The organism is Sporolactobacillus inulinus (genome assembly GCF_006539285.1).
GTDB lineage: Bacteria > Bacillota > Bacilli > Bacillales > Sporolactobacillaceae > Sporolactobacillus > Sporolactobacillus inulinus.
Genome location: NZ_BJMS01000012.1, coordinates 1 through 42,814, shown reverse-complemented (window position 1 = coordinate 42,814; position 42,814 = coordinate 1). Strand labels below are relative to the sequence as shown.

General features: G+C 45.5%; 49 protein-coding genes. 15 read left to right on the top strand and 34 right to left on the bottom strand.

Annotation, left to right across the window (positions count from 1 at the left end; all coding sequences use genetic code 11):
* A partial coding sequence (locus tag SIN01_RS15180) for a hypothetical protein (RefSeq protein WP_218027772.1) occupies positions 1–287 on the top strand: 287 nt, incomplete at its 5' end.
* Here SIN01_RS15180 and SIN01_RS02825 read toward each other — a convergent pair.
* The 3 genes from SIN01_RS02825 to SIN01_RS02815 all read right to left on the bottom strand — a co-directional run bounded on the left by SIN01_RS02825 (position 246) and on the right by SIN01_RS02815 (position 3,818).
* Complete coding sequence (locus SIN01_RS02825; protein WP_047034840.1) at positions 246–2,558, bottom strand: DNA internalization-related competence protein ComEC/Rec2; 2,313 nt, start codon at positions 2,556–2,558, stop codon at positions 246–248. The two genes, SIN01_RS15180 and SIN01_RS02825, sit on opposite strands and share 42 nt — an antisense overlap.
* A gap of 65 nt (positions 2,559–2,623) precedes the next feature.
* Entirely contained in the window at positions 2,624–3,091 is a 468-nt protein-coding gene (locus SIN01_RS02820) for a ComE operon protein 2 (RefSeq protein WP_010023900.1), read from the bottom strand.
* Between the two features lie 82 nt (positions 3,092–3,173).
* Complete coding sequence (locus tag SIN01_RS02815; protein WP_010023894.1) at positions 3,174–3,818, bottom strand: helix-hairpin-helix domain-containing protein; 645 nt, start codon at positions 3,816–3,818, stop codon at positions 3,174–3,176.
* A 95-nt stretch (positions 3,819–3,913) separates the two neighbouring features.
* Here SIN01_RS02815 and comER point away from each other — a divergent pair, with 95 nt between their 5' ends.
* Entirely contained in the window at positions 3,914–4,747 is an 834-nt protein-coding gene (gene comER / locus SIN01_RS02810; protein ID WP_237760129.1) for a late competence protein ComER, read from the top strand.
* A 199-nt stretch (positions 4,748–4,946) separates the two neighbouring features.
* Here the strand turns inward: comER and rsfS are convergent, their stop codons facing one another.
* From rsfS to SIN01_RS02780, 6 genes are all read right to left on the bottom strand, one after another.
* Positions 4,947–5,300: a ribosome silencing factor gene (rsfS, locus tag SIN01_RS02805; protein WP_010023891.1), complete on the bottom strand. Its 354-nt coding sequence runs from the start codon at positions 5,298–5,300 to the stop codon at positions 4,947–4,949.
* Complete coding sequence (gene yqeK / locus SIN01_RS02800) at positions 5,297–5,887, bottom strand: bis(5'-nucleosyl)-tetraphosphatase (symmetrical) YqeK (RefSeq protein WP_010023890.1); 591 nt, start codon at positions 5,885–5,887, stop codon at positions 5,297–5,299. The genes rsfS and yqeK overlap by 4 nt, the downstream gene beginning before the upstream one ends.
* Positions 5,877–6,458 (bottom strand): nicotinate-nucleotide adenylyltransferase, encoded by a 582-nt coding sequence (locus tag SIN01_RS02795; RefSeq protein WP_010023888.1) that lies wholly within the window; start codon positions 6,456–6,458, stop codon positions 5,877–5,879. The genes yqeK and SIN01_RS02795 overlap by 11 nt, the downstream gene beginning before the upstream one ends.
* An 8-nt stretch (positions 6,459–6,466) precedes the next feature.
* Positions 6,467–6,763: a ribosome assembly RNA-binding protein YhbY gene (yhbY, locus tag SIN01_RS02790; protein ID WP_010023886.1), complete on the bottom strand. Its 297-nt coding sequence runs from the start codon at positions 6,761–6,763 to the stop codon at positions 6,467–6,469.
* Between the two features lie 126 nt (positions 6,764–6,889).
* Positions 6,890–7,990, bottom strand: a complete 1,101-nt coding sequence (gene yqeH / locus SIN01_RS02785; protein ID WP_010023885.1) for a ribosome biogenesis GTPase YqeH — start codon at positions 7,988–7,990, stop codon at positions 6,890–6,892.
* Positions 7,991–7,996: 6 nt separating this feature from the next.
* Positions 7,997–8,512 (bottom strand): YqeG family HAD IIIA-type phosphatase, encoded by a 516-nt coding sequence (locus SIN01_RS02780; RefSeq protein WP_010023884.1) that lies wholly within the window; start codon positions 8,510–8,512, stop codon positions 7,997–7,999.
* Positions 8,513–9,051: 539 nt separating this feature from the next.
* Here SIN01_RS02780 and SIN01_RS02775 point away from each other — a divergent pair.
* The 3 genes from SIN01_RS02775 (at position 9,052) to SIN01_RS02765 (ending at position 10,437) form a co-directional block, all read left to right on the top strand.
* Positions 9,052–9,192 carry a sporulation histidine kinase inhibitor Sda gene (locus SIN01_RS02775; RefSeq protein ID WP_010023883.1) on the top strand — a complete coding sequence of 47 codons (141 nt, stop codon included), beginning with the start codon at positions 9,052–9,054 and terminating at the stop codon, positions 9,190–9,192.
* A gap of 106 nt (positions 9,193–9,298) precedes the next feature.
* Positions 9,299–10,000 (top strand): RNA polymerase sporulation sigma factor SigK, encoded by a 702-nt coding sequence (sigK, locus tag SIN01_RS02770; RefSeq protein WP_010023882.1) that lies wholly within the window; start codon positions 9,299–9,301, stop codon positions 9,998–10,000.
* 80 nt (positions 10,001–10,080) lie between these two features.
* Positions 10,081–10,437 carry an acylphosphatase gene (locus tag SIN01_RS02765; protein WP_010023881.1) on the top strand — a complete coding sequence of 119 codons (357 nt, stop codon included), beginning with the start codon at positions 10,081–10,083 and terminating at the stop codon, positions 10,435–10,437.
* Between the two features lie 105 nt (positions 10,438–10,542).
* Here SIN01_RS02765 and SIN01_RS02760 read toward each other — a convergent pair whose 3' ends face one another.
* From SIN01_RS02760 to cymR, 22 genes are all read right to left on the bottom strand, one after another.
* Positions 10,543–10,773 (bottom strand): YrhC family protein, encoded by a 231-nt coding sequence (locus tag SIN01_RS02760; RefSeq protein WP_052766819.1) that lies wholly within the window; start codon positions 10,771–10,773, stop codon positions 10,543–10,545.
* Positions 10,774–10,885: 112 nt separating this feature from the next.
* Positions 10,886–12,019, bottom strand: a complete 1,134-nt coding sequence (locus SIN01_RS02755; protein WP_047034839.1) for a bifunctional cystathionine gamma-lyase/homocysteine desulfhydrase — start codon at positions 12,017–12,019, stop codon at positions 10,886–10,888.
* Positions 12,020–12,049: 30 nt separating this feature from the next.
* Entirely contained in the window at positions 12,050–12,967 is a 918-nt protein-coding gene (locus SIN01_RS02750; RefSeq protein WP_010024664.1) for a PLP-dependent cysteine synthase family protein, read from the bottom strand.
* Positions 12,968–13,066: 99 nt separating this feature from the next.
* On the bottom strand, positions 13,067–13,243 hold the full coding sequence (locus SIN01_RS14935) for a hypothetical protein (protein WP_156994734.1): 177 nt from the start codon (positions 13,241–13,243) through the stop codon (positions 13,067–13,069).
* Positions 13,240–13,938, bottom strand: a complete 699-nt coding sequence (gene mtnN / locus SIN01_RS02745; protein WP_010024665.1) for a 5'-methylthioadenosine/S-adenosylhomocysteine nucleosidase — start codon at positions 13,936–13,938, stop codon at positions 13,240–13,242. Before mtnN ends, SIN01_RS14935 begins: the two co-directional genes overlap by 4 nt.
* 19 nt (positions 13,939–13,957) lie before the next feature.
* Complete coding sequence (locus SIN01_RS02740) at positions 13,958–14,599, bottom strand: class I SAM-dependent methyltransferase (protein WP_010024666.1); 642 nt, start codon at positions 14,597–14,599, stop codon at positions 13,958–13,960.
* Between the two features lie 274 nt (positions 14,600–14,873).
* Positions 14,874–15,437, bottom strand: a complete 564-nt coding sequence (locus SIN01_RS02735; RefSeq protein WP_010024670.1) for a YrrS family protein — start codon at positions 15,435–15,437, stop codon at positions 14,874–14,876.
* Positions 15,438–15,780: 343 nt separating this feature from the next.
* On the bottom strand, positions 15,781–16,251 hold the full coding sequence (gene greA / locus SIN01_RS02730) for a transcription elongation factor GreA (RefSeq protein WP_010024672.1): 471 nt from the start codon (positions 16,249–16,251) through the stop codon (positions 15,781–15,783).
* Between the two features lie 84 nt (positions 16,252–16,335).
* Positions 16,336–16,980 carry a uridine kinase gene (gene udk, locus SIN01_RS02725; protein WP_028982557.1) on the bottom strand — a complete coding sequence of 215 codons (645 nt, stop codon included), beginning with the start codon at positions 16,978–16,980 and terminating at the stop codon, positions 16,336–16,338.
* Positions 16,981–16,984: 4 nt separating this feature from the next.
* On the bottom strand, positions 16,985–17,659 hold the full coding sequence (locus tag SIN01_RS02720; protein ID WP_047034838.1) for an O-methyltransferase: 675 nt from the start codon (positions 17,657–17,659) through the stop codon (positions 16,985–16,987).
* Positions 17,660–17,758: 99 nt separating this feature from the next.
* The gene (mltG, locus tag SIN01_RS02715; RefSeq protein WP_010024676.1) at positions 17,759–18,844 is read right to left on the bottom strand and encodes an endolytic transglycosylase MltG; all 1,086 of its coding nucleotides are present in this window, start codon (positions 18,842–18,844) and stop codon (positions 17,759–17,761) included.
* A 263-nt stretch (positions 18,845–19,107) separates the two neighbouring features.
* On the bottom strand, positions 19,108–19,428 hold the full coding sequence (locus SIN01_RS02710) for a DUF1292 domain-containing protein (protein ID WP_010024677.1): 321 nt from the start codon (positions 19,426–19,428) through the stop codon (positions 19,108–19,110).
* Positions 19,421–19,858, bottom strand: a complete 438-nt coding sequence (ruvX, locus tag SIN01_RS02705) for a Holliday junction resolvase RuvX (RefSeq protein WP_029548148.1) — start codon at positions 19,856–19,858, stop codon at positions 19,421–19,423. The genes SIN01_RS02710 and ruvX overlap by 8 nt, the downstream gene beginning before the upstream one ends.
* Positions 19,855–20,121 carry an IreB family regulatory phosphoprotein gene (locus SIN01_RS02700; RefSeq protein WP_010024681.1) on the bottom strand — a complete coding sequence of 89 codons (267 nt, stop codon included), beginning with the start codon at positions 20,119–20,121 and terminating at the stop codon, positions 19,855–19,857. The genes ruvX and SIN01_RS02700 overlap by 4 nt, the downstream gene beginning before the upstream one ends.
* A 38-nt stretch (positions 20,122–20,159) precedes the next feature.
* Positions 20,160–22,802, bottom strand: coding sequence for an alanine--tRNA ligase (alaS, locus tag SIN01_RS02695; protein ID WP_047034837.1), 2,643 nt, complete (start codon positions 22,800–22,802; stop codon positions 20,160–20,162).
* Between the two features lie 314 nt (positions 22,803–23,116).
* Positions 23,117–24,181, bottom strand: coding sequence for an AI-2E family transporter (locus SIN01_RS02690; RefSeq protein WP_237760128.1), 1,065 nt, complete (start codon positions 24,179–24,181; stop codon positions 23,117–23,119).
* A gap of 72 nt (positions 24,182–24,253) precedes the next feature.
* On the bottom strand, positions 24,254–24,451 hold the full coding sequence (locus tag SIN01_RS02685; RefSeq protein ID WP_010025441.1) for a YrzR-like zinc ribbon domain: 198 nt from the start codon (positions 24,449–24,451) through the stop codon (positions 24,254–24,256).
* A gap of 216 nt (positions 24,452–24,667) precedes the next feature.
* A complete protein-coding gene (gene recD2, locus SIN01_RS02680; protein ID WP_010025440.1) occupies positions 24,668–27,022 on the bottom strand; it encodes an SF1B family DNA helicase RecD2 in 2,355 nt (784 codons plus the stop codon).
* A 19-nt stretch (positions 27,023–27,041) separates the two neighbouring features.
* On the bottom strand, positions 27,042–27,710 hold the full coding sequence (locus SIN01_RS02675) for a tetratricopeptide repeat protein (protein WP_010025439.1): 669 nt from the start codon (positions 27,708–27,710) through the stop codon (positions 27,042–27,044).
* A gap of 199 nt (positions 27,711–27,909) precedes the next feature.
* Positions 27,910–29,004, bottom strand: a complete 1,095-nt coding sequence (gene mnmA, locus SIN01_RS02670; protein ID WP_047034841.1) for a tRNA 2-thiouridine(34) synthase MnmA — start codon at positions 29,002–29,004, stop codon at positions 27,910–27,912.
* Positions 29,005–29,042: 38 nt separating this feature from the next.
* Positions 29,043–30,209: a cysteine desulfurase family protein gene (locus SIN01_RS02665; protein WP_010025437.1), complete on the bottom strand. Its 1,167-nt coding sequence runs from the start codon at positions 30,207–30,209 to the stop codon at positions 29,043–29,045.
* Between the two features lie 58 nt (positions 30,210–30,267).
* The gene (gene cymR, locus SIN01_RS02660) at positions 30,268–30,690 is read right to left on the bottom strand and encodes a cysteine metabolism transcriptional regulator CymR (RefSeq protein WP_010025435.1); all 423 of its coding nucleotides are present in this window, start codon (positions 30,688–30,690) and stop codon (positions 30,268–30,270) included.
* Between the two features lie 251 nt (positions 30,691–30,941).
* Between cymR and SIN01_RS02655 the strand changes: the two genes are divergently transcribed.
* Positions 30,942–32,279 (top strand): replication-associated recombination protein A, encoded by a 1,338-nt coding sequence (locus tag SIN01_RS02655; protein WP_010025434.1) that lies wholly within the window; start codon positions 30,942–30,944, stop codon positions 32,277–32,279.
* Positions 32,280–32,397: 118 nt separating this feature from the next.
* Positions 32,398–33,081: an RsfA family transcriptional regulator gene (locus tag SIN01_RS02650; RefSeq protein WP_010025432.1), complete on the top strand. Its 684-nt coding sequence runs from the start codon at positions 32,398–32,400 to the stop codon at positions 33,079–33,081.
* Between the two features lie 68 nt (positions 33,082–33,149).
* On the opposite strand, the gene SIN01_RS02645 is transcribed toward SIN01_RS02650, so the two are convergent.
* From SIN01_RS02645 to SIN01_RS02635, 3 genes are read right to left on the bottom strand one after another with little or no spacing between them, the layout of a single operon-like run.
* Positions 33,150–34,685 carry a type II secretion system protein gene (locus SIN01_RS02645; RefSeq protein ID WP_141305932.1) on the bottom strand — a complete coding sequence of 512 codons (1,536 nt, stop codon included), beginning with the start codon at positions 34,683–34,685 and terminating at the stop codon, positions 33,150–33,152.
* Positions 34,663–35,163, bottom strand: a complete 501-nt coding sequence (locus SIN01_RS02640; RefSeq protein ID WP_010026792.1) for a PilW family protein — start codon at positions 35,161–35,163, stop codon at positions 34,663–34,665. The genes SIN01_RS02645 and SIN01_RS02640 overlap by 23 nt, the downstream gene beginning before the upstream one ends.
* Positions 35,164–35,176: 13 nt before the next feature.
* The gene (locus SIN01_RS02635) at positions 35,177–35,593 is read right to left on the bottom strand and encodes a type IV pilus modification PilV family protein (protein WP_237760127.1); all 417 of its coding nucleotides are present in this window, start codon (positions 35,591–35,593) and stop codon (positions 35,177–35,179) included.
* Positions 35,594–35,695: 102 nt separating this feature from the next.
* Here SIN01_RS02635 and SIN01_RS02630 point away from each other — a divergent pair, with 102 nt between their 5' ends.
* Genes SIN01_RS02630 through SIN01_RS02595 form a run of 8 tightly spaced genes read left to right on the top strand, consistent with a single transcriptional unit; the run spans position 35,696 to position 42,806 of the window.
* On the top strand, positions 35,696–37,354 hold the full coding sequence (locus SIN01_RS02630) for a GspE/PulE family protein (RefSeq protein ID WP_010026795.1): 1,659 nt from the start codon (positions 35,696–35,698) through the stop codon (positions 37,352–37,354).
* 23 nt (positions 37,355–37,377) lie between these two features.
* Positions 37,378–38,412, top strand: coding sequence for a type IV pilus twitching motility protein PilT (locus tag SIN01_RS02625; protein WP_010026796.1), 1,035 nt, complete (start codon positions 37,378–37,380; stop codon positions 38,410–38,412).
* Between the two features lie 4 nt (positions 38,413–38,416).
* Complete coding sequence (locus SIN01_RS02620; protein ID WP_010026797.1) at positions 38,417–39,625, top strand: type II secretion system F family protein; 1,209 nt, start codon at positions 38,417–38,419, stop codon at positions 39,623–39,625.
* A gap of 18 nt (positions 39,626–39,643) precedes the next feature.
* Positions 39,644–40,105 (top strand): prepilin-type N-terminal cleavage/methylation domain-containing protein, encoded by a 462-nt coding sequence (locus SIN01_RS15510; protein WP_010026798.1) that lies wholly within the window; start codon positions 39,644–39,646, stop codon positions 40,103–40,105.
* Complete coding sequence (locus tag SIN01_RS02610) at positions 40,102–40,857, top strand: prepilin peptidase (RefSeq protein ID WP_010026800.1); 756 nt, start codon at positions 40,102–40,104, stop codon at positions 40,855–40,857. The genes SIN01_RS15510 and SIN01_RS02610 overlap by 4 nt, the downstream gene beginning before the upstream one ends.
* A gap of 11 nt (positions 40,858–40,868) precedes the next feature.
* Positions 40,869–41,801, top strand: a complete 933-nt coding sequence (gene pilM, locus SIN01_RS02605; protein ID WP_029548301.1) for a type IV pilus biogenesis protein PilM — start codon at positions 40,869–40,871, stop codon at positions 41,799–41,801.
* On the top strand, positions 41,798–42,319 hold the full coding sequence (locus tag SIN01_RS02600; RefSeq protein WP_010026802.1) for a PilN family protein: 522 nt from the start codon (positions 41,798–41,800) through the stop codon (positions 42,317–42,319). Before pilM ends, SIN01_RS02600 begins: the two co-directional genes overlap by 4 nt.
* Before the next feature lies 1 nt (position 42,320).
* Positions 42,321–42,806: a type 4a pilus biogenesis protein PilO gene (locus tag SIN01_RS02595; RefSeq protein WP_010026803.1), complete on the top strand. Its 486-nt coding sequence runs from the start codon at positions 42,321–42,323 to the stop codon at positions 42,804–42,806.
* The last annotated feature ends 8 nt before the right edge of the window (positions 42,807–42,814 follow it).

The window sequence follows — 42,814 nt, the reverse complement described above, 5'->3', positions numbered from 1 at the left end:
GATTCTTGGCCAAAACACTGGACTATTGGTTTGAAAACGGGGCAAAATCATATAACTTCTTATCCTGTAAAAAAGAAAGCGGCGATATCAATTACTTTCCGCCGCTTCCTGATATATATAAACGCCAACCTGCGAAGCCTAGGACATCGCCGGTCAAGCGATATATGTTACTCTCTCTATGGTATCCTATGAGCAAAAAAACTATGGGTGACAGTGCTGCGCTAAATGATGGAAATTCAAGACGTTTACGGATCGTATGCATGTTCGAAGCTACTCATTTTCGTTAAATCAAACCAAAAGCGAATGGCTCCTGATCGGTCCGTTCTTAAACTGAATACATCACGCTTGCGCAGCGCCTGAACAACCTCTGGATGCGGATGCCCGTAACGATTCGCTCTACCGCAGGAAATGACACCGACTGCCGGATTCAACTGTTCCAGCCACGCCTCAGATGTTGATGTGCGGCTTCCATGATGGCCCAGCTTAAGTACATCTGCACGCAAATTGGGATACCGCTGCATCAGCTCGCGTTCCCCGGAAATGCTTAAATCACCGGTAAAAAGCCAGCGTTTTCCGCCGAGCACCGCATACAAGACAACAGAATTGTCATTACTGTCTTTCGCATCCTCTAATGGGCTGAGTACATGAAAAGCCTGCGTCTTCAATTGTAACGTCATTCCCGAGCGCAGCAATTGAATAGCCGTTCCTGAGGCGGAAAGCTTTTTAAAAAGCTGTCGCTCCTGCAAATCCGGATCATGATAAGGACTGACCAACAGTTTTCGGACGGCTGTTTTTCCGACGATTCCTTGCAGTCCCCCGACATGATCGTAGTCTCTGTGGGTAAGCACCAGCGCATCAAGATGCGTCACGCGTTGGGCAACAAGCTCATTCAGCACGACATCCCGCCCAACTTCAAACGGCTTTCTGCGCCTCGCCCATTTTTCCTTTTCAAATTGGATTGTTCCACCCGTGTCGATAAGCAGCGCGCCTTGACGGTGCGGAAGCTGAATCAGAATGCTGTCGCCCTGTCCGACATCAAGAAATGTGACCGACCCGCGCGGATCCGCATAATCAGTCAGCATCACAACCAGATACATCATCAAAAATGGGATACACAAAATGAGGATCGCCTTTTTGTTGCGATACTGTTCCCAGAGCAGAAAAGAGAGAAAAATCAGAACTACCGACGTGCAGATCTGCCAACCGGATAAGGCACCGTAAACCATTTGCAGCGATGGAATCTGTGCCAATTTGAGCAGTATTTGATGCGGAAGCAACAACAATGCATCCACTGCCCACGAGAAAAAAGGAGAAGAGTCTGCCCAAAACAGTGAGGCAAAATAAGCAGTGGCGCAAAGTGGAAAGATAAGAAAGGTAATAAAAGGAACGAAGAAAACGCCGAGGACAACACCAATCAAAGAAATTTGGTAAAAATTCGGAACAATGATTGGAAACGTTGCAAGCTCACAAATCAAAGACAAAACGATCATTCTTAAAATGAATGATGGGTAAGCCTGTGCAACAATTGGCGCTGCGATAAGAACAACAAAGGCAATGGCAAACGATAGCTGAAACCCTAAATCAAAAACGATGTTCGGATCAAGAAAAACCATGACAAGACAAGCAATGCTGATTGGATCCGAAACCGGCATTTTATGCCGCCGAATCAGCGAAAAGAGCAGGACAATACTTGCAGTAATACCGGATCGGACCACTGAGGGCTCTGCTCCGGTTAGCAACACGTATGCAGGCATCAGCAAAAGGAGAAACACCGCGACGTATTCCCGCACCACGCCCACACGACGAAACAAATAGTACAAACTACCGAAGACAACGGCAATGTGCATACCGGAAACAACAAGTACATGGACGAGTCCGAACTGGCGATAAGCCTCAGAAAGTGCAGGATCCATTTGTTGATCGCTGCCAAACAAGAGCGCATTCATCATCTGCGCACTTGGTGAAGTAAACCGTGCGTTAATCCAGTCGGTCTGATCTTGGCGAAACCCACCAAAAAAGCCAATCATGTTATAGCTGGATTGCGCCTGCATGTGTAGCTTTTTCGCCTTCATTTTCCAGTAAATATGATGCTGCTTGAGATACTGCTGCTGATCAAAGCCGTGAAAATTAGTTGGTGCCATGGGCTGATCCATCGCTCCGATGACCCGCCACAGCTGACCTACTCTGATAAGCTGCCTCAGCCGTTCCTTTTCAACCCTAGTCTTCAACAAATAATCAACGATCACCGTTTCGCCTTGACTCGTTTTCAGCTTAAAGCGCAGCCGATCACCATCAAAGTCCGGCAACGAAGCCATTCGTCCGCTCAACTGCTTTTCTCGACCAGAAAAGATTGATTTATCGGTTTGTACAAATGTAAAATCAACGACAAGGATCAGCATTAGAGCCAGAAAGACAGCAAACATGCGGTAATGCCGCCGAAAAACAAGATAGAAGCTGTAGCTGATCAATAATAGCACCGGTACAGTTCCGTTGCGTCCGCTAAGCGCCCAAGCCGTCATGCAGACACATAAAGCAGCGAGATGCCACTTACCTGTCAATGAAAGATCTCACATGCACAGTCGCACTCAAACAGCTGCTGTTTCACAGGCAGCACCTCCTTAAGTCAAGCCTCTGTTTTGTCAGAAAAAAGTTTATCGATATTCTTTTTGAACGGAACCTTTTTAACCGTTACGTTCGCTGCTTCAAAAAGCTCATTCGCATAAGGATGGTTCTTATAATCTTTAGCGAAATAAACAGTCTTGATGCCTGCTTGAATGATCGCCTTGCAGCACTGGACACATGGATAATGGGTAACATAAATTTCTGCACCGTCTGTCGGTTCGCCAAATTTGGCGCATTGGAGAATCGCGTTCATTTCCGCATGAATGGTACGCACGCAATGCCCATCAATCATATAACAGCCTTCATCAATGCAATGGGGCCCTCCGGCAATTGATCCGTTGTATCCACCGGCAATGATCCGTTTGTCGCGAACGATGGTTGCGCCGACAAAAAGACGTTCGCATGTACTCCGGGTTGCCAGTAGATGGCTTTGTGCCATAAAATAATGATCCCACGATAGTCTCTCCATGTCTTAGAAAACCTCCCGATTTTTCACCTGTCCTACTATTGTATCAGAATCATCGGCTTTTTCAGAGTGGATTCGCGATCAGTCAATAAAGCGCCATAAATGGCTTCATTTGCTCCAGAGATTTCTCACCAATCCCAGAAACAGCAGCCAAATCATCCATCGACTTAAACGAACCGTGCTCCGTTCTGTATTGGATGATCGCTTTAGCTTTTGCCGGACCGACTCCTGGAAGCTTCTGCATTTCCTGCTCATCAGCTGAATTTATATTTACTTTCGATTGAGCAGGCTGCGATTCCAACCCACCGGCATCTAATTCTTGTGCTGAAGGAGCAAGCGCCTGTGCACCCTTTTCCGGCACATAGATGACCATCTCATCGGAAACCTTTTGAGCCAAATTAATTTTGTCGCGATCTGCTTTATTCGTAAACCCGCCTGCACGTTCAATTCCGTCAATGACGCGTTCTGAAGCTGCAATTTGATAAATCCCCGGCTTTTTTACCGCCCCTTTAATGTCAACCACCAAAGTTTCGGATGCAGCATCTTCGGCTGGTGCGTCATTCTTTTTCTTTTCTTGATCCGCGTTTGCAAACAATGCTTCAGCCTGCCTCATTTCCGCCTTATTCTGTACATTGTGTTGGTGGGCAAAATACCAGACGGTGCCCGCAAGCAACAGTACAGTAATACAAATCGCTGCCAGCTTGCTTCGCGTTTTTCCCTTGTACTTCATACGTCACCCCCTTTCGTATCAGGTACGTCAAAGACATAATTCATTCAAGAGCAACATAAGTTCTAAGAGGAGTTTAACGAGGGCAGAGGTGAGTCATGATGAGAATCGGCGTAATTGGGACCGGAACAATTGGGACGCTACTGGTTGACGCATTAATAAAAAGCAAAGCTGCAAAACCTCACGCGATTTCCGTAATGAATCACACCAAAGAGAAGGCAGAAGCGCTTGCGAAGAAACATTCGCGACTATCGGTTTGCGATTCACCAATTGACATTCTCCGCCGAACAGATTTAATTTTTCTTTGCGTTAAACCGAATCAATTTCCCCCGCTGCTGCGCACGTTGCAGCGAGCGTGGCAGCCCAGCCAGCTGGCGATATCGGTAACAAGTCCGATCACGATTAAACAGCTTGAAACGTATATTCCGTGTCCGGTCGCTCGTGTTATTCCGAGCATCGTCAATCAGAGCCTTTCCGGAAGCACGCTGGTAACCTTTGGAACGAGCATGACGGACTTGCAAAAAAGCAGGCTGTGGGCCGTGCTCGCCCAGTTTTCCAATCCGATCGAAATTGATGAAGCAAGTGTCCGCGCGGCTTCGGATATTGCAAGCTGCGGACCTGCCTTTATCACCTATCTGCTGCGCAAAATGATTGATGGTGCGGTCACTACAACACCGTTATCCCAAAAGCAAGCGGCGCAGCTGACGACTGAAATGATCGAAGGATTAGGAAACGTGTTCCAACAAAAGCTTTACACACTTGAGGAGCTGCAAAACAAAGTCACGGTTAAAGGCGGGATCACGGGGGCCGGCCTCGATGCACTTGAAAACGAATTTCACGAAGCTTTTGAGAATTTGTTCCGTGCCACACAGGAAAAGTTTGTTGAAGATCAAAAGAAAGTTCGGGAAGGTTTTGAACAAGAAGAGTCTTAATTCGTGGTTTCAAGATAATACATTCGTCATGATCACGAAGATTCCTTCATGAAGCAAGAAAAAAATGATCCGAACATCCTGTCTCCATCATAGGATCGCGGATCTTTTTTAATTTAGGGGGCTATTCCTCGTGTACGTGAATGTAAAAAAACGAAAGACACGGAGATCGAATCCTCTCCGTGCCTGCGTCGTTCAAAACTTATAATAATTTCTTTTCAAGTGTATAGGACGGGGCATCTCCCCATAGCTTTTCCAGTTGATAATAATCACGATCTTCTCGATGGAAGATGTGCGCCACCACATCACCGAGGTCGAGCAGCACCCATCGTGCTTGGTCATACCCCTCCATCCGATGAACCGTGACTCCTTTTTCATCGGCAGCCTTTCGCAGGGCCGTTGATATGGCCTGTACTTGTTTTTCGGAATCACCGTGACAAATGATAAAATAATCGGCAATGACGGAGATCCCCTCCATTTTTAGGATAACAAGATCCTGAGCCTTCTTATCATCAGCGGCTTCGGCAAGGTACTTCACCCATTCTTCGCTATTCATTCAGTCACCTCATTCGTCTTTTTATCATTTTTCATTACAAGATCATTATATGCTTCAAAAGTCTTCGGATAGACGCTTTGTTGTTTGGCGACAAGATAAGCGATCGTTTTCTGCAGTTCTAAGCGCACCGCTTCATTCAAATCCCGTTCTGCTGCTTCTCTGACCGTATCGACACCTGGAAAAGAACGATTGGGTTCAATGTAATCAGCAAGAAAAATAATTTTTTCAAGAAGCGTCATTTCTTTATGACCCGTAGTGTGATATATCATCGCGTTTAAAATATCCGGATCGTCAATCGCGAACTTTTCTTGAACATACACTGCTCCAGCTGGGGCATGCCATAATTTATCCGAATACTTCAAGCAATCGCTCCACGTTCCTGGTTTGCGCAGGATCAATGCCTTTAATTCGTCATCGGAGAAATATTTCACGATATCATGCAACATCCCGGCCAATCGTGCCTTATACACGTCCCCGCCATATCTATTGGCGAGCTTGCCGGCAGTTTCAGACACACCGACAGAATGAACGAAACGTTTTTCCGGTAGAATCTCTTTAATTACCTGTTCTGCTTCATCAATTTGCATAGAGTCCACGCTCCTTAATGTAGTTTATGACTGCGTCACACAAAAAGTAGCGGCAAGATCGCCCCATCTTTAAACGCTCACGCAGAAAACTTGAGGACAAATCCACCAAGGGCATCTCAATGTACTGCACGTCTGCAAAATCAGGATGTGACTCCGGATAACCTGGGCGATTAAAAGCAATGAACGAGGTCAGTTCACTTAATTTGCCAACTTTGTGCCATGTTGGGAGATCATCGACCATGTCTGCACCTAGGATGAAATAAAAAGAATCATCCGGATAGCGTTCATTAAGCAAGCAAATTGTATCAACGGTATAGGATTTGCCCTTGCGTTCGAGTTCTAAGCGGCAAAGTTTAAACCGGTCATTTTCTTCAATGGCCAGGCCAACCATATCCGCCCGTTCTTCAGCAGATGCCCGCGCATGCTTTTCTTGAACATGAGGAGGCTGATACGTTGGCAAAAACCAAACCTCATCCAACCCGCAGGCTTCAAGCGCCTCCTCGGCAATCAGAAGGTGCATGAGATGCGGCGGATCAAAGGTGCCGCCATAGACACCAATCCGTTTTCCCATGGCCATCCCTACTTCTTCGGGAGGTCAATGCGCTTGTGATCTTTTGATGGCCGATATAAAACTGCCGTATGGCCAATGACTTGAACAAGCTCCGCGTTCGTCTGCCGACTCATGTCGCTGCTTGCCTCAGTTGGATCTTCAAAAGTGTTTTGTAAAAATTGTACCTTAATCAGCTCACGCTTTTCCAGCACACGGTCAATCTCTTCAAGGAATTGGGGATGCACCCCAGTCTTGCCAACCTGAAAAACCGGTTTAAGCGCATGTGCCTTTTTTTTAAGAAATTTTCGTTGATTATTGCTCAGCATATGTTTCTTTTAACTCCTCCATGAACCAATGACAAACATGTCATGGCCTAAATCTTAGTGTTCGCACTTAATGATACATCTTTAGCATTTGAGAAGACCAATCGTCCAACTCGTTTCCCTGGTTGTTCACCCTTTGATGAGCGATGATCGAAGCGAAACGCCAATTCCTTTCGGCGCATAAGCCGTAATCCGCGCACCTTGGCCTTTGATCGTAATCCAGCCTAAACCGGAAAAGACGAGATCACACTCTTCTTGATCGGTACGAAAATCGAAACGTTCCATTGGCGGAAGATCAACTTTTTCGCTCGGCGGTGTCAGCAAATGCCCCAGCTGGCGCGCATATAAATCATCTGCCTGCTCCATCTTTGTGCGGTGAATGACAAGCGATGAAGACGCGTAAACAATAAGCGATCTTCGTGCAGGACCAATGTAATCAAGTCGCCCAAGCCCGCCAAGAAACAGCGTCTGACGCTCATTGAGTTGAAACACTTTCGGCTTTATTTCTTTTACCGGCATAATTTTCTTTAAATCGCGCGGATCAATAAAATGTGCCGCCTGGTGATCATTAATAATACCCGGGGTATCGTACAAGTTACCACCGTCACCAAGCGGGATCTCGATGAAATCCAAGGTTGTCCCCGGAAAACGAGAAGTCGTAATCGCTGAATCGCCGGTGCCTAAATGTTGGATGAGATGGTTGATAAACGTCGACTTACCGACATTTGTCGCACCAACAACATACACATCGCGGCCATTGCGATAATGGTCGATCGCTGCAGCGACTTCATCCAATCCATGATTCTTAGATGCACTCATCAGCCGCACATCGACCGGTTTCAGTCCTTGCTCGCGTGCTGACCGGCGTATCCAGCTGGACAGTTTGTTTGGATTGGTGGATTTCGGGAAGAGATCGCTTTTGTTCCCAACCAGAAGAACCGGGTTCCCCCCAACAAAGCGTTGGAGACCTGGTACCCAGCTTCCCGCACTATCAAATAGATCAACCAAATAGACAACCAATGCATCATGCTCTGAAATCTTGGAGAGCATGGTCAAAAAATCGTCCGCAGTCAGCGAGACATCCTGTACTTCATTATAATGCGCTAATCGAAAACAACGCTGACAGACAATCGGATCATGCTGCAGCGCACTTTTTGGGGTATAACCCAGCGCTTGCGGATCCTCAGTCTGAATCTTTACACCGCAACCGGCACAATAAAGTTCATCCATTCCTGATTAATCCTCCCATTTCAACAATCCTCGGTGCCTCAATCGTGACAAAATAAACCGCTCCAGGTGACGATTTAATTTCGTTGCCCATCCGTCCGAATCGACAATCGGCGTTACAAGGATCGTGTGCACACCCACTCGGTTTGCCCCCCAGATATCGGTCAATAACTGATCACCAACAACGACCATTTCATCTTTTTGCACCTTCATCAGTCGCATGGCTCGTTTGAATGCGAACGGGAGCGGTTTGTGTGCCCGAAAGATATAGGAAACACCGGATGAATTTGAAAACAGCTTGACCCGTTTTTCACTATTATTCGATAGAATCATGACTGAAATTCCTGCTGTCTCCAAACTTGAAAACCATTGAACAAGCTCGGGAGTTACCTTTTCTTTATTCCACGCGATTAACGTGTTGTCCAGGTCGGTGACTAATGCTTTGATGCCCCGTTTTTTTAACTTGCTTGGGTTTATATCTAAAACATTTTCCACATGTTCTTCAGGCAAAAATTGTCTTAACACGAATTTCTCCACCTCATATTCTGATCCCATTTTCCCACATGTTGACGATTTTACCAAGCCCTAATTCATAATTATCCCATGAATAGGGAAAACTCGGAATCAAATAATGAAAATAGCGACCATCAATTGATGATTTCATGAAAGAGTATGGCTAAATATGTCCTAAATATTTCGACACAATGTGACACAGGTTTATCTGTGGATAAATTTGTCCACATCATTCAACACTAGTTTTAAACATAAGTCTCAATTTACCCACACAGAATGCACAGTTTATCCACTTTCGTTGTGGATAAACTGATGATTGTTCCCTAACTTGGATCATGATAGAGTGAACGTATGCATTATCGTTCTCTCTTTATTCAAGCAATCATTGCTGGTAGCGGTTGACAATAAGCTGCCTTGAAATCTTTTTCAAACCTGACGAATGCCCGCTGCGCTTCTTTTGATCAATTAAGGTCAAGCCATATACACGAAGCACAATTTACGATGGAACTATTTTCAGGAAAAAAGGATGTGAGAACCGGAAACGGTTGACAATGGATATACTTTCAGACGATTTGCTCATTGAATCCTACGTTAAAGCCAAGGAATACAATTTAAGTGCAGACTTCATCCGATTGATTGAAGAAGAAATCAAACGCCGCAGTTTGGACAAGGAAATGAAACAAACGGGCTGATCCGGATCGTCATTCTTTTCTTAAGGTACAGGCACGGGACAGGGCGAATACCCATACATTAGAAGACAGCTACGAAATATCAAACCTCCCAAAGGAGTGAATGGTCATGCTGTCCATAGTTGGCGGTCTCGCCTATTTATTTAAAAACGTCTGGCTACTTGTCTCCTACGTCAAGAACAATACCTTTCCGCAGCCGTTGTCCGCTGAGGAAGAAGCCGAATGTTTGCGACGTATGGCTGAGGGCGATGAAGATGCGCGCAATAAACTGATTGAACACAACTTGCGCCTGGTTGCTCATATTGTGAAAAAATTTGACAACACAAAAGAGGATACAGATGATTTAATCTCCATTGGATCCATCGGATTGATTAAAGCGATCAACAGCTATTCAAGCGGCAAAGGCACAAAATTAGCCACATACGCAGCACGTTGTATCGAAAATGAGATTCTCATGCACCTGCGCGGGCTTAAAAAAACAAGAAAAGATGTTTCTTTAAATGATCCAATCGGTCAGGACAAAGAAGGCAACACCATCAGTTTGATTGACATTCTGAAGTCGGCAAACAAAGATGTCGTCGATGAAATTTCGCTTAATTTCGAGACAAAAAAAATCTATGGAGCGCTGCATATTCTTGATCCACGTGAACGCGAAGTGATTATTGACCGATTTGGTCTAGATAACAAGGACGAATTAACGCAACGTGAAATTGCTAAGAAGCTGTCTATTTCAAGAAGTTATGTCTCTCGTATCGAAAAACGTGCCTTAATGAAATTATTTCATGAGATCTATCGAAAAACGAATCAGTAATCGAGCGCACAAGAGAGCGAAGCAGGAACATTAACCAAAACTCGATTCAATGGTACACTTTACTTAGCGGAGTTCAGAATATGAATCAGAATCGAGGCATGATGATGAACGAATCCCATAAAAGTAAAGGTTTGCATTTGATGGGCGAACCAGAAGAACTGAAAAGCGTGCACATTGTTGTGAAAGGAAAAGTACAAGCTGTCGGTTTTCGCTATTTTACTTGGCAAACCGCAAATGTCTATCGAATTTCAGGTTGGGTACGCAACCGCATCGACGGAAGTGTTGAAATTGCGGCCGAAGGGGAAAAGTCAGACATACATCAGTTTGTTAAAACGATTAAAAAAGGAAGTCCGTTCTCACGTATTTCCAACGTATCCATTTACGAATATAGCGAACCACGAAACTATACTCAATTTGAAATTCGAAACGCTGATTGATAATCGATCAAAACCGCAGCAAAGATCCCTTTGCTGCGGTTTTTAAGTATATTTTCTTAAATGAAAACCTGCGGAGATGTACCGTCCAGTAGGTTTATTACATACTTATTGAAGCTTTTTTTTCAGTTTCGCCGATCTCCAGCAGCAAATAAAAGAACTGAGTAAAAACAGTAGACTTACTCCGGATAAAACCTCAAGCTTCCATTCAATCGCTTGGTATGGCGGAATGAACGTCCCGACATAGAGAAACGTACTGAGAAACAGACACAACATCCCCACTCTTTGGTAATCGACGATTTTGTTCAAAATTGTTTTCTGCTCATCTTCCACGTTCATTCCTCTCCCTTCAAGATTACTATAACATGAGAGAAGCAGGGAGAAATGAGGTAGTTTCTGACAAAAAGTGCAAGCTGCTGATTTTGAAAAAATTTAAATTTAAGCTGCGTGCTCAGTCTAAAGCTTGTGCAAGGTCATCCAGCAAATCCTGCACATCCTCGATTCCGACAGACAAACGAATGAGACCATCGGTAATGCCCAGTGCGTCTCTTCTTGGTTTTGGTATCGATGCATGGGTCATCTTCGCCGGAACCGAAATCAAGCTCTCGACTGCACCAAGGCTTTCAGCTAGTGTAAAATAGCGAGATTTTGAGAGTATTTGATTCACTGTTTGTTCATCACCGACATCAAATGAAATCATGCCGCCAAAACCAGAGGCTTGTTTTGCTGCAAGTACGTGACCGGGATGGCTTACCAAACCCGGATAATATACCTTTTTCACCTTTGGATGGTCCTCAAGGAATTGAGCAATTTGGTTGGCGTTCTTTTCGATTTGCTCCATACGCAAACCCAATGTCTTGATCCCGCGAAGCAACAGCCATACGTCCTGAGGTCCTGGTACTGCACCAACTGAATTCTGAATAAAGTACAGCCGTTCTGCTAACTCTTCAGACGCAACGACGGCTAGTCCTGAAACAACGTCGCTGTGACCACCGATATATTTGGTGGCACTGTGAAGCACAATATCCGCACCTAAGTCGATCGGGTGTTGCCAGTATGGTGTAGCAAACGTGTTATCAACAATCAAGAGCAGTCCATGGCGGTGTGCGATTGCCGATGCCTTCTGAATATCTGTGACCTTAAGAAGCGGATTGGTCGGTGTTTCAAGGTACAGGGCTTTGGTATGATTGGTAATCGCAGATTCGATTGCTTCCGGTTTGCTTGTATCTGTAAATGTCGCGGTGATCCCAAGCCTTTTGAAAACCTTGTCAATCACACGGAATGTACCGCCATACACATCATCGGTAATCACAATGTGATCGCCGCTGTTCAGCAGCATAAGGACTGAGGAAATGGCTGCCATTCCAGATCCAAAGGCAAAACCAGCCTTCCCATGTTCCAACTCGCCAATCAGCACCTCGAGCGCGCGGCGTGTTGGATTGGCCGAGCGCGAATAGTCGTAGCCCTTTGTTTTCCCCACTGCTTCTTGCTTGTAGGTACTTGTCTGATAGATCGGCACAGATACACTGCCTGTGAATTCATCGCCAAAAATGCCTGCATGGATGACTTGAGTTTTCGGTCTCATCACTGTTTTCCTCCAATTATGCTTCAGTATTTAAGATTCATAGATGCGTTGACTAAGATAGCGTTCACTGGAATCAGGGAAAATAACGACAATCGTTGTCCCTGGTTTCGCTTTTTCCGCCTCGAGCAGAGCCGCGTGAAGCGCCGATCCCGATGAACTGCCAATGAGTAAGCCTTCAAGAGCAGCCGCTTCTTTGAGTCGTTTGAATGCATCTTCATCAGATATTGTATAAATTTCATCAAAATACTCGGTTTTGACGAAAGAAGGAATGAATTCCATGCCAATTCCCTCAGTTCGATGTTCCACCGGTGCACCGCCATTTAAAATTGAACCCACAGGTTCCACAACAACCGTCTTGATCTTCGGATTTCGCTTCTTCAAGTAATCCGCAGTTCCTGTAAACGTTCCGCCTGATCCGGCTCCGGCAACGAGGACATCTAAGGAGCCATGTAAATCTTCCCAAAGTTCAGGTCCAAGTGTCTCAAAATAGGTCTTTGGGTTATTTGGATTGGCAAACTGATTTGGGCAATAGCTGTTCTTAATTGACTGCTCGAGCTCCTTTGCCTTTTTAATCGCGCCTGCCATCTCCTGATCTGAAGGAGTCTTGATCACACGGGCACCAAGTGCCTTCATTAAGGTTTGTTTCTCAACGCTAAATTTTTCAGGTACACAGAACAGCACATCGATGCCCTTTCCCACAGCTGCCAGGGCAAGGCCAATCCCCGTATTGCCTGCTGTTGGTTCAATCAATGTTCCTCCAGGCTTAAGCTTTCCGGAATGCATCGCTTCACGAATGATCGTTTCACCAAGGCGATCTTTAACGCTTCCTCCCGGATTGAAGTATTCACATTTTGCATAGAGGCGAACGCCTTTCGGAAGCGGGAACGCATGCAGAGCCACGAGTGGTGTTCTGCCTACCAGCTCATGTACATTATCATAAACTGCCATATCTTTCTCTCCTTGTCTCCGGCACAAAGTCGTTCTGCTCAGCTTGTGTGCCGGCATTTTTTCGCAATTTTTTGCGCCGACAAGTACGTGACCTGCCGCTCAGCTGCTCGGGCAACAGACAACAGCTGAAACCGCAACACGATTCAGGTGTTGAACCAGTGTATGACTGGACGGAAATTTGGCTAATTGAGCACGCGCATCTCCATCAAACAGCGTATTCTCATGTGATCGCTTGCTGCAAAGTCTTGCCACGTTTACGGATATGTGCCGATTCATGAGTTAAGCTCCTTTACGATTGAAAGAATAAATTCAGCTGAATGCTTCGCCGCTGTTTCCAAAAATTGATCAAACGATCGATTTGAATCCTTTCCGGCAATGTCGGATAGAGATCGAATGATCAAAAACGGTACCTTGAACTGATGACAGACCTGTGCAATTGCTGCCGCTTCCATCTCAACTGCCTTTAATTCCGGAAAGGTCTCTTTCAGTTTTAAAATACGCACAGGATCGGACATAAATGAATCTCCGGAGCCAATTAAACCTTTAACAATTTGGTGCGTTGAATCCGCACTGCCGGCCACGATCGCTGCTTCAATTAATTTGTGATCCGGTAAAAAAGCTGGAGGCATGCCCGGAATCTGTCCGGGCACATAGTCAAATGCGGTTGCATCCGCATCATGGTGAATCACCGATGACGAGATGACAACGTCACCAATTGAAAGCGATGGATCCGTCCCTCCCGCAGATCCTGTATTAATAACCGCCTCGGGATGATAATGATCCAGAAGCAACGTTGTGCCAACCGCTGCACTGACCTTTCCAATTCCGGATTGCAGCAGAACAACCTCTGTTTTTTCAATGATTCCTCTATAAAAACGGCAGCCGGCAATTTCTATGGTTTCGACTCCGCTCATGCGTTTTTTTAGTAATGAAACTTCTTCTTCCATTGCTCCGATGATGCCTAATCTCACAACTGGATCCTCCTGAATATCATTCATTTTTATTGGCAACAATCAGCCATGCAAACCGGTTCAACTGTTTGAAATAGGGCTGAAAGTGATGCCTTTGAAAAAGATCCGCCAGTTCTTGCCGAAGTGGGTAATACTCCGTTTGAAGATCGTTCAACAAACGCGTATACCCATGGCTACTCGCCCAGTGGTGTATCTTTTTCTTTTCACGTACACTGTCAAACAGTGTATCGATAAAAACTATTCTACCATTAATCGGAAGAAGACGGCTATAGTGGTCAATTGCCTGGTCTTTCTCCTGATCGGTTAAATGATGGAATGCGAAAGAACTGATAATCGTATCAATCGGATCAATCAGTTTTGGGAAGTTAAGAAAATCACCATCAAGCATGTGAAGATTGGGGAGCTTCTCCATCGCTTTCTCCCGCATTTTTTTTGATGGTTCAATGCCTGTAACCTCAAATCCATGCGTGATCAACTTTTTTGTCAGGTTGCCTGTGCCTACCCCAAATTCGAGTACCGCCCCACGTGCATAAGCCGCTGCTGTTTCTAATATCCGGTCATAATCTTTGAATACCTCTTTATATTCACGATCGCCGCCAAATACCGAACGATCGTAATCATCTGCCCATTGCTCAAATGTGTGGATAAATTCGCGTCCCACGCGATATTCCCCCTTGGTGCTTAAATCATTTAATTCTTATATTATTAGTATGGTTTAAATGATCTAATGTCACTAAATTAGCACATTTCGCTTTCGTATTCAATGAAAACATGCGTTTATCTCTTATAAACTGGAATCAAATTTCTTTCCGCAGCGTGATGAACCAGGGACGGTTATTTTGCATCATTTAGGCGGTACGGTAATGAATGGTATCGAGCAGGAGCAAAAAGTCACAATATAAAAACCAGCCGTGCGAAACGGCTGGTTGCATGATTTATGGGGCCTTGACATTATCGGCTTGCCATTTTCCATCTTTATAGATGAGATGAACAACATAGATGGCATTGGCATCGCCTTTTGGACTGACCCGTGCAAGCGAACTGCTCGGGGTTCCTCCATTACCAAGCCAGCGAATGGTCATATTGGCTTCATCAATGCCTGTCGCTTCTGAAATGGCACGTACTTGCGCGTTCCAGTCCGCGGAACCCATTTCATAAGAGGCTTGATGACTTTCATCAGATCCAGACTCAGCACTCGAACTTGAGGAGTCGGTACTACTCTCGCCTTCATCATTAGCTGCCTGACTGGATTCATCCGAGGACTGATCTGAGCTTGAATCGCTGCTCTTTGATTCGCTAGACTGAGTACTTGATTGTGGTTCCGATGATGCCGCAGGTTTCGAATCTGGTGATGTGTGAAAAACAGAAATGAGAATAATACATCCAATTGCAAGTATGAGCAATGAAACAATCCCAATTGTCCAGCTGAGCAGCCGATCCATTTTGCTTTTCCGCTGTTCATAACGGGATGAGTAGCCATTGCCTCGCTGACTTCTCATAAAGACATCCTCCTTTTAACGACCAACGACAGTGATTATACAGTGAATGAATTTCTCGATTGTTTGAATGGTCATCATTGATTAATCTTAATAATAAAATAGAATAAGACAAGCAGGTTCGTGTATTCTAGCTTTTACACGCACTCTATAAATAAATTCGAAGGCAAGTGCCGCATCATGTCTGTCCAAGCAAAAGTGCGTCAATTGTCCACATAAATAAAGGGTATGTCGCATGAATCGCATTATGTTAGCAAAATGAGCCGGATCGATGACGAAGAGAAAAAGCGCAAAGATGCCGGAACTGCTTCCGTGCATATTTGCGCCCTTTCTGTGCGATCAGCGGTTACTCTACTTTAAGAATTTTAACACGAATGTCGCCGCCCGGTGTGCTGACACTGACTTCTTCACCAACCGACAAGCCAATCAAGCCCTTAGCCATCGGTGAATCATTGGAAATTTTGCCCTGAAATGGGTCAGATTCTGCGCTACCGACAATTTGATAAGTTTCCTCTTCGCCGTCCGGCAATTCTTTAAAAGTTACTGCTTTTCCGATCTTAACAACATCCGTCGTTTCATCATCTTCAATAATAACGGAGTTGCGAATCATGACTTCAAGCTGTTGAATACGTGCTTCAACAAAGGCTTGCTCATCCTTCGCCGCATCATATTCTGAATTTTCGGAGAGGTCGCCGAATCCGCGTGCAATTTTGATACGTTCGACAACTTCCTTTCTCTTTTCAGTTTTCAAATCGTTCAATTCGCGTTCAAGTTTTGCTTTACCTTCAGCGGTCATGTAGTGAAGTTTTTCCGACATATTTGCCACACTCCTGATTCGTTTAATCATAAGGGTTCATAGACAGTGCAAGGGTTTACACATTTTGAAAACACCGTGCGCTGCTTACATCGTTGTTTTATTCTTCTCTTCGAGTACTGCGCGAATTTTGGTTGCCATCAGATCAATGGCAACTGAATTTTTTCCGCCTTCAGGGATGATGATATCCGCATAGCGTTTCGTTGGCTCAACAAATTGCAGATGCATCGGCCGAACAGCGGTTAAATACTGATTGATAACGGATTCAACGCTTCTGCCTCGCTCCTCAGTGTCACGAAGCAGCCGCCGTATAATCCGAAGGTCCGAATCTGTATCGACGAACACCTTAATATCCATCAGATCACGCAGGCGCTCATCTTCAAGAATTAAGATACCTTCGAGGATGATGACATCTTTAGGTTCGACGGGTACAATTTTATCAGATCTTGTATGTACTGTATAGTCATACGTCGGTTTTTTTATTGGGTGGAACTTTAGCAGTTCTTTGACTTGAGAAATCAACAAATCGTTATCAAATGCCAGAGGATGATCGTAATTTGTCAGCAGTCTTTTTTCAAAAGGTTTATCATCCTGCGATTTATAATAGGAATCCTGTTGAATCACTGTGATCGATTTGTCTGGAAATGTACGGTAGATCTCACGCGTTACCGTCGTTTTTCCCGAGCCTGAACCTCCTGCGACGCCAATAACAATCGGCTTGCTTCTTTTCATCATCTCAGCGTTCCTCCCTATGCGCCCCATGTGCTTTCATCGTACTGACGGCCATACCGTCGCCGACCGTCAAAAAAACGGTATCAAAGTCTGATTGCTGTGCAAGAAAATGGTTATATGCATCTACTTTCTTCACCAATCGATTCAATTGCCGTTTCTTTACTCCGTCAACATCACAAACGAGACCATGAAAGAATACATTGTCTGTAACAATGATCCCTTCTTCCCGAAGCAATTGTGTATAGCGATGAAACATGCGTTCATACTGTGCCTTTGCAGCATCGATCAGAATCAGGTCAAACGGTGCAGCAGCTACAACTTCCTGCAATTCTTCCGTTGCATCGCCGCAGACAATGTGAATGACGTGCTGCAGATTCAGCGTTTCGATATTCTGCCTCGCTTCTTCAATCATTGCCTGATCACGTTCAACGGTAATGATCGATGCATCTGATCCTGCCGCAAGCGCCATACGAATTGATGAGTAGCCGATCGCCGTTCCCAATTCGAGGATTCGCCGCGCACCCGTCCAGCGAATCAATTGCTGGAGAAAAGCCATCGATGAGGGCTGCATGATCGGAATATATATTGCAGCAGCTTTTTGCTCCATTTGCTTAAGTCGCTCGTTTTCTGAGCACGTGAACGCATCCGCATACGCGGATAGCTCCTTAAAATCGATCAACCCAATCTTCCTTTCCTTACCATTGCCCTGCAGCTGCACGGACGCTGCAGTTCTTTACGATTCCACGATTTCTTTCATGTGTTGAAAAAGATAGCGCATTTATGATTTTTCCGCCCATTCATGACGGTATTTAGCAATGACTTCCTGGTGCTGCTCATACGTTTGTGAATAATACACTTTGCCGTTTGGTCGCGCATAAAAGTATATATTTTTTGACTTAATCGGCCTCAGAACAGCTTCAATCGCGTCAAGCGCCGGGGCGCCAATCGGTCCAACCGTCAGACCCGAACGCGTATACGTATTATAAGGGGTATCCGTTTTTAAATCTTTTTTCGTGTACGCACGAATTCTGCGCTGCTGTCCATAAGCAATCGACGGATCCGTTTGCAAGCGCATGCCCAAATCCAAGCGATTGTAGAAAACACCTGCGATTTTTTCTCGGTTTTTTTGATCCGGTGCTTCCTGCTCGATCAGTGACGCCATCGTCAAAATCTTGTGTACCGAACCAAGCTTATTCGTCTTAATCTCCCCGGAATAAGTGTGCAGACGCTGCGCCGTTTGATCAAGCATCTTGTTCACCATTTGATCAAGCGTCAGCGGCGACTTCCCTTTTTTAAATCGATAGATGCCCGGAGCAAGATACCCTTCGAGCGGATACTCAATCCCTTTTTTGAAGATTTCATTTGTTAAAAATGGATATTTTGTCACATAATGGTCGTTTACATAATTATGATCTTTAAGCTTCTTCAGAACATCCTGTTTGTCCAGTTTAGCCGCATTCGCCATTTGAGCGGCTACTTCACTGACCCACATTCCCTGACGCACATCAACAAGAACAATAATTCCTCGATGAGCACCATTTTTCAAATTATTCATCAATTGACCGATCGACATTGTTTGATTAAACGAATAAGTACCTGAGCGATACGTATTTAAATGATTCCATCTTGCGTAAAATTCAAACGCCCACGCTTTGCGAACTAATTCTTTTTTTTCAAGAATCTGAGCCATATCGCGAACCGATGCGCCGGATGGAATCGTGACGGTTATCGGCCGGTCGTTTTGTTTATTAATCGGCGTCAACAAACGGGTATAGTAGCGATTGAACCCCCAAGCCGCTCCCGCAGTGAGTGCGAAAAGAAGAATCACAGCAACTGCGAAGATACGCCAATGCTTCTTTTTCATAGAAATGAGCCGCTCCTTTCAAGAGTACCCATTAATTATACACTATTTATTTACCGGATTTATCACGTTTCGACAACATACGCCGAACGTTTTGATTTATTCGGTTTAAGAAAAACTGGGCATAGCCAGCCCGCGCAGGATGCGGTTGTGAACCATCAATTTTGTGCCTGACGAGCACTCCAGTTTGCTCGCTTGATGCACAGCCTTTGACCAAAAAAAACATGCTTTCTTATACTGCATGGAAAAAGCCCCTAGCCAGGGGCTCATTCATCACTTTCATCACTGAACGTGTTAATCATTTCTTCAACAATATCCCATTCTTCATCCGTCTCAATCGGGAAAAGCTTGAAATCATCGTCGTTGCCTTCATAGCGGAATGCAAAAACTTCCTGCTCTTCATCTTCTTCCAATTCCTGCTCTGCCGGGACAACCACGACATACGACTTGTCCGTTTCGGGAACATCGAAATAAAACAGCACATCAAATAGATTTTCATCGCCATTTTCTTCCGGAATGACAATGCGTTCTTTTTCTTCCTCATCCGGGAGGAAGATTGGATAATGGTTATGTTCGTGTTCACTCATCTTTTTTTGACTCCATTCTTTTTTTATCTAAATAGCTTTGCAGTATGAGCACTGCTGCTTCTTTGTCGATCACTTGCTTTCTTTTCTTTCGACTGACATCTGCAGAAATCAAAATTCTTTCGGCCGCCATGGTCGTCAAGCGTTCGTCCCAAAGCTCGACGGGAAGCTTTAATTTTCGGTGGATGCTCTTTGCAAAACCGCGTGACGCCTCTGCTCGTGCGGATTCTGTTCCAATTAGATCTTTAGGAAGGCCAACCACGACGGATTCAACAGCATAGTCGTGAATCAGTTGGCCAATGCGATCAAACAGCAGATTCTTCTTATGTTCGACATAGTGGATGGTTTCAATACCTTGTGCGGTCCAGCCAAGCGGATCGCTGATTGCGACACCGCATGTTACGGAACCAAAATCCAAACCCATTATTCTCATTCTTTTTCCCATTTCTCTTTGAGGTATGTTGTAACAAGTTCTTCAATAATTTCATCACGTTCAAGTCTGCGAATTAATTTTCGCGCATCCTTATGTCTTGGAATGTATGCAGGATCTCCTGACAGCAAATAACCGACAATTTGGTTAATCGGATTATAGCCTTTCTCATCAAGAGCATCATAGACTTTAAACAAGACTTCGCGCGCATTGTGATCCTTTTGATCTCCAAAATTGAACTTCATTGTTTTATCCATGATACCCATCCCCCAAACAGAATTTTGGACTGCTCGTGAAGGTCGAATCAGCGGACAGCCGCTTTCTCAATCAAATCAGAGACTGCATCGAGTGCATCCCGTACTTTTTCAGGCTGTTTGCCGCCGGCTTGAGCCATGTCCGGTCGGCCGCCGCCGCCGCCGCCGCAAATGGCGGCAACTTCCTTAACAATTTTGCCTGCGTGGAAGCCTTTTTGGATCAGGTCTTTCGTTACACCGGCAACAAAATGAACCTTCCCATCTTCGACCGAAGCAAGAACAACAATAACCGATTTCAGCTTATTCTTCAGGTCGTCGGCCATGGCACGTAGCTGATTCATGTCCACTGAGTCGATCTTTTCTGCAATGTACGCAACGTCACCGTTCTTTTTCGCAGATTGTTCCAGTTCACCGGTTTTCGCACTACCAAGCTTATTCATTAGCGCCGTGTTTTCTTTTTCCAGGTTCTTGATTTGTTGCTGAAGTCCGTCAATACGTTCCGGCAATTGATCCAGCGCCACCTTCAGCGATGCAGCAATGGCTTTCGACTGAAGCTTAACTGCATTCAGACGTTTAAATGCTGCTTCCCCAGTCAAAGCTTCGATCCGTCGTGTGCCGGCGCCGATGCCGCTCTCGCTGACAAGCGTGAATAACCCTAGTTCGGCCGTATTAGCTACATGACAGCCGCCGCATAATTCAATGCTGTAATCTCCAGCACTAACGACACGTACGACTTTACCGTATTTTTCACCAAATAAAGCAACCGCACCCAGCTTCTTGGCTTCATCAATCGGCATTTCCTTGGTTGTGACTGGCAGCTGTTCCCAAATCTTTTCATTAACAATCGCTTCAATTTGCTGCAGTTCTTCATCGGTGACTTGGCCGTAATGTGAGAAATCGAAACGCAGGCGATCGGCAGCCACATAAGACCCTGCCTGATTGACATGCGAACCGAGTACATCTTTAAGTGCCTGATCAAGTAAGTGTGTTGCGGTATGATTCTTCTGGATCGCAAGTCGTGCTTTTACATCAATTTGTGCATTCAGAAAATCGCCAATTGCAAGATGACCTTGCTTTACAACACAAGTATGCAGGTTCTGTCCGTTCGGTGCGTGTTGAACAGCGGTGACCGCGAGTTGCACGTCTGAATTGCTCAATTCACCTGTGTCGGCAACTTGACCGCCCATTTCCGCATAAAATGGTGTACGATCCAAAATAATTTGCACGGTGTCGCCTTCAACCGCATGATCAACGGTTGCATTGTCTTTCACAAGTGCGATCACTTTTACTCCGTTTACCTTGAAGTCGTTGTATCCGATAAACGTGCTTGGATTGGTGATATTGCGCAGCGTATCGCTCTGAACATGCATTGACTTTTGGTCTTTGCGTGCCGCGCGCGCACGATCCCGCTGCGCGTCAAGTTCCTTTTGGAAGCCATCTTTGTTAATCGAAAGCCCGGCTTGATTCGCGTATTCTTCTGTAAGTTCCAGCGGGAACCCGAAAGTGTCGTAAAGCTTAAACACATTGACACCGGCAATCTCCTTTTCGCCTCTGCCCTTTGCTTCATCAATGTACTGCTTCAGAATCGCGACACCTTCATGAATCGTTTCTTGGAAGCGCTCTTCCTCGCCTTTAATGACCTTCTGAACGAACGCTGCTTTTTCAGCAACCTCCGTGTAGTAATCCTTCATAATATCGGCAACGATCGGCACCAATTTGAACATGAACGGCTTATCCAGTCCAAGATCCATTGCATAGCGTACCGCACGGCGGATCAAACGGCGCAGGACATAGCCGCGTCCTTCGTTCGACGGCAAGGCGCCGTCGGCAACCGCAAACGTAACCGTCCGTACATGATCGGCGATCACTTTAAATGCCGTGTTCTTTTTACCGATCTGATATTTTGCCCCGGAAAGAGCTTCAATTTTATGAATGATCGGCATGAATAAATCGGTATCGAAATTCGTTTCCGCGTCTTGGATGACACTGACCATCCGTTCAAGCCCCATGCCGGTATCAATATTTTTCTTTGGAAGCGGTGTATGGCTGCCGTCCGGATTGTGATTAAATTGCGAGAACACAAGATTCCAGACTTCAAGATAGCGTTCATTCTCGCCGCCCGGATACAGTTCAGGGTCATCCGGATCATCGCCGAACGCAGGTCCGCGATCATAGAAAATCTCTGTATTTGGTCCGCTTGGGCCTTCACCGATATCCCAAAAATTGTGTTCCAGCTTAACGATTCGGTTGTCCGGAAGTCCGATCTTCTCATGCCACAGCTTATAAGCTTCTTCATCTTCCGGATAGATCGTTACCGACAGTTTGTCCGGTTCAAAGGCAATCCAATCCGGGCTGGTCAGGAACTCCCACGCCCAAGTAATGGCTTCCTCTTTAAAGTAATCGCCGACCGAAAAGTTGCCAAGCATTTCGAAAAATGTATGGTGGCGCGCCGTATAACCGACATTCTCAATATCATTTGTTCGAATCGCTTTCTGCGCATTGCAAATACGCGGATTTTTAGGAACGACTCGTCCATCGAAATATTTTTTCAGTGTCGCTACACCGCTGTTGATCCACAGCAAGGATGGATCATCGACCGGAATCAGCGATGCACTCGGTTCAACCGAATGACCCTTTCCCTTGAAAAAGTCCAAAAACATTTTTCTAACTTCCGATGAACTTAATTGTTTCATCACAAGAACCTCCACTCAATTTGTTACAGCATTATGTAAACCAATCGGACGCTCAATGAAAAAAGCTCTCATCCCATCACCAGAAAGGACGAAAGCTTTTAAGCTTAATCTGCGCCGCAATGAAAAGAAGCAACGCAACCTATGTATCACAGCGCTCAGGAAATCCTTCCCGTTAAACAGCTGCAACTGCCCCGATGAACCGCGGAAAAGCCGTTCCCGCACAGTGCATTCGGTTGATGAGCTGCTCGCACGCTTCACGCTATTCTTTTCGTCTCGGTTTCACTATTCTCCCGTAATTATAGTTGAATTTCCCCTTATTTGTCAATGATTCGAAACCGTTCGTTCAGGTGGCGCAAACAGGTACGAATAATGATGAAACAAGGAATCGCAAGCAACATACCGACAATTCCAGCGAGCTCACCTCCGGCACCGACTGCCAGCATGATATAGAGTGGATGGATTTCCGCACTCTTCCCAACAACAATTGGCTCGATGACGCTGCCTTCAAGAAACTGGATTAAAATGATCATCAAAATCACGCCGGACATGGCGTAAAACGACTTCGTCGCAGCCACAAGTACGGCCGGTGCCGCACCAATAAACGGTCCAAAATAGGGGATCAAATCCGTTGCTCCGATGAACAGTCCGAACACCATCGGATAAGGAACCTTCAGGATCCATAGTCCGATCGTTGCCATCACCGCCAGTATCCCGCAGACCGTCAACTGGCCGCGAATATACATCCCTATTGATTGATCCATCTCGGCACAGAGATCTGCCGTTTGTTTCCGCCATTTCTTCGGAACAAGCAGCAGTACATTTTTCTTAATCAGCGCCGCATCTTTGAGCATGTAAAAGGAGAGAAAAGGAATCAAAAGCAATGTCAAGAATGAGCGAATCACATTGGAACACCAGTCAATGATCCCCTTTCCCATCTTATTCATACTGTGTTTGATTCGAACGAGCGCTTCATTCACCTGATCATGTACTGCCTCTGGAGTGGACGTGTACACCCGATCCAGATTCGTTTCATACAACTGCTGATAATTGGTAATCTCATGATCCAGACTGCGAAGTTCATGCAACAAAACAGGACCGCCTTTATAGATGGCAAAACCGACAATACTAAAAAAAACAGCGTAGATCACAAGAATAGCCATCGTCCGATGCAGCCCCAACCGCTGCACACGGCCGACTAAAGGGTGCAGTAAATACGAAATAATTGCTGCCGCAAAAAAGGGAATAGCAATACGCATCAAAAAATGGGTGACACTCCCGATGAACGGCAACAAACGATAGAATAAATAGCCATTTAGAAAAAGCAGTAGTATGATGAGCAGAATCTTCATCCACTGCAGGGCAGTCCATTTTCGCATCATGATCCCTCCAAAACTAGTTTTACCCAATTTGCGGCGAATCATGAGCGATGAAACAAGATCGGAGCAAATGGCTTAGAAACCATTCGCTTTCGCTTCCAATTCAGAGTCTTGAAACAAATCATCAAGATCGGTTAAACTGCCGTCTTCCTCAACCTGACTCAGCGATAATTTTCCTTCTTGCAGAGATAATTCGATAAAACAGTTCCAGCAGTAAAATTGATTGACGCCTATTTTTCCGATATCGGTACTTGCACAATTGGGACATTTCATTTTTTTCACCTCAGTAATGAGCTTTTGTTACATCTTTCATTACTGGCATCAATGTCCCTATTTGCTGGAAAATATACATATCTATTCAAAAAAAGAGAACAAAACTCGATTGCGAACGCGAAAATGTATAGAAAAAAACTTGGTCAATGAGCAACTGAACCATTGCCCGTGACCAAGTTTTTTCACTTATTGATTTATCGTAATATGCGCTGCCCCTCAATCCTTTACTATGGGCGCGGTTTCTACTTCGGTTGGCTGATCAAACTCCGACTGATCATGATCCGGCTGAGGTTCCGGTGCCTCAATCAGATGCAGCCGTTCGCCTATTTTGCGTGCAAGATTAGAGTTGCGCTGATCAACGTCATTACTGCTTACCGCTTGATTAAATGCCTCAACATCGCCGCACAGAACGAGAGAATCCTTGCTCCGGGTCACCGCCGTGTAAATCAGATTCCGTTTCAGCATGCGGTGATACCCCTTAACAATGGGTAGGATTACAATTGGAAATTCACTGCCTTGCGCTTTATGAATCGAGCAGCAGTACGCGAGTGTCAGCTGATTCAAATCATGCTTGAGGTATTTGACTTCAACCGAATCAAAGGTGACGATCACCGTATCTTCCTTATCCGTCGTCTCCTTTGCACGAAAAACAGCGGAGATTTCGCCAATATCGCCGTTAAATACTTGTTCATCAGGATTGTTCACCAATTGCAATACCTTATCATGAACACGAAAGATATGGTCTCCATAGGTCAGCTCACGCTTCTGGTCACTTTTCGGATTAAAGAGTTCTTGAAGTGACGTATTAATCTGTTCAATACCGGCATTGCCACGGTAAATCGGCGCAAGCACTTGAATGTCCTTCGGCGGATACCCCTTTTTCTGTGCACCGGCAGCGACTTTACAGATGACATCGATGATTTGGTTCTGATGGCATTTGAAGAAACGGCGATCCTTTCGCGGCTCTGCGACATCGACCACTGTACCCTCTTTGATTTCATGAGCAAGTTCGATAATCGATGAGCCTTGCGCCTGACGGAAAATATCGGTTAATCGGATCACCGGAACGGCGTCGGATTGAATCAAGTCGCTCAGTACCTGACCAGGACCGACGGAAGGCAGCTGGTCTTCGTCGCCGACAATGATCACCTTCATCTCATCCGGCAGCGACTTAAGCAGCTGATTGGCAAGCCATAAGTCAACCATTGACATCTCATCGACGATCAGCAGCTTCCCTTCAATTGGATCATTTTCGTCATGCGCATAACCGGAACCGCCATTCCACCCAAGTAGCCGATGGATCGTCACCGCCGGAAGCCCTGTCGATTCTTTCATCCGTTTCGCCGCGCGTCCGGTCGGGGCAACAAGTAACACAGGATAAGGATGATCCTCATCATAATCTTTCGGATCGAGCGAGCAACTGTTCAGCTCCGCATAGACTTCTACAATCCCTTGAATGACCGTCGTCTTTCCCGTTCCCGGCCCGCCGGTTAAGATCATGATCGGGGACTGGATCGCTTCACGGATTGCTTGCTGCTGACTCTCAGCGTACTGCATCGACAGCTTGTCCTCAACCTTGCCAAGCGCCTTGAGGAATTCGCTTTCTGAGTATTCGTCCTCTGCTTCTTGTTCAACCAGCTTCTGAATGCCGGTGACAATCCCCTTTTCCGCATAGTAAAGCTGCGGCAGATAAAGCTGGTCGTCTTCTCGAATTAATTTTCCATCCTCTTCCAGAACATCAATCTCATGGATGAGATCTGCTTCATCGATGCTCTCTTTTGAGGATAATAGTTTATGGACTTCTGAAATTGTCGCTTGTTCCGGCATAAAGACATGACCATCATTCATCGCCCGCTCGTTTAACCAATACAAATAGGCAGCTTGAATCCGCTCCGGATGGTTTCCGGAAATGCCAAGAGACGCGGCAAGCTCATCCGCACGTTGAAAACCAATACCCTCGATATCCTGAATCAACTGGTATGGATTCTCCGCAATAACCTCGAGGCTATCATTTCCGTATACTTGATAGATCTTCGTCGCCAGCTGTGAACCGAATCCGTAGTCCGAGAGCCCGATCAGAATTTTCTCCAATCCTTCATTTTTAAGCAGCGTATCGGCAATCATCGAACGCTTGTCTTTATCAAGTTTCGGTACACGCTCCAAACATGAAGGATCATTTAAAATATCAGAAATCGCGTGTTCGCCAAGTTCGCCAACGATCATCTCCGCCGTTTTTTTCCCTATTCCGGGGAAAAGATCGCCGGAGAGATAGCTGATTACCCCGGACTTCGATTTCGGCAGCATTTTTCGATAGGTCTCTACCTCATATTGTTGACCATATCTTGGATGCGTCTTTAACTTGCCGGCAAATTGATAGGTTTCGTACAAATGGATCGTTGGAAAAAAACCAACCATTGTGATCTCTTTTTCGTTGATGGGCTCCGTGGTTTCATTAATTTTCACAATCATGACGGTGTATCCGTTATCGCTGTTCTGGAATACGATTCGGATTGGCTCACCCTTTACCGAATTTGTCTGATCCGAAAAAAGATCCATGGTCGTTTGTCCCATTGTTCCGTCGTCCTTTCGCTTAGTTATGCCGACCGGTTTGCTTCTTATCTAAGCTTTTCAATCCGTTTGCAGCCAGTATATGACCCGGGCTAAGTTCAAGCGCTTTATGAAGCAAGTGCCGGGCTTTCGTGATCTGGTCTCGGCACGCAGCAATGACACCTAAATTATAATACGCATCCGCATGTGCTGCATCGGCTTCAATCACAGTTAAGAACTGTTTTTCAGCCGCATCCACATCTCCAAGCTTCGCCAAGGAAAGTGCATATTGAAACCGGGCTTCTGTATCCGCTTCATTTAATTCCACCGAGCGCTGGAAGGCAGCGAGTGCTTGACCGGAGCGACCGAGTTCGGTTGCGGAGCGTCCGATCATGTAAAACAGATCGCCGTCATTAACCCCTGCGCGCTGTGCATCAGCAAACTGAGTCAGCGCCTCTTCGTACCGACCGAGTTCGAACAGTGCGTTACCATAACCAAAAGCGGCACTGCCATAGTTTGGATCCAGTTCCAGTGCTTTATTGAAAAAGTTGACCGCACGCGCGCTGTCCCCCATTGCAATCAGCAAATTGCCGAAATTGGTGAAGCCGGCAGGGTCATTCGGATGCTCAGAAATGACACGGTCCAGCATTTTCGCAGCTTCTTCGAACTTCTTCTCAGCAATCAAGCGCTGCACTTGTTCCATCGTCTTCATCCCATCGCCTCCAAATAGATTCTGTTTCCCCGTTATGTAAAAAAAGGACGAGAAAGCGCCCGATCTCTTTTAGAGACGGTGCAGGTTCCATCAGCATGTATCTGCAGACGACCGAGCGACTTGCTCGCCGCAACGCTACATGTCCATTTGTTTCATAAAAGTGTTGCACGTTAAGTTCGTGTGAAAAAGACTCAAGCTTTTAACGCAAAGCTGAGTCTGTAAAATCGAGTGTTTTATCTGTTCCCTGCCCTAAAATGGTTGCAATCGTTGCTCCACCGAGGCACTCATCGCCATCATACAAAACCACAGATTGTCCCGGAGTAACCGCACGCTCCGGCTGATCAAACACGACCTTAAGTCGATCGTCGTCAAGCACATGAACGGTCACCGGTTGATCTTTCTGGCGATATCTGAACTTTGCTGTGCAGTGGAACTCACCGCTCTTAGGCATGCCGGAGATCCAATTGACCTTGTCAGCCAGTAACCCTTTTGCCTGCAGCGCAGGGTGTTCGGATCCCTCCACCACATACAGAATATTACGCTTTAAGTCCTTGCCGCACACAAACCATGGACCGCCCGGACCGCCAATACCAAGTCCTTGGCGCTGACCATTGGTATAGTACATGAGCCCGTCGTGATACCCTTTGAGTTCACCATCAAGCGTGCGGATCTCACCGCGGTTTGCCGGCAGATAATGGCTCAGGAACTCCTTGAAATTCCGTTCACCAATAAAACAGATACCGGTACTGTCCTTTTTCTCAGCCGTTGCCAAGTGATGTTCACGTGCAATTTCGCGTACCTCTGGCTTTTCCAAATCACCGAGCGGGAACATCACCTTGGAGATCTGTTCTTGCGAGAGCTGATTCAGGAAATAAGTTTGATCCTTATTCTGATCGACTGCACGAATCATCGCTGTTTTGCCATCGCGACGGTCAACGCGCGCGTAATGACCGGTTGCCACATAGTCCGCGCCGAGCGCCATCGCATGATCGAGAAACGCTTTGAATTTAATTTCCTTATTGCACATGACATCCGGATTCGGTGTCCGTCCTAATTTATACTCATCGAGGAAGTATGAAAAAACACGATCCCAGTACTGTTTCTCAAAGTTAACTGCATAATAGGGTATCCCGATTTGGTTGGAAACACGGACCACATCTTCATAGTCTTCCGTTGCCGTACAAATTCCGTTCTCATCGGTATCGTCCCAATTTTTCATAAAAATACCTACTACATCATAGCCTTGCTGCTTCAGCAGCAACGCGGCAACAGTTGAATCCACACCGCCCGACATGCCAACAACCACACGTGTCTGACTTGGGGATTTTCCAGTCACAAGACTTCACCCGCCTTTCTTAATGAAACGAGATCGCGTACGGATGCGGCAATGATCCGCCCCGCCTCGCGTATTTGATCTTCATCGATAAGATCACCAAAACTAACACGAATCGAGCTGACCGTCTCCGGAGCTCGCTCGCCAAACATTGCCGTCAGCACATGTGACGGTTCCACCGATCCCGCCGTGCAGGCAGAACCGCTGGAGACTGCTACTCCAGCTAAATCCAGTTTTGTGAGCAGCGTTTCAACATTGGTTCCTGGAAAATAAAGATTCAATACCTGAGGCAAAAAGTGATCCGGATTGCCGTTGATTTTATAGGTCACCTTTTCCTCATCAAGTGTCTCAAGAATGATTTGCCGTGCATGCAAGCAGTTGTCAATCCGTTCGTGGAAATGTTCACCGACTTTTTCGACTGCACGTGCCAGACCGGCAATTGCCGGAACATTTTCCGTGCCGGCACGCCGTTTGCGCTCCTGATCACCGCCATGAGTATATGCCTGTAGCGATAAACCGTCCCGTACAAAAAGAAAACCGATCCCCTTTGGACCGCCGATTTTGTGACCGGCCATCGACATCAAGTCGATCGGTGTATCCTTAACGTCCATGTCGGCCGTACCGAATGCTTGCACAACATCCGTGTGGAAATAGGCCTGATGATCGGCGAGCAGATGCGCGATTTCATGAATTGGCTGAATCGTGCCAACCTCATTGTTTCCAAACATTATCGAGACAAGAATGGTATCCTCGCGTAATTTGCTTTTTAATTCCTCGAGCGAAATGCGTCCCGTACGATCCACATCGAGGTAGTCAATTGTGAAGCCTTGCGTTTCTAAATACGCGCATGTTTTTAACACACCGTGATGCTCGATTTTCGTCGTAATGATATGTTTTCCCTTATCGCTGTTGGCAAAAGCCGTACCGAGAATGGCGATGTTATCGCCTTCCGTACCACCGCTTGTAAAGACGATCTCGCGGCTGCGTGCCCCGATATATTTTGCAATTGTATGACGCGATTCATCAACGATCTTGCGCGCCTGTCTGCCGAACGAGTGAATACTCGACGGATTTCCTACCACCTGCTGATACGTTTCCACCATGATCTGAAGCACTTCCGGATCAATCGGTGTTGTTGCGGCATGATCAAGATAAATCGGACTCACGCCTTATCACTCCTTTAAATCAATCGAATCACGCGAGCGAGAAGCAACCCGCGTTCGTTTAAATATAAAACATATCCGGATCCTGTACTTGAGGATCGGAATCGTAATGAATCAAATCGTCGAGTGTCGTCCCTTGCAGCACATCGCGTACCGCATCACGGATTTTCACCCACAGCTCGCGTTTCGCCGGATCATCATCGTCCATGACTTCCACCGGTTGAATCGGCCCTTCCAGAACACGAATCACATCGGCTGCTGTGATTTCGCTCGGCATTTTCGCCAAAACATAGCCGCCGTATGCGCCGCGAATGCTGCTGACCAGTCCCGCATTGCGCAAAGGAGCAATTAATTGTTCCAAATAGTGTTCGGAAAGGTCATGTTCATTTGCAATCGCCTTCAGCGAAAGCGGTCCGCGACCTTTGTTTTTGGCAAGTGCCATCATAATCGTCAAGCCGTAACGGCCTTTCGTTGAAATCTTCATCTCGTTACACCCCATCTTAAACCGACATTTATCTTCTTTCATCTATACCCTATCAAATAAGACCAAGATGCATGTCTGCCCTGAAGCAGTCCACGGGTCTATTCTGTTAAAACAATCCTTCCATACGAACATAGCTTCTGATTTATGGTAAACTATGTTCAGACCTTAAATCATTATAGACGAAAATGCGTGACGTTGCACGTCATCAAGAAGGATTCCCGCAAATACAGAAAAATGAGAGGATGATCGGGATGGATCTGTTTGATTTTCCAACCGATGACCAATCCAATTTAAACGGTCGGCCGCTCGCTGATCGGATGCGCCCGCAAACACTCGATGAATTTGTCGGTCAAGAGCAAATTGTCGGTCAGGGCCGGCTGCTGCGCCGTGCTATCCAAGCAGACAAACTGACGCCAATGATCTTCTTCGGACCGCCGGGGACCGGCAAAACGACGCTTGCCCATATCATTGCTCAAACGACTTCTGCCTATTACGAACAGCTCAACGCCGTTACATCCGGCGTTGGCGATATTCGCAAGATTATTGCGGCTGCGGAAGAACGCCTGAAATTTGATCAGCAAAAAACAATCTTATTTATTGATGAAATCCATCGCTTCAATAAAGGACAGCAAGATGCACTCCTGCCTTCTGTTGAAAAGGGCACAATCATTCTCATTGGTGCAACAACCGAGAGCCCGATGTTCGAGATCAATGCTGCGCTGCTGTCCCGGTCTCGATTATTTCGATTCGAGCCGTTGACGGATAAAGCAATTCGTACGATTCTTAACCATGCATTGACCGATAAAAAAAGAGGTTACGGCGAATCGGCCATCGAAGTGGATGAGGATGCTTTGGATCATCTAGTTCGCGTTGCAAACGGTGACAGCCGTACGGCTCTGCATGCCCTAGAGCTTGCCGTGCTGACCACAGACCCTGATTCCGACGGCGTCATCCATATTGATCGCAGTGTCGCCGAGGAATCGATTCAGGAAAAGGTCCTGCAGTATGATAAAAACGGAGACAACCACTACGATACGGTTTCTGCGTTCATCAAAAGTATGCGCGGATCAGATCCAAATGCCACGCTTTACTGGCTCGCCAAGATGATCGCCGCCGGCGAAGATCCGAAATTTATCGCCCGCCGTATTTTCATCCATGCCGCTGAGGACGTCGGTCTTGCCGACCCCAATGCGATTCTGATCGCCAATACCGCGGTCACCGCGGTCACATTCATCGGAATGCCTGAAGCACGCATTCCGCTTGCCGAAGCAGCGCTTTATGTCGCAACAGCGCCAAAGAGCAATGCTGTGATCAGCGGAATTGATGAAGCACTCGCTGTCGTAAAAAATGAAAAAACGGGCGAAGTTCCCATTCACCTGCGTGATGCGCACTATAAAGGGGCGGCCAAGCTAGGACATGGGAAAGGCTACCTCTATCCGCACGACTTCGAAGACGGATATGTACCGCAAGACTATCTTCCGGGGAAACTGCACAGCAAACACTTCTACCATCCTTCTCCACGAGGCTATGAACGAACCGTTCAAAAACGGCTCGACTATTTTGCCGAACGCGACAAGAAAAAGCGCTGATCCAGCGCTTTTTTTGATTTAAAGCTTCAATCCTCTTGACTATTGATCGTGTATAAAAGTCTTAAAAGTTGTCAATCCTTTTTACAAATCAGCAAGAATGCAAGAAGGAGCATAGAACATGACAAAAGTGAGACAAGATGCATGGTCGCATGAAGATGATCTTCTGCTCGCAGAGACCGTTCTGCGCCATATCAGAGAAGGAAGTACCCAGCTCGACGCCTTTGAAGAAGTCGGCGATCGGCTGAATCGAACCGGAGCTGCATGCGGATTCCGCTGGAACGCAATTGTCCGCCAAAAATACGAACAAGCAATACAAATCGCAAAAAAACAGCGTAAACAAAAAAAACGTGCCGAGCAACGCAGCAGAGTATCCCGCCCAATGACTCAATCATTTCCTGTTATGGAAACCGCGGACCTCACGGATCCTACATCGTTCACTGCCGAAACTCCGGCACAACAAACCGAAACACCAGCCGCTTCCTCAACAAGCAGCCTCACATTAACCGATGTGATCCACTTTCTGCAGCATCTGCAAAACGGCAACACAACAAACAGCCGACTGGATAAAGAAAACACGCATTTAAAACAAGAAAATGCACGTTTGCAAAAACACATCGGCGAACTAGACCAAGAGATCGAAGCCTTAAAATCACGCCAGAAGACCGTTGAAGAAGACTACCAGGCACTAGTCGGCATCATGGATCGCGCCCGTCGTATGGTCGCCTTCCAAGATCAAGACGCTGCGTCAGCACCCGCCTTCAAAATGGACCAAAACGGCAACCTGGAAAAGATTGCAAAGTAAACAAGTAAGAATACATACACCCTCGAGTTCAAACGGCTCGGGGGTGTATGTATTCACAAATTTATTAACTACTGGTAATTTGTTTTTGTATCAATTATTGATATAAGAGATTGATTTCCATCGTTATGATCATCCTCTGATTCGCCCCCACCCCTCAATTGAGCATTTATTACAATCTCGCCATTACCACTGGTTTCAAATGATGCATTATTTCCTGCCGTAATTATCCCATTTTTAAAAATAACTGAATAACCTTTTGCTTTTGGATAGAAGTCTTTTCGTACATAAACGGTTCGTTCAAACGTCAATGGTCCACTATTATTAAAAGAACCGTTGATAAAAACATAACCATAGAAATGATGTGAGCCTGACGAATTATAATCATGATTAAAATAGACATTACCATTAAATAATGCGGAAGATCTTGATGAACCATTCAATGATCCATTAGCGACATTTAAATTACCATTTACGGAAATCGTACTATCGTTGTTTAAATTAATATTGCTTCCATTTATAAACAACGATTTTTCAAAAGACATTGAAGTATGATCACTTGCGTTGATTGCGCCATCTATATATACATTTCCTTTAAACAGAAAGTGAATTTTATTCCCAGCATTAAGATCGCCATTAATTGCCACATCATCATTAAAAATGATCGTTCCTTCATCTAAATTACCAGAGTTTATACTGCTCGCCAAGAAGGCTTTTCCATCAATAGTCACACTTGGATTTGATTTTTTTAAATTAAAACTGTTAAAGTTAACACTTCCATTATATTCAGCTTGCATTACTGCATCTTCATTAATCGAAGCGGCACCATTTATGGGTTGATTGGCTGGATAGGATAAGGGCATATTCTTGAATTGATTTTTTACAGTTGTCAAATCAACAGTTTGATGCACTACATCATTAGTTGTAGGCCGCCGACCGCTTATAATTACAGTATTATTATTCACATAAGCATCACCTTGATGTACAAAATCGCCTTCAGAAATCCACTTAGGTGTATAATCTGCAGGTAACCAACTCAAATAACCATTATGGTACCCCCCACTTATATACGGAAGAGATAGTCCCATATACGGTGGTGTGTGATCAGCATCACCAGTAGCTGCTGTATCCACCGGCCGATACTCGAACGTTATTTTTTGCATAATCACCTGAATTCCATCATTTGTGGTTCCCCGACTGGTAATTGTGACGGTAATTTTATCATCCGTTGGATCGCCGACTTCTCCATGGGTTACTGTATAACACGGATTTCCTTGCATCGAATTTATCACAAGATTTGAACTTGAATCAAGCGTTCCAGGCAAGATTTCTATCACTTTATCCTTAAAGTTTGTTTGAGTTACTTCGCTTACATCTAACAGTTTTGATTGAAGTTCTTTATTGTATGCCTTCAACCCCATCTCAGCGACGTTTAATGCCTGGGTTTGTGTGGTTTCTTTGCTGAATTGCTTTGTATGGTTAAAAGATACCGACATGACGGTGAGTCCGAGTACAGAGAAAACTGTAATAACAAGGAGAACGATAACGAGTGCATACCCAGATTCTCTTTTCTGAAACGTTCTTTTATGGGGCATCACTTGGTTCACGCTCCTCTACGTCTTCCCATGGATAGTTTAATGTTGTTGAGAGATGAAAACTTGGACCCTCGTTATCAGCACTACCTACCGCTGTTCTTGTTTTTATAACATAATCAATAGTTAGTTTTGTGCCAATAAAATTCCCAGTATCATCTGATATATCTTGCAATTCTGAGCCATCCCCACTATAAAACAAATTAGGACTCGATATGTGCTCTTGTTGTGAAGAACTACCCTTACCAGTGGCAAGAATTACTTCACCATTGTCGATTGTTAAAGTAAGGTTATCCTTCTGTTCATAAAACGCACGTGTAATCCGTGCTTGTACGAGATGAGCGTCTGCTTGCAGATCATTTTGTGTCATGGTATGTTGCGCTGATTTTTCGCCGGACAGCCAGATACTGAAAATAAGAACAAAACAAATCGTGGCAATGGTTATTGCGGCGAGCATCTCAACAAGCGTCACGCCTCTCGAATTATGTATCATCTTCCTGTACCTCTCAATTGCTTGTTATCGTATAATAGTTGTAAAGTTCTACGTATTTTGTATCGTTATAGTAGGTTCGAACGACGATAGGTAAAAGCTGATCATCATCGCTCCCTTTTTTTAATACATAAACATAAGTTTTGTAGATTGAATTTTGTTCATCGGGAACTTTAATCGTAAAGTCTGTATGTAGAGGACTGGCTGTCGGTGAAGAAACAGTGGATCCGGAGTTAACCGGAGGTGTTTCCGCGCTCAGCACTTGCGACAATTCTTTTTGCGCGAGCTGCAATGCGGTCAAACGGTCGCCGTTATTGGTTGTCACTTGCTGGCTCTGGATAAATACATACGCGAAAGATAAAATGACGATACTCAGCAATGCTATTGCGGCAATGACTTCGATTAGCGTCATCCCTGCTTGTTTTCGGTTCATCAGTCGCAGTCCTTTCGCATCTGTCGTCAGATCTATTTTAATGGGTTTTGGTGTAGAATGAAAGTATCGTTTTAGAAGATTACGAATCAGGAGGGCAGACACATGCAGCGCACACATCGAAGATTAGGCGACCTTCTTGTCGAATCAGGAATGATTACACAAGACCAGCTGAGTTCGACACTGGAACAAAAAGATTCATCACAAAAATTAGGACATGCCTTAATTGAGCGCGGATATATTTCCGAACAACAATTGATCGACGCACTTTCGATACAGTTAGCTATCCCTCAAATCCATTTATCGAATCTAGTCATTGATTATCAAACGGTCAATCTCGTCGACCAGTCCTTTTCACGGCAAAATGAACTGATTTGCTATAAAAAAGAGAGCAACACCCTTTTTGTTGCCATGGCAAATCCGCTAAATTTTTACGCCATTGATGATCTGCAAATGATGACCGGTTTTCATGTTAAAGTTGTTTTGGCACTGCCAAGTGAAATTACCAGCACAATCAACCGGCTCTATAACGAGGAAGATTCGGTGAATGAGATTCTGACATCGATCAACAACCGCCCGATTGACGAGCCGGAACTGACTTCAGCCGAGAATACGCCGATTCTGAAAGTGATCAACAAATGTCTCTTAAGTGCTGTAGAAGATCGTGCCAGCGATATCCATATCGATCCCCATGAATTCAGTGTTGTGGTTCGGTTTCGTATTGACGGCGAGCTTCACACGTATCGCACGTTTCCAAAAGAGATTTTGAGCGTGCTTGTGACGCGAATCAAAGTCATGAGTCAGCTTGATATCACAGAGACCCGCTTGCCTCAGGACGGACGCGTCAAAGTTGCGATTGGCAAGAACCGACTGGATTTACGGGTTTCGACGCTTCCGACCCTTTTTGGTGAACGCATCGTGCTTCGGCTTCTGAATACAAAGGATTTACTGCTGAAAATCCCAAATGTCGGCTTTACCGAGTCGCAGCAAAAATCCTTTGTGAACATGATTTCCAAACCGACCGGGTTAATGCTGATCACAGGACCGACGGGTTCCGGGAAAACGTCAACGCTTTACGCCGCTTTAAATTACCTGAACAATGAGACCCAGAACATCATTACCATCGAAGATCCGGTTGAATACCAAATTGACGGAATAAATCAGATTCAGACGAATGCTCCAGTCGGATTGACGTTTGCCGCCGGATTAAGAGCAATCCTGAGACAGGACCCGAACATCATCATGGTCGGAGAAATTCGCGACTCTGAGACTGCGGAAATTGCGATTCGTGCCTCGCTGACCGGGCACCTTGTGCTCAGCACTTTGCACACCAATGACGTACCGACCACCATCTACCGTTTGATTGATATGGGGATTGACCCGTTTCTCGTGGCCGCATCGCTCACCGGTGTCGTCGCCCAGCGTTTGGTGCGACGTGTCTGCCGCGACTGCGCGCAACCGTCTGCATCAACCACCATCGATCAGGCACTGTTTCAAAAAGCGGGTCAGGAATGCCCCGATACCCTGATGAAGGGCACCGGGTGCAAATCATGCCATCATACCGGATATCTTGGGCGAACTGCGGTTCATGAAATGTTGACGCTGAGCGATGAACTGTCTGAAAAACTGATCACTCACAATTCCTTTACAGACATTCAAAATCTGGTTCGTGATTCCGGCGGCGAGTCAATGCTTCAAAATGGATTGTCGAAAGTCGCTCAAGGAATTACTACCGTGGACGAACTGCTCAAAATTATCAGCTGACCTGTAGACTTAGGGGGAAAACTATGATTGAATTTCTTAAGGACTGTTTGGCGATTGCCTGCGGGCGCGGAGCCTCCGATTTACATCTATCCGTTGGTATTCCGCCGACGATCCGTTTGAACGGCGAATTAACTGCACTCGACAAACCGATCATTCGGCCTGCGGACACCGATGAAATCGTTCGCGGTATTCTGTCCGAAGAACAATTGGCAAAGCTGGAGGCGAACGGTGAACTTGACTTTTCTTACAGCATTGCCAAATTATCGCGTTTCCGGGTGAATGCGTTTCGGCAACGTTCATGCTACAGCATCGCCTTTCGTGTCATACCGCAAACCATACCCAATTTCGCTTCACTGCGCTTGCCCAATGTTCTAAAGTCACTCATTCACCGGCCGCATGGTTTATTCTTAGTGACGGGGCCGACGGGAAGCGGAAAGTCAACGACACTTGCGGCGCTCGTGGACGACATGAACAAGACACTGCGCCGTCATATCATTACGCTAGAGGATCCGATCGAATATTTGCATCGACACAACCGCTGTATCATTCAGCAGCGCGAGATCGGTTACGATACCCAGTCGTTCGCACTAGGGCTTCGATCTGCTTTGCGCGAGGATCCGGACGTAATTCTGGTCGGAGAAATGCGCGACTTGGAGACGATTCGAACAGCACTAACGGCTGCAGAAACCGGTCACCTCGTCTTGGCGACACTGCATACCAACGATGCAGTCTCAACCGTTGACCGAATCATTGATGTCTTCCCTCCCGAACAGCAGGGACAAATCCGCATTCAACTGGCTGCCGAGCTCGTGTCTGTGGTGTCGCAGCGCTTGTTTCCAACCCCGGACTACACCAGCCGGCGTGTGGCGACCGAAGTCATGATTAATAATAAAGCAATCAGTCATTTGATTCGCGAGAAGAAGATCTACCAGATTCCTAGTGTCATCCAGGTCAATCGCGCGCAGGGCATGCAAACTATGGCTGCCTGCGTTCAGGATATGCTGACGCGGCGCGAGATCGCCGGTGAATCGGTCGAAACATTTTTATTAAGGAAGTGAACACATGCCGCTGTTTGACTATGTCGGTACCAACACATACGGCAAAATAAAAAAAGGAAAGATCACCGCAGTAACCAAACAAGAAGCCTTGCTGCAAGTTGCCAATCAAGGATTAACAATCCAGTCCATCCAGGAACATAACGATTCCATTTGGTATAAGGAACTTTCGTTTGGTTCTCGCGTGAAGCTGCAAGAAAAAGTAGTCTTCCTGAGACAGTTTGCGACGATCATTAAAGCCGGTGTGACGGTTTCCGATGCCCTAGAGATTTTAACGGATCAAGAGGAAAAGAATAAATACTTTAAGCAAACGATTATGGATATGGCCACCAATCTTCGCGAGGGGCAGACCCTATCCCAGGCATTTGAAAATCATCCGAAAATTTTTAGCCCGATGATCATCCACATGATTCGTGCCGGTGAAGGCAGTGGTCGCTTGGAAGAAAGTTTGGACCATCTGGCGACCTATTACGAACGCCAGCATAAGTCACGGCAAAAATTGAGCACAGCAATGGTCTACCCTGCCTTTGTTTTTATGATGTCGATCGGTGTTGTTTTGTTTCTATTAACGACCATCATCCCGATGTTCCGCACCATGTTCGCCGGCCTGAATACGCAGCTGCCGCTGATTACACGCGTCATTTTGACAATAAGTGACTGGCTTCGCGCTTACTGGTATGTGATCTTTCTTTTAGCGATCGCGGCAGTATTTATTATTGCTATCCTCCGACGAAATAAATCTAGTAAATTAAGACTAGATTATGCTATAATCAAGTTGCCTTTACTAGGTATAATAGTCTATAAAAGTGAACTTTCCCGATTGCTCTGGATGCTTGCGCTATTGCTATCCAGTTCTGTACCTGTCATCGATGCATTGCACTCAATTGAGAAGATCACATCGAATCTTGCCATCCGACAGGCCATACATAAAGTCGCCGAAGCCCTTGATTTCGGACGACCCTTATCACAAGCCTTTCGGGAGGAGAAAATTTTCCCGGCGATGGTTCACCACATGACCGCAATCGGCGAAAAAACCGGTATGCTCGATCAAATGCTGAACAGTGTCGCCAAGTATTACGAAGATGACGTTGAACAGATGACTGAGCGTATGAAGGTCCTGATTGAACCCCTCGTTATCCTGTTCCTCGCCGTTGTTGTCGGTATTATCGTCCTAGCCATCATTATCCCTATGTTCCAAATCTATCAAAACGTGTAAGAGACAGGAGGAAAACGTATGCTCAAAAAGATTATGAAAAAAGCGAACGAAAAGAAAAACCAGAAAGGCTTTACACTGATTGAACTCTTGGCGGTAATCGTTATCTTAGCTATTTTGGCTGCCATCGCAATTCCGAGTGTGACTTCGATTATTCATAAACAAAATGATAAAGCAGCTGTACAAGATGGTTTGACTATTATTCATGCCGCTAAATTATATGTTGCCGAAAATAACATTACCAGCTCGTCAAACGAGAATGATCGAACAATGGATCAAAGTGAGCTAAAGAACTACCTTGAAAATACTAATAATAAGTTACCAAGCGAATTCTCGGTGAAGGTTGAGTTCGACAATACAGATAAAACTAAGGCAACTTATACGATTACCGATGAAAAGCTTCCGTCAGATCTTACTGATAAGACCGAACAGGGGCTTATTAAGTATAATGGTGGAAATCCTTCTACTTCTACAGGATCATGAGTATATTTGTTAATTTTTATATTTTTCTTCTGGGCCTCATCCTAGGCTCTTTCTATAACGTCGTCGGTCTGCGGGTTCCCGCCGGCCAGTCAATTATTACGCCGCCTTCGCACTGTCCGTCGTGCGGGCGGCGTTTGACGATTCTGGATTTGGTTCCGGTCTTCTCCTATCTTTTTCTGGGAGGCAAATGCCGTACCTGTCACACTAAGATTTCACCGATCTACCCGATCATCGAAGCAGCAACCGGCTTTTTATTTCTATTCAGCTTTTTGCACGCGACATCCATTGAACAGATGCTTTGCGGTTGGCTGCTCGTTTCGCTGTTGATCATTGTGCTTGTAACTGATCTTGAATACATGCTGATCCCGGATAAGATTTTACTATTCTTTCTACCGCTGTTCGTTGCCTTTCGGATCATTTACCCTCCTCATCCGTGGTGGGACGCGCCGCTCGGATTCGCAGCGGGGTTCGGACTGCTTGCCTTGATTGCCTTAATCAGTCGCGGCGGCATGGGTGGCGGCGATATCAAATTGTTTGCCATCCTAGGCCTGGTTTTAGGTTGGAAACTCGTCATTTTAGGGTTTTTTCTAGCCACATTCTTTGGTGCTGTCATTGGACTCGGCGGACAACTGCTGGGACTGATTAAACGCCGGCAGCCGGTACCCTTTGTTCCATTTATTGCTTTAGGGATACTGACCAGCTTCTTCTTCGGCGATCAGCTAATCACCTTATATTTTGATCTAATCTTTTAATAGTAGGAATGATGCTTGTGATTCGACTCTTTCAAAATCATGCCAGCGTTGGATTAACTGTATCCGATTATGCGATTCGGATGGTGCTTTCGCGCGGCAATGCCGACATTCCTGCTGGTTTCACTTATCTGGAGAAGCCGCTTGAGCGAGGTATTGTGGAAAACGGACGCGTTAAGGATGAACAAACCTTCACGGATTATTTAAAGGATATGGTTCGCGTGCTTAAAGCAAAGGGCAAAAAAACGTACTTTGCCATTCCAACGTCCCAGCTTATCCTTCGCCAGTTTGATTTTCCCGGTGTCAAATCGGATTCAGAACTGCAAAACTACTTTTTCATCGAAATGGGAAATAAGATTCAACTTCCATTCGATAAACCGGTTTTCGATTTCCATGTGATTCAACGTGAAGCAACCGGAACCAATGTGTTGTTTATCGCGGCACCGGAACATGTCGTACTGAAATACAGGAAGCTGCAGTCCAATGCCGGTTTGAATCCGGTCAATGCCGAATTCAGCGCTTTAGGAATTGATCGCTGGGTGCAGCATTTTCACCCGGAAATTGCTGAGCAGCAGCGGATGTACGTGCACCTCGAAAACGAATCACTCTATGTGTCGATTTTTAGTGGCGACATTCCGATGTTTGTTCGCCAAGTCAATCTTGAAACAGCGGAACCAGATACGTTCTACCTCAATGCGGCAACGGAAATTGAACGAATGCTAAACTTTTATCAGTACAGCGTGCGCAAAGGTGCTGACGAGGTTGCAATGATCTATTTATTTGGCGATCATGGGCATACCGCTCTGCTTCAGAATGCACTTCAAGCGCTTGTTCCGCAGGACGTGCAAAGCCTTGCGATTGACCGTGAGAAGATCAACGATCCTGAAACAATCAATGAAACGAGCATTCCTGCCATCGGTCTTGCGATGAAGGAGGGGATGAAATGATTGATATCAACCTTCTCCCCTACGAACGGAAAACGCCGAAAGCATTGATTTGGTTTGCGATCGTCTTTGCCGGGGTTTGCGTACTCGCACTTGCCTTCTTTACTTGGTACACGATGAATTTAAGTGGCCAACTTCAGGCTGCGCAGAATCAAGAGAGCTATTGGAAAGTACAATCGGAGAAAAAAATTGCGAATGGGCGTACAAAATCACTTTCCACGATTGACGCGGTAAATCAAATTGAGAAAAATAAGCTCTCGATCTATGACTCGTTAACTATAATTAATGAACAATTGCCTAAAGGGGCGAAGTTAATCCGTACGGACATTGATTCAACAGGAAATCTCACAGCAGAATATCAGATTACTTCATTTGCCGATGTCGATTTATTTACATCGAGATTAAGAAATCAAACCTTTTCAAATGTGATCGCAACGAGAATTGTTAATTCCAAAACGTTCAAAAAGGGACAGGTTCACTTGTTTCTAAGTATGACGATCTCTAAGAAGAAGGAGAATTGATATGAGACAGACCTATATCGTTATTGTTGCTGCTGTTCTCATTGTCTGCTCTGGATTTGGATTTTTCTACTTTATGAAAATTATCCCTTTGAAAGAAAATCTTACCTTCACTCAAAGCTCTGTTCAGAATTACAAAGAAATGGCCGCCTTAACAAAAAAAAGCAGCGCTGATGGAGAGGTCAATGCAATAAACGAAGAAACTCTGCCAAAGCAGCCAGAAATTGAATCCTTCTTTGTGAAATTCCAAGCTCAGGCTGCGGTTCATCAAGTGTACGTTGATACGATTACTCGAGTAAATAGAAGCCAAAATTCTTCCTTGAACGCGAACAGCTATACCATACAATTATCCGCAAAATCAACACAGGAAATTACAGATTTCATTGGTGATCTTGAAAAGATGGAACGCATCTTAAACATTACCAAATTTTCAATGCAAACCGGATCGCAAGCATCATTGAGCTTAACCCTCTATTCAGCGAAAAAATAAGCATTTAT

Coding starts and splice junctions, on each gene's coding strand:
- SIN01_RS02710 (WP_010024677.1), bottom strand. CDS start 19,428: ATGAGTGAACACGAACATAACCATTATCCAATCTTCCTCCCGGATGAG.
- SIN01_RS02675 (WP_010025439.1), bottom strand. CDS start 27,710: ATGAAGACGATGGAACAAGTGCAGCGCTTGATTGCTGAGAAGAAGTTC.
- SIN01_RS02600 (WP_010026802.1), top strand. CDS start 41,798: ATGATTGATATCAACCTTCTCCCCTACGAACGGAAAACGCCGAAAGCA.
- mnmA (WP_047034841.1), bottom strand. CDS start 29,004: ATGTCGGGCGGTGTGGATTCAACTGTTGCCGCGTTGCTGCTGAAGCAG.
- SIN01_RS02595 (WP_010026803.1), top strand. CDS start 42,321: ATGAGACAGACCTATATCGTTATTGTTGCTGCTGTTCTCATTGTCTGC.
- SIN01_RS02795 (WP_010023888.1), bottom strand. CDS start 6,458: ATGGGAAAACGGATTGGTGTCTATGGCGGCACCTTTGATCCGCCGCAT.
- SIN01_RS02685 (WP_010025441.1), bottom strand. CDS start 24,451: ATGAAATGTCCCAATTGTGCAAGTACCGATATCGGAAAAATAGGCGTC.
- udk (WP_028982557.1), bottom strand. CDS start 16,980: ATGAAAAGAAGCAAGCCGATTGTTATTGGCGTCGCAGGAGGTTCAGGC.
- alaS (WP_047034837.1), bottom strand. CDS start 22,802: ATGAAACAATTAAGTTCATCGGAAGTTAGAAAAATGTTTTTGGACTTT.
- SIN01_RS02620 (WP_010026797.1), top strand. CDS start 38,417: ATGCCGCTGTTTGACTATGTCGGTACCAACACATACGGCAAAATAAAA.
- SIN01_RS02650 (WP_010025432.1), top strand. CDS start 32,398: ATGACAAAAGTGAGACAAGATGCATGGTCGCATGAAGATGATCTTCTG.
- recD2 (WP_010025440.1), bottom strand. CDS start 27,022: ATGGGACAAACGACCATGGATCTTTTTTCGGATCAGACAAATTCGGTA.
- SIN01_RS02775 (WP_010023883.1), top strand. CDS start 9,052: ATGGATATACTTTCAGACGATTTGCTCATTGAATCCTACGTTAAAGCC.
- SIN01_RS02690 (WP_237760128.1), bottom strand. CDS start 24,181: ATGATGCGAAAATGGACTGCCCTGCAGTGGATGAAGATTCTGCTCATC.
- SIN01_RS02820 (WP_010023900.1), bottom strand. CDS start 3,091: ATGGAGAGACTATCGTGGGATCATTATTTTATGGCACAAAGCCATCTA.
- ruvX (WP_029548148.1), bottom strand. CDS start 19,858: ATGAGAATAATGGGTTTGGATTTTGGTTCCGTAACATGCGGTGTCGCA.
- SIN01_RS02750 (WP_010024664.1), bottom strand. CDS start 12,967: ATGGCAGTTTATGATAATGTACATGAGCTGGTAGGCAGAACACCACTC.
- yhbY (WP_010023886.1), bottom strand. CDS start 6,763: ATGCTGAGCAATAATCAACGAAAATTTCTTAAAAAAAAGGCACATGCG.
- yqeH (WP_010023885.1), bottom strand. CDS start 7,990: ATGGATGAACTTTATTGTGCCGGTTGCGGTGTAAAGATTCAGACTGAG.
- SIN01_RS02815 (WP_010023894.1), bottom strand. CDS start 3,818: ATGAAGTACAAGGGAAAAACGCGAAGCAAGCTGGCAGCGATTTGTATT.
- sigK (WP_010023882.1), top strand. CDS start 9,299: ATGCTGTCCATAGTTGGCGGTCTCGCCTATTTATTTAAAAACGTCTGG.
- SIN01_RS14935 (WP_156994734.1), bottom strand. CDS start 13,243: ATGAATCGGCACATATCCGTAAACGTGGCAAGACTTTGCAGCAAGCGA.
- SIN01_RS02610 (WP_010026800.1), top strand. CDS start 40,102: ATGAGTATATTTGTTAATTTTTATATTTTTCTTCTGGGCCTCATCCTA.
- SIN01_RS02765 (WP_010023881.1), top strand. CDS start 10,081: ATGAATCAGAATCGAGGCATGATGATGAACGAATCCCATAAAAGTAAA.
- mltG (WP_010024676.1), bottom strand. CDS start 18,844: ATGAAAAAGAAGCATTGGCGTATCTTCGCAGTTGCTGTGATTCTTCTT.
- SIN01_RS15510 (WP_010026798.1), top strand. CDS start 39,644: ATGCTCAAAAAGATTATGAAAAAAGCGAACGAAAAGAAAAACCAGAAA.
- SIN01_RS02640 (WP_010026792.1), bottom strand. CDS start 35,163: ATGATACATAATTCGAGAGGCGTGACGCTTGTTGAGATGCTCGCCGCA.
- greA (WP_010024672.1), bottom strand. CDS start 16,251: ATGTCGGAAAAACTTCACTACATGACCGCTGAAGGTAAAGCAAAACTT.
- SIN01_RS02655 (WP_010025434.1), top strand. CDS start 30,942: ATGGATCTGTTTGATTTTCCAACCGATGACCAATCCAATTTAAACGGT.
- SIN01_RS02635 (WP_237760127.1), bottom strand. CDS start 35,593: ATGAACCGAAAACAAGCAGGGATGACGCTAATCGAAGTCATTGCCGCA.
- SIN01_RS02700 (WP_010024681.1), bottom strand. CDS start 20,121: ATGGGTATCATGGATAAAACAATGAAGTTCAATTTTGGAGATCAAAAG.
- rsfS (WP_010023891.1), bottom strand. CDS start 5,300: ATGAATAGCGAAGAATGGGTGAAGTACCTTGCCGAAGCCGCTGATGAT.
- cymR (WP_010025435.1), bottom strand. CDS start 30,690: ATGAAGATTTCAACGAAAGGCCGTTACGGCTTGACGATTATGATGGCA.
- SIN01_RS02760 (WP_052766819.1), bottom strand. CDS start 10,773: ATGAACGTGGAAGATGAGCAGAAAACAATTTTGAACAAAATCGTCGAT.
- pilM (WP_029548301.1), top strand. CDS start 40,869: ATGCTTGTGATTCGACTCTTTCAAAATCATGCCAGCGTTGGATTAACT.
- SIN01_RS02630 (WP_010026795.1), top strand. CDS start 35,696: ATGCAGCGCACACATCGAAGATTAGGCGACCTTCTTGTCGAATCAGGA.
- comER (WP_237760129.1), top strand. CDS start 3,914: ATGATGAGAATCGGCGTAATTGGGACCGGAACAATTGGGACGCTACTG.
- yqeK (WP_010023890.1), bottom strand. CDS start 5,887: ATGCAAATTGATGAAGCAGAACAGGTAATTAAAGAGATTCTACCGGAA.
- SIN01_RS02755 (WP_047034839.1), bottom strand. CDS start 12,019: ATGAGACCGAAAACTCAAGTCATCCATGCAGGCATTTTTGGCGATGAA.
- SIN01_RS02625 (WP_010026796.1), top strand. CDS start 37,378: ATGATTGAATTTCTTAAGGACTGTTTGGCGATTGCCTGCGGGCGCGGA.
- SIN01_RS02735 (WP_010024670.1), bottom strand. CDS start 15,437: ATGAGAAGTCAGCGAGGCAATGGCTACTCATCCCGTTATGAACAGCGG.